49 protein-coding genes (1 of these 49 running past the window's edge) are annotated in these 57671 nt (G+C 71.3%); 18 read left to right on the top strand and 31 right to left on the bottom strand.

What is annotated here, in order from left to right:
• Positions 1-591 precede the first annotated feature (591 nt).
• Genes J2Y69_RS13175 through J2Y69_RS13190 form a run of 4 tightly spaced genes read left to right on the top strand, consistent with a single transcriptional unit; the run spans position 592 to position 4898 of the window.
• The gene (locus J2Y69_RS13175; RefSeq protein WP_310021475.1) at positions 592-2733 is read left to right on the top strand and encodes a sigma-70 family RNA polymerase sigma factor; all 2142 of its coding nucleotides are present in this window, start codon (positions 592-594) and stop codon (positions 2731-2733) included.
• Between the two features lie 9 nt (positions 2734-2742).
• On the top strand, positions 2743-3117 hold the full coding sequence (locus J2Y69_RS13180; RefSeq protein WP_310021478.1) for a YrdB family protein: 375 nt from the start codon (positions 2743-2745) through the stop codon (positions 3115-3117).
• A gap of 4 nt (positions 3118-3121) precedes the next feature.
• On the top strand, positions 3122-4507 hold the full coding sequence (locus tag J2Y69_RS13185) for an FAD-binding oxidoreductase (protein WP_310021480.1): 1386 nt from the start codon (positions 3122-3124) through the stop codon (positions 4505-4507).
• Positions 4500-4898, top strand: coding sequence for an NUDIX hydrolase (locus tag J2Y69_RS13190; RefSeq protein ID WP_310021482.1), 399 nt, complete (start codon positions 4500-4502; stop codon positions 4896-4898). The genes J2Y69_RS13185 and J2Y69_RS13190 overlap by 8 nt, the downstream gene beginning before the upstream one ends.
• 39 nt (positions 4899-4937) lie before the next feature.
• Here the strand turns inward: J2Y69_RS13190 and nagB are convergent, their stop codons facing one another.
• From nagB to J2Y69_RS13215, 5 genes are all read right to left on the bottom strand, one after another.
• Positions 4938-5717: a glucosamine-6-phosphate deaminase gene (gene nagB, locus J2Y69_RS13195; RefSeq protein WP_310021484.1), complete on the bottom strand. Its 780-nt coding sequence runs from the start codon at positions 5715-5717 to the stop codon at positions 4938-4940.
• On the bottom strand, positions 5710-6648 hold the full coding sequence (locus J2Y69_RS13200; protein WP_310021486.1) for an ROK family protein: 939 nt from the start codon (positions 6646-6648) through the stop codon (positions 5710-5712). Before J2Y69_RS13200 ends, nagB begins: the two co-directional genes overlap by 8 nt.
• Positions 6649-6741: 93 nt before the next feature.
• Positions 6742-7959: an ROK family transcriptional regulator gene (locus J2Y69_RS13205; protein ID WP_310021487.1), complete on the bottom strand. Its 1218-nt coding sequence runs from the start codon at positions 7957-7959 to the stop codon at positions 6742-6744.
• 99 nt (positions 7960-8058) lie between these two features.
• Entirely contained in the window at positions 8059-11352 is a 3294-nt protein-coding gene (locus J2Y69_RS13210; RefSeq protein ID WP_396653105.1) for a family 20 glycosylhydrolase, read from the bottom strand.
• Entirely contained in the window at positions 11349-12572 is a 1224-nt protein-coding gene (locus J2Y69_RS13215) for an alanine racemase (protein WP_310021491.1), read from the bottom strand. The genes J2Y69_RS13210 and J2Y69_RS13215 overlap by 4 nt, the downstream gene beginning before the upstream one ends.
• A gap of 61 nt (positions 12573-12633) precedes the next feature.
• Between J2Y69_RS13215 and J2Y69_RS13220 the strand changes: the two genes are divergently transcribed.
• The 3 genes from J2Y69_RS13220 to J2Y69_RS13230 all read left to right on the top strand — a co-directional run bounded on the left by J2Y69_RS13220 (position 12634) and on the right by J2Y69_RS13230 (position 15356).
• Positions 12634-13044, top strand: a complete 411-nt coding sequence (locus tag J2Y69_RS13220) for a RidA family protein (protein ID WP_310021493.1) — start codon at positions 12634-12636, stop codon at positions 13042-13044.
• A 96-nt stretch (positions 13045-13140) separates the two neighbouring features.
• Complete coding sequence (locus J2Y69_RS13225) at positions 13141-13602, top strand: hypothetical protein (protein ID WP_310021495.1); 462 nt, start codon at positions 13141-13143, stop codon at positions 13600-13602.
• Positions 13603-13826: 224 nt separating this feature from the next.
• On the top strand, positions 13827-15356 hold the full coding sequence (locus J2Y69_RS13230; RefSeq protein ID WP_310021498.1) for a L,D-transpeptidase: 1530 nt from the start codon (positions 13827-13829) through the stop codon (positions 15354-15356).
• A 246-nt stretch (positions 15357-15602) separates the two neighbouring features.
• Here J2Y69_RS13230 and J2Y69_RS13235 read toward each other — a convergent pair whose 3' ends face one another.
• A complete protein-coding gene (locus J2Y69_RS13235) occupies positions 15603-17822 on the bottom strand; it encodes an NADP-dependent isocitrate dehydrogenase (protein WP_310021499.1) in 2220 nt (739 codons plus the stop codon).
• Between the two features lie 119 nt (positions 17823-17941).
• On the opposite strand from J2Y69_RS13235, the gene J2Y69_RS13240 reads away from it, so the two are divergent.
• Positions 17942-18400 carry a GNAT family N-acetyltransferase gene (locus J2Y69_RS13240; protein ID WP_310021502.1) on the top strand — a complete coding sequence of 153 codons (459 nt, stop codon included), beginning with the start codon at positions 17942-17944 and terminating at the stop codon, positions 18398-18400.
• Between the two features lie 483 nt (positions 18401-18883).
• Complete coding sequence (locus tag J2Y69_RS13245) at positions 18884-19738, top strand: endonuclease domain-containing protein (protein ID WP_310021505.1); 855 nt, start codon at positions 18884-18886, stop codon at positions 19736-19738.
• Positions 19739-20714: 976 nt separating this feature from the next.
• Here J2Y69_RS13245 and J2Y69_RS13250 read toward each other — a convergent pair.
• From J2Y69_RS13250 to J2Y69_RS13285, 8 genes are all read right to left on the bottom strand, one after another.
• The gene (locus tag J2Y69_RS13250) at positions 20715-22529 is read right to left on the bottom strand and encodes an ABC transporter ATP-binding protein (RefSeq protein ID WP_310021508.1); all 1815 of its coding nucleotides are present in this window, start codon (positions 22527-22529) and stop codon (positions 20715-20717) included.
• Positions 22526-24412, bottom strand: coding sequence for an ABC transporter ATP-binding protein (locus tag J2Y69_RS13255; protein ID WP_310021510.1), 1887 nt, complete (start codon positions 24410-24412; stop codon positions 22526-22528). Before J2Y69_RS13255 ends, J2Y69_RS13250 begins: the two co-directional genes overlap by 4 nt.
• Positions 24413-24713: 301 nt before the next feature.
• A complete protein-coding gene (locus J2Y69_RS13260; RefSeq protein ID WP_310021512.1) occupies positions 24714-25751 on the bottom strand; it encodes a dipeptidase in 1038 nt (345 codons plus the stop codon).
• Positions 25752-25869: 118 nt separating this feature from the next.
• The gene (locus tag J2Y69_RS13265) at positions 25870-26379 is read right to left on the bottom strand and encodes a methylated-DNA--[protein]-cysteine S-methyltransferase (protein WP_310021513.1); all 510 of its coding nucleotides are present in this window, start codon (positions 26377-26379) and stop codon (positions 25870-25872) included.
• On the bottom strand, positions 26376-27938 hold the full coding sequence (locus J2Y69_RS13270; RefSeq protein ID WP_310021515.1) for an AlkA N-terminal domain-containing protein: 1563 nt from the start codon (positions 27936-27938) through the stop codon (positions 26376-26378). The genes J2Y69_RS13265 and J2Y69_RS13270 overlap by 4 nt, the downstream gene beginning before the upstream one ends.
• 105 nt (positions 27939-28043) lie before the next feature.
• A complete protein-coding gene (locus tag J2Y69_RS13275) occupies positions 28044-29492 on the bottom strand; it encodes an amino acid permease (protein WP_310021519.1) in 1449 nt (482 codons plus the stop codon).
• Positions 29489-30412 carry a citrulline utilization hydrolase CtlX gene (ctlX, locus tag J2Y69_RS13280; RefSeq protein WP_310021521.1) on the bottom strand — a complete coding sequence of 308 codons (924 nt, stop codon included), beginning with the start codon at positions 30410-30412 and terminating at the stop codon, positions 29489-29491. The genes J2Y69_RS13275 and ctlX overlap by 4 nt, the downstream gene beginning before the upstream one ends.
• Positions 30409-31446 carry an ornithine cyclodeaminase gene (locus J2Y69_RS13285; RefSeq protein WP_310021523.1) on the bottom strand — a complete coding sequence of 346 codons (1038 nt, stop codon included), beginning with the start codon at positions 31444-31446 and terminating at the stop codon, positions 30409-30411. Before J2Y69_RS13285 ends, ctlX begins: the two co-directional genes overlap by 4 nt.
• Positions 31447-31570: 124 nt before the next feature.
• Here J2Y69_RS13285 and J2Y69_RS13290 point away from each other — a divergent pair, with 124 nt between their 5' ends.
• Positions 31571-32002: an Lrp/AsnC family transcriptional regulator gene (locus J2Y69_RS13290; RefSeq protein WP_310021525.1), complete on the top strand. Its 432-nt coding sequence runs from the start codon at positions 31571-31573 to the stop codon at positions 32000-32002.
• Positions 32003-32042: 40 nt separating this feature from the next.
• Here J2Y69_RS13290 and purH read toward each other — a convergent pair whose 3' ends face one another.
• The 4 genes from purH to J2Y69_RS13310 all read right to left on the bottom strand — a co-directional run bounded on the left by purH (position 32043) and on the right by J2Y69_RS13310 (position 36361).
• Positions 32043-33650 carry a bifunctional phosphoribosylaminoimidazolecarboxamide formyltransferase/IMP cyclohydrolase gene (gene purH / locus J2Y69_RS13295; protein ID WP_310021527.1) on the bottom strand — a complete coding sequence of 536 codons (1608 nt, stop codon included), beginning with the start codon at positions 33648-33650 and terminating at the stop codon, positions 32043-32045.
• A gap of 41 nt (positions 33651-33691) precedes the next feature.
• Positions 33692-34303, bottom strand: coding sequence for a phosphoribosylglycinamide formyltransferase (purN, locus tag J2Y69_RS13300; protein ID WP_310021529.1), 612 nt, complete (start codon positions 34301-34303; stop codon positions 33692-33694).
• A gap of 4 nt (positions 34304-34307) precedes the next feature.
• Positions 34308-35537 (bottom strand): cell division protein PerM, encoded by a 1230-nt coding sequence (locus J2Y69_RS13305; RefSeq protein WP_310021531.1) that lies wholly within the window; start codon positions 35535-35537, stop codon positions 34308-34310.
• A 65-nt stretch (positions 35538-35602) separates the two neighbouring features.
• Positions 35603-36361, bottom strand: coding sequence for an MBL fold metallo-hydrolase (locus J2Y69_RS13310; RefSeq protein ID WP_310021533.1), 759 nt, complete (start codon positions 36359-36361; stop codon positions 35603-35605).
• Positions 36362-36431: 70 nt separating this feature from the next.
• Between J2Y69_RS13310 and J2Y69_RS13315 the strand changes: the two genes are divergently transcribed.
• Positions 36432-37376, top strand: a complete 945-nt coding sequence (locus J2Y69_RS13315; RefSeq protein WP_310021534.1) for a GlxA family transcriptional regulator — start codon at positions 36432-36434, stop codon at positions 37374-37376.
• A gap of 9 nt (positions 37377-37385) precedes the next feature.
• On the opposite strand, the gene J2Y69_RS13320 is transcribed toward J2Y69_RS13315, so the two are convergent.
• The 3 genes from J2Y69_RS13320 to sucC form a co-directional block, all read right to left on the bottom strand.
• The gene (locus tag J2Y69_RS13320; protein ID WP_310021536.1) at positions 37386-38045 is read right to left on the bottom strand and encodes a hypothetical protein; all 660 of its coding nucleotides are present in this window, start codon (positions 38043-38045) and stop codon (positions 37386-37388) included.
• Between the two features lie 317 nt (positions 38046-38362).
• Positions 38363-39265 (bottom strand): succinate--CoA ligase subunit alpha, encoded by a 903-nt coding sequence (sucD, locus tag J2Y69_RS13325; RefSeq protein WP_310021538.1) that lies wholly within the window; start codon positions 39263-39265, stop codon positions 38363-38365.
• Positions 39266-39294: 29 nt separating this feature from the next.
• Positions 39295-40461, bottom strand: coding sequence for an ADP-forming succinate--CoA ligase subunit beta (sucC, locus tag J2Y69_RS13330; RefSeq protein ID WP_310021540.1), 1167 nt, complete (start codon positions 40459-40461; stop codon positions 39295-39297).
• A 158-nt stretch (positions 40462-40619) separates the two neighbouring features.
• Here sucC and J2Y69_RS13335 point away from each other — a divergent pair, with 158 nt between their 5' ends.
• Positions 40620-41291, top strand: coding sequence for a TetR family transcriptional regulator (locus tag J2Y69_RS13335; RefSeq protein WP_310021542.1), 672 nt, complete (start codon positions 40620-40622; stop codon positions 41289-41291).
• Positions 41292-41295: 4 nt separating this feature from the next.
• Here the strand turns inward: J2Y69_RS13335 and J2Y69_RS13340 are convergent, their stop codons facing one another.
• Positions 41296-41637, bottom strand: a complete 342-nt coding sequence (locus tag J2Y69_RS13340) for a hypothetical protein (RefSeq protein ID WP_310021544.1) — start codon at positions 41635-41637, stop codon at positions 41296-41298.
• A 185-nt stretch (positions 41638-41822) separates the two neighbouring features.
• Between J2Y69_RS13340 and J2Y69_RS13345 the strand changes: the two genes are divergently transcribed.
• From J2Y69_RS13345 to J2Y69_RS13355, 3 genes are all read left to right on the top strand, one after another.
• The gene (locus tag J2Y69_RS13345; RefSeq protein WP_310021546.1) at positions 41823-43055 is read left to right on the top strand and encodes an acyl-CoA dehydrogenase family protein; all 1233 of its coding nucleotides are present in this window, start codon (positions 41823-41825) and stop codon (positions 43053-43055) included.
• Between the two features lie 25 nt (positions 43056-43080).
• Positions 43081-44529 (top strand): phytoene desaturase family protein, encoded by a 1449-nt coding sequence (locus J2Y69_RS13350; protein WP_310021548.1) that lies wholly within the window; start codon positions 43081-43083, stop codon positions 44527-44529.
• A gap of 132 nt (positions 44530-44661) precedes the next feature.
• A complete protein-coding gene (locus J2Y69_RS13355) occupies positions 44662-45705 on the top strand; it encodes an ATP-dependent DNA ligase (RefSeq protein ID WP_310021550.1) in 1044 nt (347 codons plus the stop codon).
• 267 nt (positions 45706-45972) lie between these two features.
• On the opposite strand, the gene ligD is transcribed toward J2Y69_RS13355, so the two are convergent.
• Both ligD and J2Y69_RS13365 read right to left on the bottom strand, forming a co-directional pair.
• The gene (gene ligD, locus J2Y69_RS13360; protein WP_310021552.1) at positions 45973-47049 is read right to left on the bottom strand and encodes a non-homologous end-joining DNA ligase; all 1077 of its coding nucleotides are present in this window, start codon (positions 47047-47049) and stop codon (positions 45973-45975) included.
• Between the two features lie 58 nt (positions 47050-47107).
• The gene (locus J2Y69_RS13365; protein ID WP_310021554.1) at positions 47108-47998 is read right to left on the bottom strand and encodes a LysR family transcriptional regulator ArgP; all 891 of its coding nucleotides are present in this window, start codon (positions 47996-47998) and stop codon (positions 47108-47110) included.
• A 70-nt stretch (positions 47999-48068) separates the two neighbouring features.
• On the opposite strand from J2Y69_RS13365, the gene J2Y69_RS13370 reads away from it, so the two are divergent.
• A complete protein-coding gene (locus tag J2Y69_RS13370; protein ID WP_310021556.1) occupies positions 48069-48785 on the top strand; it encodes a LysE/ArgO family amino acid transporter in 717 nt (238 codons plus the stop codon).
• A gap of 497 nt (positions 48786-49282) precedes the next feature.
• On the opposite strand, the gene rplA is transcribed toward J2Y69_RS13370, so the two are convergent.
• From rplA to J2Y69_RS13400, 6 genes are all read right to left on the bottom strand, one after another.
• Positions 49283-49972 (bottom strand): 50S ribosomal protein L1, encoded by a 690-nt coding sequence (rplA, locus tag J2Y69_RS13375; protein ID WP_310021559.1) that lies wholly within the window; start codon positions 49970-49972, stop codon positions 49283-49285.
• An 11-nt stretch (positions 49973-49983) separates the two neighbouring features.
• Positions 49984-50415 carry a 50S ribosomal protein L11 gene (rplK, locus tag J2Y69_RS13380; RefSeq protein WP_310021561.1) on the bottom strand — a complete coding sequence of 144 codons (432 nt, stop codon included), beginning with the start codon at positions 50413-50415 and terminating at the stop codon, positions 49984-49986.
• A gap of 119 nt (positions 50416-50534) precedes the next feature.
• Positions 50535-51713 (bottom strand): lipid-transfer protein, encoded by a 1179-nt coding sequence (locus tag J2Y69_RS13385; RefSeq protein WP_310021563.1) that lies wholly within the window; start codon positions 51711-51713, stop codon positions 50535-50537.
• A complete protein-coding gene (locus tag J2Y69_RS13390; protein ID WP_310021565.1) occupies positions 51710-53170 on the bottom strand; it encodes a class I adenylate-forming enzyme family protein in 1461 nt (486 codons plus the stop codon). The genes J2Y69_RS13385 and J2Y69_RS13390 overlap by 4 nt, the downstream gene beginning before the upstream one ends.
• Before the next feature lie 45 nt (positions 53171-53215).
• The gene (locus J2Y69_RS13395) at positions 53216-54334 is read right to left on the bottom strand and encodes a DUF5938 domain-containing protein (RefSeq protein ID WP_310021567.1); all 1119 of its coding nucleotides are present in this window, start codon (positions 54332-54334) and stop codon (positions 53216-53218) included.
• Between the two features lie 7 nt (positions 54335-54341).
• Positions 54342-55142, bottom strand: a complete 801-nt coding sequence (locus J2Y69_RS13400; protein WP_310021569.1) for an SDR family NAD(P)-dependent oxidoreductase — start codon at positions 55140-55142, stop codon at positions 54342-54344.
• Positions 55143-55317: 175 nt separating this feature from the next.
• On the opposite strand from J2Y69_RS13400, the gene J2Y69_RS13405 reads away from it, so the two are divergent.
• On the top strand, positions 55318-55932 hold the full coding sequence (locus tag J2Y69_RS13405; RefSeq protein WP_310021570.1) for a TetR/AcrR family transcriptional regulator: 615 nt from the start codon (positions 55318-55320) through the stop codon (positions 55930-55932).
• Between the two features lie 43 nt (positions 55933-55975).
• Positions 55976-56917 carry an NADP-dependent oxidoreductase gene (locus J2Y69_RS13410; protein ID WP_310021572.1) on the top strand — a complete coding sequence of 314 codons (942 nt, stop codon included), beginning with the start codon at positions 55976-55978 and terminating at the stop codon, positions 56915-56917.
• A 78-nt stretch (positions 56918-56995) separates the two neighbouring features.
• Here the strand turns inward: J2Y69_RS13410 and nusG are convergent, their stop codons facing one another.
• Positions 56996-57671, bottom strand: partial view of a transcription termination/antitermination protein NusG gene (nusG, locus tag J2Y69_RS13415; protein ID WP_310021573.1) — the 3' portion only. 353 nt of this gene lie beyond the right edge of the window; 676 of the gene's 1029 nt are visible here — the last part of the coding sequence; the start codon falls outside the window, past its right edge — the gene reads right to left on this strand; the stop codon is at positions 56996-56998.

The following is a 57671-nucleotide window of genomic DNA, read 5'->3' on the forward strand; positions in this document are numbered from 1 at the left end:
GGCATATCCGCCGACGAAGGCCTCTGGGCACGGTCAGGGCACGTCCACTGACGCCGCCACGCCCGAACCCATCCACTCTTTCTGGCCTATAACCCTCTCCCGCTGACATCCGCTCGCTGACACCGGCCCCCCTCCGGCGTCAGGCGAGTCCCCTCCAGGGTCTGATCACGCCTCCGGCGATCACCTTCCGATGATCAGAGAAGAGGCCGGGAGATCTTCGCTCCCCAGTGCGATGATCTCCCGGCCTTCTCCGTAGAGCAGAGGTCCGGGAACTCCTCCCCCGAGGCTCCCGAGACCTGCCAGTCGGTGGATTCCCCACCACCGACCGCCCGCCTTCTCCGCCCCCCGGTGGAGTCTGCTTTGGCTGTCTCTGATGGAGGAGATGCCGACGCCCACGGTTCATTACGCGGTTTCGGAGAAAAAGTTCGAAAAAGGTCGCCGGCACCCGTGCGGCCCTGTTTCTCCTCGACGAATTCGGGTTCTGCTCTGGCTCTTCCCAGCCCGAGGGTGAAGAATGGGTGTTCGCGTGACCGTCCGGGGGAACCTCCCCGACGCACCGTGGGAGCGCACCCACACGACGAGAAACGACGTATGACCGACGACCAGAGCATCTCCTCCGCGAGCGACGCGGAGTCCGACGAGACCCGTAGCGACGCCGAGCTGATCCTGCGTACCCGGTCCGGTGATTCCCGGGCGTTCGCGGAGCTGTGGCGTCGTCACTACCGGGCCGGCATCACGGTCGCCCGCTCGGTGACCTCGTCGTTCGACGCCGACGACCTCGTGCAGGAGTCGTTCGCCCGCATCTACCAGGCGATCCTCAAGGGGGGCGGCCCGACCGGCTCGTTCCGCGCCTATCTCTTCACCAGCATCCGCAACACCGCCGCCGGCTGGGGTCGCGCGCGCCGCGAGTCCGCGATCGACGAGCTGGACGCCGTCGCCGATCCGAGCACCACGGACCAGGCCGCGAACGACGCCCTGGACCGCAGCCTCACCGCCGAGGCCTTCCGCAGCCTTCCGACCCGCTGGCAGGAGGTGCTCTGGTACTCCGAGATCGAGCAGATGAAGCCCGCGGAGATCGCCCCGCTGCTCGGCATGACCGCCGGCGCGACCTCGCAGCTCGCCTTCCGCGCCAGGGAAGGGCTCCGTGAGGCGTGGATCCAGGCGCACCTCCGCTCCGCGGAGACCGGCTCCACCTGCGAATGGACCATCGAGCGCCTCGGCGCCTACTCTCGGGGCAATCTCGGCGCCCGTGACCGCGCGAAGCTCGACGCCCACCTCGAGGACTGCGCCCGCTGCATGATCGTCGCGGCCGAGGCCAAGGACGTCTCGCACCGTCTCGCTCTGGTGCTGCTCCCGCTCGTGCTCGGCGTCGGCGGAGCCGGGGCCTACCTGGCCACGCTTCAGGGTGCCGCGGCCCCCGCCATCGCCCTCGCGGCGATGCCCTCGGGCATCGTGGAGGGCGCCGTCGTCGTCGGCACCGGCGTCGCCGGAGGCGCGACAGCCGTGGGAGCCGCCCAGTCCGCCGGCGGTGCCGGCGGCTCGGCAGGAGCCGGCGCATCCGCAGGAGCGGGCGCGTCAGCCGGGGCAGGAGCCTCGGCGGGGGCCGCCGGAACCGGGTTCATCTCGGGCATCGGGGCCCTGGTCGGCGTCGGATCCGCCGCGCTCGTCGTCGCGGGCGCGATCGTCGCGTCCGCCGTCGTGCCGAGCCTCGTCGCCGATCCCGTCGCGACCTCGCAGCCCAGCGCCGGCGAGGCGGGCGCCCCAGGGATCGTCGCCGAGGTGTCCACGCCTCCGACCCCGGGAACCGTGACGCCGGTCCTGATCGACACCGCTCCCCCGGTCAAGCCGGTCGAGCAGAAGCCCGCGCCCGTCGAGCAGCCCGCAGAGCAGCCGAAGTCCGAGGACTCCGGGATGACCGCGCTGGCAATGACGGCGCCCGAGCCGGTGGCACCCGTCGACCCGCCGGTCGTCGATCCGAAGCCCGTCGACCCCAAGCCGGTCGACCCCAAGCCCGTCGACCCGAAGCCCGTGGATCCGGTCGACCCGGTGGACCCCGTCGACCCGAAGCCGGGGCTTCCCGCGGGGAGCCCGAAGTTCGGCCCCGCTGACATCCGCTGCGTCACGCAGCCCGGAGCCCTCTACGGCGTCATCCACTACTACGTGTCCGTGACCGGGGCACCCGGAGCCACGGTCCAGGCGTCGCTCGGCGGCAGCACCGACGGGACGACCGGGACGACGCTCGACTCGAACGGCACGGGTGTCACCGATCTGCGGCCCACGCTGTCGCAGCTGGTCTTCGACACCACGGTGGAGTTCCGTTACGTGCATGCGGGCGAGGTGGGGCCCGCTGCCGTCACCAGCCTGTTCTCCTTCGGACGGCCGAGCCTGGGGCTCTGCCTGGAGGACATCCCGACGGAGGAGCCGTCGACCGGCGTGCCGACCCCGGCCCCGAGCGCTCCCGCCGTCGTGCTCACGCCCGAGCCCGCGCCCACGGCGAACGAGGAGCCGGCCAGGACCGAGGAGCCGCCCGCTGCGCAGACGCCGTCCCCGAGCGCCCCCGCTGAGCAGACGCCTCCCGTCGCGCCCGAGACGACGGAGCCCGCGCCGACCGAGCCCGCAACACCTGCGCCCGCCGAGCCCGCGCCCACGGAGCCCGCACTTGCGCCCGAGAGCAGCGAGCAGCCGGCCGTCCCGCAGAGCACGGCGTCCGACGCCCTCGTCACCGCCCCATAGGCTGGAGGCATGTCCTCGACCCCCCACGCCCCGGCGACCCCGGGGATGAGACCTCGCGCGACCGCGCTCGACATCGTCCGCGTCGTCGTGCTCCTGGTGGCCATGTCCTCCCTCGTCCTGTGGGGGCTCGTGGCGTGGGCGATGCCCTGGAACATCATCACCGCGATCGGCGCCCCGCTGATCGTCCTGCTGGTGTGGGCGCTCTTCCTCTCCCCCCGTCCGGTGCTCGCCGTGCATCCGTTCGTCCGGGCCCTCGTCGAGCTCGTGATCTACGCCGGCGTCACGATCGCCTGGTGGTCGCTCGGGCAGACCTGGATCGGTCTGGGCTTCGCCGTCGTCGCGGTCGCGACCGGCCTCGTGGCCGGGCGCAGGGCCTTCGGCTGAGGCCATGAGCGACGCCGAGGTCATCGGGCAGCTCAGGGCGGCCCTCGGGCAGCGCGTCGACACGTCGGCCGCCACGCTCGAGGACGCACGCGCCGATCGGTCGGGCCATGCCTCCGCCGGTCCTCCCCTCGCCGTCGTGCATGCGGAGTCCGTCGCCGACGTCCAGGAGACCCTGCGGATCGCGCATGCGACCCGCACCCCCGTCGTCACCCGCGGGGCCGGGACCGGGCTCGCCGGCGCCGCCAACGCGGGCCCCGGCGAGATCGCCCTGTCCACTCTGCGGATGGACGGGATCACGGAGATCCGACCCGACGACCTCCTCGCGGTCGTCCAGCCGGGCATCCTCGGCGGCGACCTCTCGCGAGCGCTCGCGGCGCACGGCCTCTGGTGGGCGCCGGATCCGGCGAGCCGTGAGATCTCCACCGTCGGCGGGAACATCGCCACGGGTGCGGGCGGCCTCCTCTGCGCGAAGTACGGTGTCGTCCGCGACGCCGTGCTCGGCGTCGACCTCGTCCTCGCCGACGGCCGGCTCCTGCGCCTGGGCCATCGCAGTGTCAAGGGCGTGACCGGGCTCGACCTCACCTCCCTGGTCATCGGCTCCGAGGGGATCCTCGGCGTGGTGGTGAGCGCGACGCTCAAGCTCCGCCGGCTCCAGGATGACCCGCCCTGCACGATCGTGGCGTCCTTCCCCCGGGTGCGGGACGCCGCCTCCGCCTCGGCCGCGGTGACCGCCTCCGGGATCCAGCCGGCGATCATGGAGCTCATGGACGCCACGAGCCTCGCCGCCGTCCATGCACTGCTCGACCTGCCGGCCCCCGCCCCGGGGACGGCGCAGCTCACCGTCCAGACCGACGGCCCCGCCGCCGCGGACGAGGCGGACCGGATCGCCGCGACGCTGCGCTCCGCCGGCGGGACGGTGTCCCTCACCCGCGACCGCGAGGAGGGCGAGCGGCTGCTGGCGATCCGCCGCGCCATGCACCCGGCGATGGCGGCGCTCGGCACCACGCTCATCGAGGACGTCTCCGTGCCGCGCAGCGCGCTGCCGGCGATGTTCGACGAGATCGCGCGGATCGAACGCGACCACGGTCTGACGATCCCCACCGTCGCCCACGCCGGCGACGGCAACCTGCACCCCAACTTCATCTTCGACGGCCCCGATGTCCCGCCCGGGATCTGGAGCGCGGCGGACGATCTCTTCCGCGCCGCGATCCGGCTCGGCGGCACCCTCACGGGCGAGCACGGGATCGGCACGCTGAAGAGCCGCTGGCTGGCCGAGGAGCTCGGCGAGGACCAGTGGGACCTCCAGCGTCGGATCGCCCGCGCGTTCGACCCCGAGGGCATCCTCAACCCCGGCAAGGTGTTCACGGAACGAGAGGGAGCCGATGCCTGACATCCACGTGAGCGCCGCGGTGATCACGGACGCCGCAGGACGCGTGCTCGTGGTCCGCAAGACCGGCACGGTACGGTTCATGCAGCCCGGCGGCAAGCCGGAGCCGGGCGAGAGCGCCGCCGAGACGCTGGCGCGGGAGCTGCACGAGGAGCTCGGGATGACGGTCGATCCCGACGCGCTGAGCCCCTTGGGGGTCTTCATCTCGGATGCGGCGAACGAGCCGGGTCATCGGGTCGTGGCGACCGCGTTCGCGCTCAGCGCCGAGGAGGACCAGGTGCGGGTGCAGGCCGAGCTGGCGGAGCTCCGCTGGATCACGCCCGACGACGTCGCGGACACCCCGCTGGCGCCACTGAGCGAGGAGCACCTGCTCCCCCTCGCCTGGCCCCGCTGAGTCGCGGGGACAGGCGGGAGGCGCCGACGGGCCGGCGGGTCAGATGCCCTGCCAGGCCGGCTTGTTGGCGAACGTGTAGCGGTAGTAGTCGGCGAGCCGCAGCTTCGAGGCCGCCGCCTCGTCGACGACGACCGTCGCGTGCGGGTGCAGCTGGATCGCGGAGCCGGGGAGCACCGCCGCCAGCGGGCCCTCGACCGCGTCGGCGACGGCCCGCGCCTTGCCCTCGCCGAAAGCGAGGAGGACGAGGTGGCGCGCCTCCAGGATCGTGCCGAGGCCCTGCGTGATGCAGTGACGGGGAACCTCGTCCACGGAGTCGAAGAACCGGGCGTTGTCCTCGCGGGTCTGCACGGTCAGGGTCTTCACCCTGGTCCGCGAGGCGAACGACGACCCCGGCTCGTTGAACCCGATGTGGCCGTCGGTGCCGATGCCGAGGATCTGCAGGTCGACGCCCCCTGCCGCGGCGATCTTCGCGTCGTAGTCGGCTCCGGCGTGCGCGATGCCCTCCTCGGAGCCGTCGGGGACGTTGATCAGCTGCGGGTTCAGCCCGAGGGGCTCCACCACCTCGCGGGTGATGACCGATCGGTAGCTCTCCGGGTGGGCGGGATCGATCCCGACGTACTCGTCGAGCGCGAACCCGCGCACCTGGGACACGTCCACGCCCTGCAGGCGCGTGCGCAGCGCCGCGTAGACCGGCAGCGGGGTGGATCCCGTCGCCAGGCCCAGCACCGCATCGGGGCGCGCGGAGATCAGCCGCGCGATCTCCTCGGCGACCAGCGCACCTGCCCGCTCGGCGTTCTCGACGATGACGACCTCAGCCATGGACCACTGCTCCCTTTTCGATTCCGACGCGACCGTGGGCCGCGCCGACCAGCGCCGCCCCGAGTGCCGCCGCAGGCGATCCGGCGGGCAGCAGCTCAATCCTCTCATCCAGGCGCAGCGACCCGAGGAACGGCGACGCCGCCGCCTCCTCGCGCAACCGGCCCGACACGTCATCCAGGAGCCGGTCGCCGAGGGCCGTCACTCCCCCGCCGAGCACGACCGTCTCGACATCCGCGCTGAGCACGAGGATGCGCACGGCGGACGCCGCGCCGTACGCGATCCCGCGCCGCAGCTCCGACGCCTCCCGGTCGCCCTCGTCGGCCGCATCGAAGATGTCCTTGATCGGCAGCGCTCCGGGCCGCCCCCAGGCCTTCGCGACCGCGCCGCCACCGCAGAACGTCTCGACGCACCCGCGCTGGCCGCAGCCGCAGACCCGTCCGCGGGGGTCGACGGAGATGTGGCCGACCTCGCCCGCGGTCCCGCGGGAGCCGCGCCAGAGCACGCCGTCCACGACGATGCCCGCAGCGACCCCGGTGCCGAGGTTGAGGTAGGCCATCGAGGATGCGTCGCCGCGGAGCGCGCCGGCTCCGAGCGCTGCGGCCTTCACGTCGTTCTCCACGGCGAAGGGCACATCCAGCACGGCCCGCACGGATGCGGCGAGATCGAGCTCCTCGACCCCGAGGTTCACGGCGTGCAGCACGCGCCCCTCCGCGGCATCGACGAGACCGGGGATCCCGACGCCGACCGAGGAGATGTCGGAGGCCGCGAAGCCGCCGTCCGCGCGAAGGGCGGAGACCGCCTCCAGGATCGTGCCGACCACCGCGTCCCGCCCCCAGCCGGTGGCGATGCGCACACGGGCCACGATCCGATCGTCGGGCGCCAGCGCCACGGCATCGGTCTTCGTTCCGCCGACATCGAGACCGAGTCTCATCGACCGGGCACCCTCCTCGGGGCCGGCTCCCTCGAACACGGCCATCAGTGCGCGACCGCCCCGTGGCGGTGCGAGCGGTGCTCAGTCATCGGATCAGGACACTCCCAGCTGACTCGACAGCACCATCACCGCGGCACCGCGCAGGACGATGTCCTCCTGCGTCGTCATGCGGATCGCGACGTCGTCGAACACCCCGGCCAGGGTGCGGGCGAGCAGCGTGCTCCGCGCCGCGTCCACCAGCACGCCGTCCAGGAGATCCGCGGGGCCGGACAGCACGATCTCGGAGAGATCGAGCGCCGCCACGATCGGCGCGACGCCGACGGCCAGACGCGTGCCCGCGTCGCGGAGGACGCCGTCGCGCGCCTCGTCATCGGCGGCGGCCTCGAGCCGCTCGCGGAGCCTCGTGGCGCTGAGCCAGGCCTCGAGGCACCCCCTCTTGCCGCAGACGCAGAGGGGACCGCCGTCGGTGCCGACCACGACGTGCCCGATCTCGCCGGCCGCGAAACGGCTCCCCAGCAGCGGCTGGCTCCCGGAGATGAGGCCGGCGCCCACCCCTCGCCCGACCCGGACGAGGAGGGTGTCGGAGTTCGCCGCGCCGAACGTGTACTCCGCCAGCACCGCGGCGTTGGCGTCGTTGCGCACGAGCACCGGGAGGTCGAGGGCCGCGCCGAGCAGGCGTTCGAGCGGGAAGTCCGTCCAGTCCAGGTTGGGCGAGCTGAGCACGACCCCGTCCGGGCGGACGATGCCCGGCGCGCCGACGCCGATGCCGAGGACCGGCACGGGAGAGAGGGCCACGAGCTCCGAGGCGAGGGCGCGGACGGCCTCGTAGGCGGCGTCGCCCCCGTGCGGCCGCGCGGTCTCGAGGCGCTCCAGCACCTCTCCGTCGAGGCTCAGCAGCGCGCCCTCGAAGACCCCGGGACCGGACAGGTCCAGGCCCACGATCCGGTGGCCGGTGCGGTCGATGTCGATGAGGATCGGGGGCTTGCCCGGTCCGCTCGTCTCGCGGATGCCCTTCTCCACGATGATGCCGTCGGCGATGAACTCGGCGACGAGGTCGGAGATCGTGACCCGGGTCAGCCCGGTCTTCCGGGAGAGGTCGGCACGACTCATCGCCCCCTCGTGATAGAGCGTCTGCAGGACGAGGGAGCGGTTGTGCCCCCTGGCGTGCTCGGGAAGCACCTTCCCCCGCGTGCGGAGATGCCGACCGGGCCCGAAGGCATGCGGATCGACGGCTCCACGGCCCCCCGCGACCGGCGGGGCCGACACCGTCGTCCCGCTCGATGGGCGGGAGGGATCAACCGACTCGGACATATTTGTTAGTAGACCTTACGAACAAAATTTGCGCAACCCATGAGCCCACTCCTCCGGCCTCCGGTTATCGAAACGTTACTTGACGGTTCCGCGCTCCGGTCAGGGGTTTGCCCCCTCCTCGGACTGACGCTGCAGGATCCGCTCCACCAGCCCGGCGACGATCTCCTCGCGCCGCTCCACGCTGATCGGCTTCCCCGGGATGCCGGGGCGCCGCTGGTCCGGCGCCGGACCGTCCAGAGGACGATACCGCACCCCGGAGGACGCGAGGCGGCGCAGCCCCGCCTCCAGGCGCGTCGCGAACCCCGCGAACGGATCCGGCTCCCCTCCGCGCCAGAGCCGCTCGGCGATCGCCAGGATCCGGGGGAACATCGCGAAGTCGACCCGATCCCTCGTCGTGAGGTGCTCGGTCCAGACGTTCGCCTGGCCGCCCGCGACGCCGTCGGGCAGGGTCAGCGTGTAGGCGTGCTCGATCGTGAGCGGCGGCCCGACCGGGACCGGCTCGTCCGCGGACTCCGACTGCCGGTAGTCGAGGTACACCTCGAGATCGGGGCAGGCGATGACCGGGATCCCCCGGCGGAGGGCCTCCGCGAGGGCTACGGGGCCCCGCCAGGCGGCGATCCGCGTGCCCGGCGGGACGTCGCCCTCCAGCACCTCGTCCCAGGCCAGCGCGGTCCGTCCGCGGGCGTTGACGTGCTCCACGAAGAGCCGCGTGAACCAGGGCTGCACGGCGTGCGCATCGGGCAGGCCGAGCTCCGCCATCCGCGCCCGGGCCGCCGCGCTCGCCGCCCACTCCTCGACCGGCACCTCGTCGCCGCCGATGCCGATCCACGGAGAGTCGAACACCGCGCAGAGCGCATCGATCGCCGCCCTCCCGAACGCCAGCGACGCCTCGGTCGGCGCCAGCACCCGCGGGTTCACCCCGAAGCGCTCCCACGGCCCGTCCGGCGCATCGGCGACGTCCGTGTTGCGGAGCTCCGGATAGGCCGCGAGCGCCGCCTGGACGTGGCCGGGCAGCTCCACCTCGGGGACGATCGTCACGAACCGCTCCGCGGCGTACGCGACGAGCGCGCGAAGCTCCTCCGTGCCGTAGTGCCCCTCGTGCACGCCCGGCTCGACGGTCGCGAGCGGGCCGTGGCCGCGCTGGGTCGCCTCCCGCCGCGCTCCGACCTCGGTGAGCCGGGGGTATCCCGGCACCTCGAAGCGCCACCCCTGGTCGTCGGTGAGGTGCAGGTGCAGCACGTTCAGATGCAGGGCGGCGAGCTCGTCGATGAGGCGGCGGACGTCGGCCGCCGGGCGGAAGTGGCGGGCGACGTCCAGCATGACGCCGCGCCAGGGGTAGGCGGGCGAGCCCTGCCAGACGCCAGCGGGGATCCTCGCCACCCGCTCGCCGTCCTGATCGTCCTGCCCGTCCTGCCCGTCCGATCCGCGAAGCTGCCTGAGGACGGTGACGCCGCGGAACACCCCGGCGTCGGTGGCACCGCGCACCTCGACGCCGGCATCCGACACGGTCAGCCGGAACGCCTCGGCCCCGACGCGGCCGTCGGCCGTCGCCTCTTCGGCGAGCGCCGAGTCGAGCAGCAGCCGGATCGATGCATCGACCGCGGTCGGAGCGGGGGCGGCCGCGGCGATGGCGGCGGCGATCCTCTCCAAACCCTCCTCGGCGATGACCGGCGTGCCGGGGGTCCACAGGAACGGCACGGCCTGCGGATCGATCTCGGCGTCCACGAGCGGGATGGTCGCCCGGTGCGCGGGAGGCGGCATGCGCAGCGCACGGCCGGGCGTCGCGCCGGTCACGGCGCCGTCCTGAACGACCGGGACGCCGCCGACCAGCACCTCGACGATGCCCCGCGGCTGCCGCCGGGGATCGTCGAAGGTCGCCGTGTCGATGACGGACTCCGGGTCGAGGAGCACGAGGTCGGCGGTCGCCCCCTCCCGGACCACGCCCCTCGGGGCATCGCCGCGATGCAGCCCCAGGCGCTCGGCCGGCGTGCCCGAGAGGTGTCGGACCGCCTCCTCCAGCCCGAGGTTCCCGAGCTCCCTGACGTAGTGCCCCAGGTAGCGCGGGAAGGTCCCGAACCCGCGCGGATGGGGCTTCGCCCCGATGAGGATCCCGTCGCTCCCGGCGGTGTGCCGCGGATGGCGCATGATCGCGCGCACGTTCGCCTCGTCGCCGATGTGCATGAGGACGCCGGTCGCCCCGGCGTCGGCGACGACCGTGTCCAGGACGACGTCGACGGCGCGACGCCCGGACTCCGCGGCGATCTCCGCGACCGTGCGGCCCACGAGGCCGCCGAGCTCCGCGGATCCGGTGCCGGAGATCTCGATGAGGGACCAGTCGGCCCGCTCCCCGTGGAATCCGTCGCAGCCGACGTCCTCCAGCTCGACGCGCACCGCCTCGCGGCCGGCGTCATCGAGCGCGGCGACCGCGGCGAGGAGGTCGCCGCCGGCCGACAGCCGGCTCGGGAGGAGGGCGGCGAGCGTGGTAGCGCCCGGGAGATAGGGGTAGGTGTCGATGGTGACGTCCACGCCGTCGGCGAGCGCGGCGTCGACGAGGGCGAGGAGGTCCGCTGCGCGTCCCCGGTTGGCGGGGAAGTTCATCGTCGCGTGCGTGAGGTGGATCGCGCAGCCGGTGCGCCGGCCGATGTCCAGCGCCTCGGCGTAGGCGTCCAGCGCCGCCCCGCCATAGCTCCGCGTGTGCGGCGCCCAGTACCCGCCGCGCTCGGCGACGATCCGACAGAGCCGTTCGAGCTCGGCCGTGTCCGCGTACATCCCTGGGGTGTAGGTGAGTCCGCTCGACATCCCGAAGGCGCCCGCGTCCAGCGCGGCGCCCAGCAGCTCGCCCATCCGACGCTGCTCGTCCTCGCTCGCCGTCCGGCTCTCGTGACCGACGACCATCATCCGGAGGTTCCCCTGGGGCACGAGGACCGCGACGTTCCCGGCGGTGGCGGCGTCGATCTCCGCGAGGAAGTCCTCCATGCCGCGCGGACCGATCCGTTCGGGAAGCCCGTTCCATCCCGCGATCTGCGCGGACACCGGTCCGGCCGAGGCCTCGTCGAGGGGCGCGTAGCCGAGCCCGTCCTGGCCGATCACCTCGCAGGTCACGCCCTGCAGCAGCTTCGCCGCGTGCGCCGGTCCGCACAGCACGGCCAGGTCGCTGTGGGCGTGCATGTCGATGAAGCCGGGGGCGAGCACGAGCCCGGACGCATCGACCTCGACCGCGCCGGCCGGAAGCGGGCCAAGGACGTCGGCGGCGGCACGGACGACGGCGGAGACGCGCGCGCCCTCGACGACCACGTCGGCGACGAACCGCGGCGCACCGGTGCCGTCCACGACGGTCGCACCGCGGTAGACGCGGGTGCGTCCCTCCGCGGCGATCGTCTCGCTGAGACTCAGAACCACGTCGCCACCGCCCCGATCACGAGCGGGTCCTCGGCGTCCGGGTCGTCGATCACCGGCACGACGCGCCATTTGTCGAACGCCGTGCAGGGGTGGGACAGGCCGAGCCGGACCACATCGCCCACGGCGAGGCGGGCACCGTCCGCCGTCCGCAGGAAGGCGTGCTGGTCGTTGAGCGCGGTCACCTCGCCCTCGACGCCCTGCGGGACGGGCAGATCCAGGTCGAAGGGCACATCGCGCCGCCCCGCGTCGAGGAGCGCGAGATCCGCCTCGGGCCGGGAGACGACACGGGCCCAGGCGTGCATCGCCGAGCGCAGCGGCGCGGTGGGGACGACGGAGCCGAACGGCCCCATCCGCGCGTAGAAGCCGTCGTCGTGGATCTGGAACGCCCCGGATCGGAGGATCACCTCGGCGTCCGCCGTGTACGGCGCGAGCACCGCGGCGACCCGGTCCGGCCACGCGCTCCCGCCCGCGGTGAGGATCGGGCGCTCGGCATGGTCGATGAGGGGCAGGACGCCCTCGAAGAGCTCGCCCATCCGCCGCAGGTAGGCATCGACCGCCGCGACCGAGGCCTCACTGCGATCGGGGCCGAACGGCCCCTCGTACCCGGCCACCCCGGCGAGCCGGAGTCCGGGGGCCGCGGCGATCGCCCTGGCGATCTCCTCCCCCTCCGCCACGGTGCGCACACCGGTGCGGCCGTGGGCGCCGCCGAGCTCGACCAGCACCTCGACGGGGCGGACCGCGTCGGCGAGGGCGTCCGCGAGGATCGCGACCGTGTCGAGCGCGTCGGCCCACACCAGCAGCCGGAGGCCGGGACGGGCAGCGAGCTGGGCGCCGAGCCGCGCCGCGCCCGCGGCGTCGGCCACGGCGCCGGCGAGCAGCACCCGCTCGACCCCGGCGTCGATCGCGACCCCCGCCTGCCACGGCGTCGCCACGGTGATCCCCCAGGAGCCGGCGTCCAGCAGCCGCTGCCAGAGGGCGGGGGCCATGGTCGTCTTGCCGTGCGGCGCGACCTTCATCCCCTGCGCGTGCGCCCAGTCGAGCACGGTCGTCTCGTTGTGCGCGAGCGCCGCCTCGTGCACCGTCAGCAACGGTGTCCCGAACTCCGAGAGCCGTGCGCCCGCGGCGGGGACGGCGGAGAGGGGCAGTCCGTGCAGCCGGGGCGGCACGCTCTTGGACCAGGGACCGAGGACGGGGTCGGGGATGCGCAGAGTCACGGAAACCACGCTATCCCGGACCGGCGCAGGGGCCTGTCCCACCGGCTCTAGGCTTGTCTTCATGACCGAGAAGACCCGTGTTTCCACCGATGCCGCACCCGCTCCCGCCCACACGTTCTCGCAGGGCGTGCGCAAGGGCCCGATCGTCCAGGTGTCCGGCCAGGGACCGGTCGATCCCGTGACGAACGAGTACCTGCACCCCGGTGACGTCGCCGCCCAGACCACCCGCACACTGGAGAACGTGAAGGCGATCGTCGAGGCGTCCGGCGCGACCTTCGACGACGTGGTCATGCTCCGCGTCTACCTCACCAAGCGCGAGGACTTCCCGATCATGAACGAGGCCTACGGAGCGTTCGTCACCGCGCACACCGTGGGGGATGTCCTCCCCTCGCGCACCACCGTGTTCACCGGTCTCCCCCGCGAGGAGATGCTCGTCGAGATCGACGCGCTCGCGGTGGTCGACCCCGCCTGAGCGGTCCCGCCCCCTGTGGTTTACTGTGTGGCGGCGCCGGTCCTGGCGCCGCCATGCACGGCCGTCCACACGGCCCCTGCCCCCCGGGGGGAACAAATGAACCGCCGCTTCACCGCTCTCGCGATCGCCGCCGTCGCCGTCCTCGGCCTCACCGCCTGTGGCGGAACGCCCGCAGGCTCCTCCACCGGAGCCGCCGACAAGCCCGCCGCCGACACCCAGAGCGTCGCGGACGCCTGCACCGACGTGGGCAAGGCGATCCAGGAGGCGAGCGCAGGATTCTCCTCCCTCGACTTCTCCGCCGCGGCATCCGACCCCACCTCCACCGTCGAGTCCTTCAACAAGATGACCACGGCCATCAACGACGCCGCCGCCAAGGTCGGCAACGAAGAGGTCCGCACGGCCGCGGCCGCCGTCGGCACCAGCTTCGGCAAGCTCGGCGACGCCCTCCAGAAGGCGCTCGTCGACAAGGACACGTCCGTCCTGACCGATGTGTCCTCCCTGCAGTCCGAGATGGAGACGAGCACCCAGGCGTTCGCCAAGGTCTGCAGCATCAAGTAAGCCGCCTGCGGCATCGCGCCGCCCTCGCGTCGAGGCCCCTCGGACAGCCATCCGGGGGGCCTCGACGCCATCTGCGGACGATCCGGCTCCGCCGCGGGACAGGCCCATAGCAGGTCGCATGGGACATCAGAGGGACTCAGGTATCCGTTGCCGTTCCGTTATCACGATCCCGTAGCATGATCAACAAAGCGTGGCCTCGGGTGCCACAGGGGGGTGTGTGCATCGTGACTGATCTCGCAACCGCACCGGATGCGGCGACGGGCAAGACGCCGATCGTCGACGGAACCACCGCCGCGCAGGGCGCCGAGGCGCCGACTGTGGCGACGGACGCCGCCACCCCGGAGACCACGGGCGGATCCGATGGCGACCGCCCCGTGCAGTGGGCGCCTGCCGAGGAGCCCCGGAAGAAGCGCCACATCGGCCGCTGGATCGCCATCGGCGCCGGCGTGCTGGCCATCGGACTCGGTGCCACGTCCGCAGTGCTGATCGCCCCTGGCGTCTCGATCGCCGGCGTGCCCGTCGGCGGCATGACCGCCGGAGCCGCCGCCGAAGCCCTCAGCGACCGCGTCTCGCACATGCAGATCACCTTCACCGGCTCCGGATCCGATGTCACCGTCAGCGGCTCCGACCTCGGCGCGCACATCGACGCCAAGGCCCTCGCCGACGCCGCCTTCGCCGAGCACCCGATGTGGAACGTCACCGCGTGGATGCCCGAGCCCACGCCCGGCGCGATCACCCTGGACCGTCATGCCGCCGAGCGCGTGCTGCGGGCCCAGCTCCCCGCGGTGTACCAGAACCCCGTCGATGCGACCATCGCCTTCGACCCCGCATCCAAGACCTATGTCGCGACGGCCGCCGGCGACGGCAAGGGCATCGACCTCGACGCCCTGAGCACGTCGATCGCCGGGGCCCTCGCCGACGGCAAGAGCTCCGTGAAGCTCGAGGCGGCGTCCGCGGCGATCGCCCCCGAGATCACCGACGCCGACGCCAAGACCACCGTGGACAAGCTCAACGGCATCCTCGCGACGGCCGGCTTCTACGTCGGCGCCGAGCGGACCGTGCCGATCGATCCCGCGGTGACGGCGAGCTGGCTCACGGTCACCGCCGTCGACGGCGAGTTCACGGTCTCCGCCGATCCCACGGCCATCCAGACCGCCGTCAACGCCCTTCCCGGGCAGATCACGCGACAGCCCGTCAACGCGAAGTCCGTGATGGACTCCTCGGGCTCGGTGCTGGAGAGCATCGTCCCCGGCGTCACCGGACGCGAGCTGGGCGACGTCTCCGGGGCGGCCGCCGCGTACGCACAGCAGCTCTCCTCCGGGGGGAGCGGGGCCGGGGGCTACGAGCTGCCGGTCAAGGAGACCCCCTTCACGACCACGGCCATGGTGCGCCAGATCGATGTGAACCTGAGCACGCAGACCGTCTCGGCGATCGAGAACGGTGCGGTCGTCGACTCCTGGGCCGTGTCCACGGGCAAGGGCGAGTTCGCCACCCACACCGGCTCCTACACCGTCAACTGGAAGCTCGACAGCCAGAACATGGGCAACCAGGACCTCACGCAGGCGCCGTTCTACTTCCAGCCCGACGTCAAGTGGGTCATGTACTTCAACGGGGACGAGGCCTTCCACGGGGTGTACTGGCACTCGAACTGGGGCTCCCCGATGAGCCACGGCTGCGTCGGCATGCCTGAGTGGCGCGCGCAGTGGCTGTTCGACTGGTCGCCCGAGGGCGTCGAGGTCAACGTCCACTACTGAGCCCGTCCGGCGGCTCCCCCGCTCCGGCCCACGGCGGTCCCCGCCGTGGCTACCGCGAGACTGCAACTGTGTCTCGAGACAGCGTGAAAATCGCGCAGTCTCGAGACGCAGTTGCAGTTTCATCGAGCGTCGTCCCGCCCTCCACCCCGGGGCCGCCCTGCCGCGACGCGGCCTACGGACGACGCGGCCTAGGGACGACGGAGGGGGCGAGCGCCGCAGCGCCCGCCCCCTCCGGATCAGCTCAGCTCAGACGAGTGCGTCGATCAGGCCGTTCAGCGTCGTCGACGGACGCATGATCTGGGCGACCTTGGCGCCGTCCGGACGGTAGTAGCCGCCGATGTCGGCCGGCTTCCCCTGCACGGCCACCAGCTCGGCGACGATCTTCTCCTCGTTCTCCGCGAGGGCCTTCGCCACGGGAGCGAAGGCCGCGGCAAGCTCCGCGTCCTTCGTCTGGCCGGCCAGCTCCTGCGCCCAGTACAGGGCGAGGTAGAAGTGGCTGCCGCGGTTGTCGATCGTGCCGAGCGCACGGCCGGGCGAACGGTCCTCCTCGAGGAACGTCCCGGTCGCCGCGTCGAGCGTCTCCGCGAGGATCCGCGCCTTCTCGTTGCCGGTGCGATCGGCGAGGTGCTCGAGCGAGGCCGCGAGCGCGAAGAACTCGCCCAGCGAGTCCCAGCGGAGGTAGTTCTCCTCCACCAGCTGCTGCACGTGCTTCGGGGCCGATCCGCCTGCGCCGGTCTCGAACAGGCCGCCGCCGGCGAGCAGCGGGACGATCGAGAGCATCTTGGCGCTCGTGCCGACCTCGAGGATCGGGAACAGATCGGTGAGGTAGTCGCGCAGCACGTTGCCGGTGACCGAGATGGTGTCCTCGCCCTTGCGGATGCGCGCCAGCGAGTAGCGGGTCGCCTCCTCGGGGGTGAGGATCTCGATCGTCAGACCGTCGGTGTCGTGGTCGCCGAGGTAGGTCTTCACCTTCTCGATGAGCGCGGCGTCGTGCGAGCGCTCCGCGTTCAGCCAGAACACCGCGGGGGTGTCGCTCGCCCTGGCGCGGGTGACCGCGAGCTTCACCCAGTCGCGCACCGCGACGTCCTTGGTCTGCGTCGCCCGCCAGATGTCGCCCGGCTGCACGTCGTGGGAGAGGACCACGTCGCCCGCGGCGTTCACGACCTCGATCCGGCCTGCGGCCGTCACCTCGAAGGTCTTGTCGTGGCTGCCGTACTCCTCGGCGGCCTGGGCCATCAAGCCCACGTTCGGCACGGTGCCGATCGTGGCCGGGTCCAGCGGCCCGTTCGCGATGACGTCCTCGATCGTGGCCTGGTAGACGCCCGCGTAGGAGGAGTCGGGGATGACCGCGATCGTGTCGTCCTCGCCGCCGTCCGCGCCCCAGAGCTTCCCGCCGTTGCGGATGAGGGCGGGCATCGACGCGTCCACGATCACGTCGGACGGGACGTGCAGGTTGGTGATGCCCTTGTCGGAGTTGACGTAGGACAGCCGGGGGCCGTCCTGCATCGCCCGGAAGAACGCCTCGGCGATCTGCTCCCCGCCCTCCAAGTCCGCAAGACCCGAGAGGATCGAGCCGAGCCCGTCGTTGGCGCTGAGGCCCGCGGCCGCGAGCTGCTCGCCGTAGCGGGCGAACACGTCCGCGAAGTAGGCCCGCACGACGTGGCCGAAGATGATCGGGTCCGAGACCTTCATCATCGTGGCCTTGAGGTGCACGGAGTACAGCACGTCCTCGGCCTTGGCAGCGGCCAGCGTCTCAGCCAGGAAGGCGTCGAGAGCGGCGGCGGAGAGGAACGTGGCGTCCAGGATCTCGCCCGGGAGGACCTTGAGCCCCTCCTTGAGCGCGGTGGTCGTGCCGTCGGTCGAGACGTGGCGGATGGTCAGCACGTCCTCGTCCGGCGACACCCAGGTCTTCTCGTTCGCCTTGAAGTCGTCGTGGCCGAGGGTGACGACCCGGGTCTTGGAGCCCTCCGCGAACGGCTTGTTACGGTGCGGGTGCTTCTTCGCGTAGTTCTTCACGGCCAGGGGCGCCCGCCGGTCGCTGTTGCCCTCGCGCAGCACCGGGTTGACCGCGGATCCCTTGATCCGGTCATACCGCGCGCGCACGTCCTTCTCCTCGACGCTTCCCGGCTCGTCCGGGTAGTCCGGGACGTCGTAGCCCTTCTGCTGCAGCTCCACGATCGCCGCCTTCAGCTGCGGGATGGAGGCGGAGATGTTCGGGAGCTTGATGATGTTGGCCTCGGGGAGGGTGGCAAGACCCCCGAGCTCGGTCAGCGCGTCCCCGACGGACTGCTCCGCGGTCAGCCGCTGCGGGAAGGCCGCCAGGATGCGGCCGGCGAGCGAGATGTCCCGCGTCTCGACGTCCACGCCGGCCTGGTGCGCGTAGGCCTGCACGATCGGTAGGAACGAGGCGGTGGCGAGAGCCGGTGCCTCGTCGGTGTAGGTGTAGATGATGGCGTCGTCGGTCACCGGGTTCACTCCGTTTCACGAGGGCATTTTGTCTCGATACCAAGATACCTGAGCGGCATCTCCGCCGAGAGGTTCCCCGTTCGCTGTCCCCGGGCGCTCGGAGGGGTTAGCCTGGTGACATGACGGATCTGCGCCTGGTAGAACTCTCCGCAGCGACGATCGTCGCGGTCAACAACCTGTCCCTCAAGCCGGGCCAGGAGCAGTTCCTCGCCCCGGTCTCCTACGGCATCGCCGCCACCGTCATGAACCCGCAGACCTCGTGGCAGCGGGTCGTGCTGGACGAGGACGAGGTCGTGGGCTTCGTCAGCGCCAACTTCGACGACGAGGCGCCCGAGGAGCACTTCCGCTCCGTGCTGTGGCGCATCAACGTCGACGCCGACGACCAGGGGCGCGGCGTCGGCCGCTTCGCGGTCGAGAGCCTGATCGACGAGGCACGTCAGCGTGGGTTCGACCACGTCGACGTCATCTACGAGGCCGGTGAGAACGGCCCTGAGGCGTTCTTCCACCGTGTCGGATTCACCCCCGTCGGTGAGACGGAGTACGCCGAGGTCATCGCCGAGATCCGCGTGACCGCGTAACAAGACCGGCGGCGGCCCACCGGTCGTTCCGCCCCCTAGACCGGCGGCGGGGTCTCGGATCCCCTCCCCCACCGAGGCCCCGTCGCCCTTTTCCCCCGCGCCGCCTGCCTCCCGCCCCGGTCCACTGGTGGGCTGGGCTGTTGGGCTGCGCTGTGGTTGGGCTGCGCTGTGGTCGGGCTGCGCTGTGGTCGGGCTGAGCTGTGGTCGGGCTGAGCTGTGGTCGGGCTGAGCTGGGCTGTTGTTGCGTCGGGCAGCTGTTGGGCTGAGCTGCTGGCTCGCGTGTTGGCCGTTCGCTACGGTCGGATCGATGCAACTCCGTCGGCCGATATGCCGCTATCGGGCCGACAAACGTGCATCGGGCCGACAAACGTCTCACCCTGGCGGGTTCGCCCTCCTTCCCCCACCGATCGGGATTCCTGCGGGTTGTCCACCGAAGGCGCGAGACGGGACGGGCGGGAACGCGCCGATGGGCAGGCTTTCGCCATGGATCTCATCGACTGGGTTCGCCGGCATGGCGGCATCGCCCATCGCGCGGACGCCGCCGCCCACGGTTTCTCGCCATCGCGCGTGCGGGCGGAGATCAGGCGCGGCGCGCTCCTCCGGGTGAACGCATCGTGGATCGGCCTGGACGACGCGCCACCCGACCTCCTCACCGCCGCTCGCGCCGGCGGACGGCTCACCTGCGTCTCCCTCGCCCGACGCCGCGGCTGGTGGGTGCCCGAGGGCGCCGAGGACCGGGTCCATGTCCACGTGCACCCGAACGCGCGGCGCCCGCTCGGCGACGTCCGTACGCACTGGGCGGCACCGATCGTCCCGCTCGGTCCGCGTCGGCTGGAGGCATCCGTCGAGGACGCCCTCGCCCATGCCTCCCGGTGCTTCTTCGAGGAGGACGCGCTGTCCATCTGGGAGTCGGCGATCCGGATCGAGCGGATCGACATCGAGTCGCTGCGTCAGGTGCATTGGCCGGATCCGCGAACGCGTCGCTACGCACGGCTGGTCCGCGGATCCTCCGATTCGGGCCTGGAGACGCTGGTCGTCGTCCGCCTGAGCCACTGGGGCGTCCCGATCCGACAGCAGGTGCGGATCGCCGGCCACGACGTCGACATCCTGATCGGGACCCACCTCGTCCTCCAGATCGACGGCTTCGCCCATCATTCCGGCCGCGCGGATCGACTGCGCGATGTCAGGCACGACGCCGAGCTGCAGCAGCGGGGGTACACCGTCCTGCGATTCACGTACGAGCAGGTCATGCGCCAGTGGGAGGAGGTCGAGCGGACCGTGGCCCGCGCGATCGCCCGGGGCCTCCACCTCAGTCCCGCGATGAGGTCAGGCCGCTGACCCCACAGATGTGGATACGGGCCGGTGCACTTCCGTCGGGGCGGTGCACTTCCGTCGGATCAATCCACTCCTGTCGGCCCATCCAGCCCAATCGATCCGACAAGAGTGCATCAGGCCGACGGCAGTGAGCCAATCAGTCCTCGATGCACGGTTGTCGGGCTGGTTGGGTGGGATGACCAGGATGACCACCCGGCACGCACTTCCGTCGGGCCGATGCACTTCCGTCGGACCATCTGACCCGGACCATCCGACAGAGGTGCATCGGGCCGACAGAACAGGTAGCCACCAAACCGCCCGTCCAGCGGCCGGCCGCACCTGTTCGCCTGCTCATCGACGCCCGCACCCCCTCCCCGCCGCGGCGCATACGACCGTCGGGCCGGTGCATCCTGTCGGGCCAATCCACTCCTGTCGGGCCAATGAGCCCGGAGCATCCGACAAGGATGCAGCGATCCGACAGAAGTGCAGCTATCTGTCAAAGCAATGATCCGACAAGAAGACCCAGGCCACCAGCCTGCCACCAGCCCGTCGGATGCACTCATCACCGCGAGATGCCCACCCGTCCGCACCTGTGTCGGGCCGATGCACTTCCGTCGGACCATCTGACCCGGATCATCCGACAGAGGTGCATCGGGCCGACAGAACAACCCGGCGGCCAGGCAAGCAAGCAAGCCGCACTCATCAACGCGCACACACTCCGGCGCGCACTTCCGTCGGGCCAACGCACTTCCGTCGGACCGTCCCGCCCAAACCGTCCGACAACCGTGCATCGGGCCGACAGAAAGTACGCCCTTGCGCCGGGGCCGGCACGGAGAAGACCGGGCTCGGCGATCAGACCCGACAACCGCGCACAGCAACCGCGCGCAGCACACAGCAACCGCACCCGGATGCAGCACCCGGACCAAGCGACCGAACCCGGCAACCACGCACAGCGGGGGTCCGGGCCGCGGCAGGCGTGGGCCATGCCGCGGCCCGGATCTCACACGAGGGTCTGCTGCCAGGCCGCGTGGAGCTGGGCGAACTTGCCGGTGCCGGCGATCAGGGCGGCGGGCGTGTCGTCCTCGATGATCCGACCATGCTCCATCACCAGCACGCGGTCGGCGATCGCGACCGTCGAGAGCCGATGGGCGATGATGATCGCGGTCCGATCGGCCAGCAGCGTCTGCAGGGCTTCCTGGATCAGCCGCTCGGAGGGGATGTCCAGCGATGCCGTCGCCTCGTCGAGGATCAGCACCGCGGGGTCCGCGAGGAACGCCCGGGCGAAGGAGATCAGCTGACGCTGCCCCGCCGACACTCGGCCACCGCGCTTGTTCACATCGGTGTCGTAACCGTCGGGGAGCGAGGAGATGAACTCGTCCGCGCCGACCGCCTTCGCCGCCGCCGTGATCTCGTCCAGCGTCGCATCGGGCTTGCCGAGCGCGATGTTGTCGGCCACCGTCCCGCTGAACAGGTACGCCTCCTGCGTGACCATCACGATCGCGCGGCGGAGGTCCTTCGGGTGCAGACGGCGCAGATCGACGCCGTCGAGCGTCACCGCACCCTCCGTCGGGTCGTAGAACCGCGACACCAGCTTGGCGAGGGTGGACTTCCCCGCCCCCGTCGTCCCGACCAGCGCGATCGTCTGCCCCGCGGGGATGTCGAGGGAGAAGTTCGGCAGGATCGTCTTCTCGCCGTTGTACCCGAAGGTCACCTCGTCGAAGCGGATGCCGCCGCGCGCCGCCAGAAGGTCCACCGGCTTCTCCGGATCCGGCACGCTGGGCACCTCCTCCAGCACGCCGGACACTTTCTCCAACGCCGCGGTGGCGGACTGGTAGGAGTTCAGGAACATCGCGATCTCCTGCATCGGCGCGAAGAAGTTCCGCACGTAGAGGACGGTCGACAGCAGCACGCCGACGCCGAGCACCCCCGTGGAGACACGGATGCCGCCCCAGAGGACCACGAGGCCGAGCGTGAGGGCCGCCACTCCCATGAGCGCCGGCTCGAAGGTGCCGAAGAGCACCATCGAACGGCGGTTCACGTCGCGGTAGTCCCCGGCCAGGCGGTCGAAGGTCTCGTTGTTGCGCGGCTCCTTGCGGAAGGACTTCACGGCGCGGATGCCGGTCATCGTCTCCACGAACTGCACGATGACCTTGGCGCTGACCACCCGCGACTCCCGGTAGACGAGCTGGGAACGGTTGTAGAACCAGCGCATCAGGAGCACGAGCGGGATGCCGGCCAGTGCCAGGATGACGCCGGACTGCCAGTCCGCGATCACGAGCGCGATGAAGGTGAACGCGCCGAAGAGCACGCCGGAGACGAGGTTGTTCAGACCGCCGTCGAGGAGCTCGCGGATCGTGTCGAGGTCGCTGGTCTGCCGGGAGATGATGCGTCCGGACGTGTAGGACTCGTGGAACTCCAGACTCAGCCGCTGGGTGTGCAGGAAGATGCGCTTGCGCAGATCCAGCAGCACCGCCTGGGTGATGCGCGCGGCGATCACGACGTACCAGCCGATCAGCGCCGATGCCGCGATCCCGGCCAGCAGGTACACGACCCCGATGACGATCGTGGGCATCCAGTCGGAGCGCTCCAGGAGCACGGGGAGCGCCCGGTCCAGGCCGATCCCGATGAGGATGGGTCCCGCGACCTGCAGTGCCGTGGAGATGACGAGCACGACGGCGGCGAACACGATCCGCGCGCGCAGCGGATCGATGAGGGAGCCGAGCAGCCGCAGCGAGCGACGGCGGATGGCACGGCTCTCATCGCGGGTGTAGACCGAGCGGTCCTCGCCGCGGGTTCCGGTGACGGCGGTGGTCATGCCTGCACCTCCTCTTCGGTGATGTTCTCTTCGGTGGCGAGGGGACCCGCTGCCCCGGTGACGATCGGGATCGCCCCGGTGCGCACCGCCTCCTCGGCCTCGAGGCTGGAGATCACGTGCCGGTAGTGCGGCGTCGAGCGCAACAGCTCGGCGTGCGTCCCCACGGCCGTGATCCGCCCCTTCTCCAGCAGCGCGACGCGGTCCGCGAGCGCGACCGTGGACGGACGGTGCGCCACGATCAGCGCGGTGGTCTCGGCGAGCACGCGACGCAGCGCCTCCTCGACGAGCGCCTCGGTGTCCACATCGAGGGCGGACAGCGGATCGTCGAGCACGAGCACCTTGGGCGCGGCGGCGACCGCACGGGCGAGCGCCAGACGCTGGCGCTGCCCTCCGGACAGGCTCAGCCCCTCCTCGCCGATGATGGTCTCCGTCCCCTCGGGGAGGGTGTCGACGAAGCCGGCCTGGGCGACGTCCAGCGCCTCGCGCAGCACCCGCTCGGCCTCCTCGCCGTGCCGATCGAGGTCCGCACGGCCGAGCAGCACGTTCTCGCGCACGGAGGCGGAGAACAGCGTCGCATCCTCGAAGGCCATCGCGATGTGACGGCGGAGCTCGGCCAGGGTCAGGTCGCGCACATCGACGCCGTCGAGCGTGACCCGCCCTCCCGTGACGTCGTAGAGGCGCGCCGGCAGCGTGGTAAGCGTGGTCTTGCCGGAGCCGGTGAGCCCGACCAGCGCCATCGTCTCGCCCGGCTCGAGCACCAGGTCGATGCCGTCGAGCAGATCCCGCTCAGACGGGCGCGCGTCCTGGTACCGGAAGCGGGCGCCCTCGAACGCGAGCCGTCCCCGCGGGTCGGCGATGTGCTCCGGACGCTCCGGGTCGGTGATCGTGTTCGTCTCCGAGAAGATCTCGAACACCCGATCGGTGGCGGTGCGCGCGTCCAGGAGGAACGAGAACAGGAACCCGATCGACTCGATCGGCCAGCGCAGCACGGTCGCCATCGCGAAGAACGCGAACAGCTGCGGGAGCTCGATCGCGCCCTGCCAGATGAGCCAGATGCCGGACATCAGGCTCAGGCCGAAGGCGATCTGCGGCATCAGGTCGAGCCAGAACCAGATCTTCCCAACGGCCCGCGCCTTGCTCATCTCGGTCTCGCGCAGCGTCTCGGCCTGATGGCTGAACCGGCGGAGGGCGTGCTTGCCGCGGCCGAAGGCCTTGAGCACACGGATGCCGTGCACGCTCTCCTCCACGCTCGTGGCGAGGTCGCCGGCCTGGTCCTGGCTGCGCCGCGTGAGCACGCCGTAGCGCTTCTCGAAGAGGTAGCCGTGGATCCACATCGGCACGCCGGTGACGAGGAAGATCACGCCCAGCAGCCAGTGCCACTGGAAGAGCAGGACCGCGCCGATGATGATCGTGAGGATGTTCACCACGAGCAGGATCATGCCGAAGGCGAGCCAGCGGCGGATGAGGTTGATGTCCTGCATCATGCGGCTCAGCAGCTGACCGGACTGCCAGCGGTCGTGGAACGCCACGGGCAGCGTCTGCAGGCGCGCGTAGAGGTCCGAGCGCATGCGGAACTCGACCTCGGTGGCCGGCGTCAGCACGAACCAGCGCCGGAGCCAGACCATCACGGCCTCACCGGCGGCGAGGGCGAGCACGGCGGCGGCGCCCCATGCGATGAGGCCGGCGTCACCGCTCTGGATGGGTCCCCGCACGATCTGCTCGAGGACGACGGGGATCATCAGCGCGATGACGGCGGCGGCGAGCGCGCTGAGCGCCCCGCCGACGAGGCGGCCGATGATCGGCCGGACGAAGGGCTTGAGCCGCCAGAGGGAGGCGACGGTGGACAGGGATGAGGAGGACGACGAAGAAGACGTGGAAGACATGTTTCTCGGTAGCGACGACGAAGCGAGCGGAAAAGGGGATGGGAAAGGACGGATGCCGAGCATCCGCGATGTGAAGGAGGGCCCGTGCGGCGGTGGCTATCCGAGACGGAGAGCGACGCTCTGAGAACGAGCGTAGGCCGGGCCGAGGACATCGCAGGAGATCGACGCAAAGGTGATCGTGGGCATGATGTCCTCCTCGGAGTTCGGCGAGTTCGGCCGGACGGCGCGACAGCCTTTCAGACTATTCACAAGAACCTCACCGCCGCAAGGGGCATTCCCCGGCGGATCCGCGCCGGGCTCGTCAGCGGACGGTGCCGGGGCGGCCGAGCTCGTCCAGGAGGAGCCGGTGCACATTGCCGCCGAGCACGGCGAGGATGTCGGCCTCCGCCCACCCTCTCCGCACCAGGGCCTCGGTCACGAGCGGGAGGCCGGCCGGCCCCTCCAGCCCCGGGATGCAGCCGTCGGCCGGGACGCCCTCGATCTCGTCCGCCACGCAGCACGGCGGCGTGGTGTCGGCCAGGACCTCCTGGACGAAGTCCGGGCCGAGGCCGACGTGCTCGACGCCGCCCACCGAGACGAGGTGCTCCAGGTGGTCGACGAGACGATCGATCGAGTAGTCGTGCGCATGGAGGTAGGGCGCGAAGAAGTTCACGCAGACGACGCCGCCGGTCGCGGCGATGCCGGAGATCTGCTCGTCGGTCAGGTTGCGATGGTGGTCGAAGAGCGCCCGTGCCGACGAGTGGGTCGCGAGCACCGGCCGCGACGCGAGCTCGAGCACGTGCCCGACGCCGGCAGCGCCCAGATGGCTCACGTCGAGCATCATCCCCATACGCTCCATCTCCTGGACCGCGCGGATCCCGGAACGGGTGAGGCGCCCGCCGGTCGCGTCCTCTCCGCTGCCGTCCGCGAACGCTCCGCGGCCGAAGTGCGCGAGCGATCCGATGCGGACGCCGAGGCGGTGCAGGGTCTCCAGCAGCTCGACGTCGGCGTCGACGCCCGGCATGCCCTCCAGCGCGAGCACGAGCGCGATCCGGCCGCTCCCGATCACCCTGTCGACGTCCGCGCCGTCCAGGCACAGGCCCACCGCGTCCTCGTTGCCCTCGGCGATGCGGTGGGCGGCCTCGATCATCCGCAGCGTCCGCCGGAGGGCGCCCTCCGGGCGGTACACGTCGTCGATGAACACCGGGAGCACCTGGAGGCCGACGCCGCCTGCGTGCAGCTGGGGCAGCCACTGCTCGCGGAAGAACCCGGACCAGGTCTCGACGGGTCGCGTCGCCACCGCGCACAGCAGGTCGTTGTGGGTGTCGGCCACGAGGGCCCGACGGTGCAGGTCGCTCATGCTCTGGCCTCTCGATCGCGTCATCGGACGTCCCGAGCCTACGACGCCCGGGTCGGCGGGGCTTCGTCCGAACGGACGAGGAGCCCCGCCGACATCGTCGCCGCAGCCGAACCGGCTCTCAGGCGACGGCCTCCCGGTCGAGCAGGCGCCCCTTCACAGCCGTTCCCCAGGCGAAACCGCCGAAGGACCCGTCGCTGCGGAGGACCCGATGACAGGGCACGAACAGCGCGGCGGCGTTCCGCGCGCAGATAGACCCGACGGCCCTGACCGCCGTCGGCCTGCCGAGCGCCTCCGCGAAGGCCGCGTAGCTCAGCGGCGCGCCGGGGACGATCCGGCGCAAGGCCGCCCATCCGGAGCGCTGCATCTCGGTGCCGAACTGATGCACCGGGATCTCGTCGATCGCCGACAGGTCGCCGGCGTAGTAGGCCCCGACCGCCTCGCTCGCGGCGGTGCGGGTCGCGGCGCCGCTCGCCGAGCGGACGTCGGAGGGGCGGTTCGCCGGGGCGAGGCGGTCGAGGATCGCACCGTGGTCGGCGGTCCAGCCCGAGGCGAGCACGCGGTCCTCGTCGTCGAGCAGGAAGGTGAAGGCCCCGTCGGCGGTGTCGACGGTGTGGATGAGGGCGGTCATGCGGGCTCCTTGATCGTGAGCGGGACGGATGAGGGTGGCACCGACACGCCACGGGGACGTGCCGGGCGCCGGGGGCTGAGGGGTTTCGGGGGCGCCGCACGCCACAGGTGCGCGGTCGCGTAGCTGCGCCAGGGCGCCGTGCGAGCGATCCAGCGGTCCAGCGGTGCGGGCTCGGCGGGAAGCCCGGCGGCCGCGGCTCCCGCGCGCACGGCGACGTCGCCGGGGAGGAACACGTCCGGGTCGCCGATCACGCGCATCCGCACATAGTCCGCCGTCCACGGGCCGATGCCCGGCATCGCCAGGAGCTCCTCGCGCTGTCGCACGCCGTCATCGCCCAGGGTGAGGGAGAGCGTGCCGTCCGCGAGCGCGGTCGCCGCGCCCACCACTGCCCTGATGCGCGCCGCCGGGCCCCGGAGGACCTCCGTCCCCCGATCGGCGATCGCGGCCATGGTCGGGAACAGCACCCCCTCGGCCCCGTCGGCGCCCACGCGCTCGCCGAGCGCGTCCGTGAGAGCGGTCAGCGCCGTCCGCGCCGCGGCGACCGTGACCTGCTGACCGATCATCGCGCGGATCAGCATCTCGTGCGCGTCCGCGGCCCCGGGGACCCGGATGCCCGGAGTCCGGGAGACGAGCGTCGCGAGCTCGGGATGCGCCGACAGCGCGGCATCCACGGCCTGGGGATCCGCGTCGAGGTCGAAGAGCCGACGGGCGCGGGCGACGAGCGGGGCGAGATCGCTGAGATGGGCCAGGCGCGCCCTCAGGTGCATGCGCCCGCCCTCGTCCTGTCGCAGCTCGAACCAGGCGGGTCCGCCATCGAGACGGAGGTGGCGCGAGAACGTCCGCTCCCCCACCGACTCGGTCCCGGCGAGCGCCCGCGCACGCATCCACGAGAAGAGGCCGTCGGCGTCGAACGGCTCGCGATGCGGGAGCACCAGGTCGATGGTCCCGGGAGCCGCCTCGACGGATCCACCCCTGTCCGTCCGGGAGGACGGCCGACGAAGGCGCAGCTCCCCCGGAGTCATGCCGAACACCTCGCGCACCGTGTCGTTGAACTGCCGGACGCTCGCGAAGCCGGCGGAGAAGGCGACGTCGGCGATCGGCAGCTCCGTCCCCACGAGGAGCATCCGTGCGGTGTGCGCGCGATGCGCGCGCGCCAGCGCCAGGGGCCCGGCGCCGAGCTCCGCCGCGAGGAGCCGGGTGAGGTGACGCGCAGAGTAGCCGAGGCGCCGGGCGAGGCCCGGAACTCCCTCGCGCTCCACGACGCCGTCGGCGATGAGACGCATGGCCCTGGCCGCCGCATCGCCGCGGAGGTCCCATTCCGGCGAGCCGGGGGCGGCCTCGGGAAGGCATCGCTTGCACGCGCGGTATCCGGCCTCGTGCGCGGCGGCGCTCGTCGGGTAGAAGGTGACGTTGACGGACTTCGGCGTCCGCGCCGGGCAGCTCGGCCGGCAGTAGATCCCCGTCGAGCGGACCGCGGTGACGAACTGCCCGTCGAACCGGGTGTCGCGTGCGCTGATCGCACGGTACCGCTCGTCGAAGGTCATCCCGGGGAGGCTCATGACTCCACTCTGCCACGGCGGAAGGAGGCGGGCTGGCGGAAATCGGACACCGCGGTTCCCGAGTCCGGGACCGCAGTGTCGCGGAAAAGAGACGCGCGGGGCGGCCTACCGGTCCTCGAGATCCAGATGATGCGTGATCGTCGGGATCGGGGCGGTGAGCGGGCGGCCGGCGCGCAGCAGCATCCGCTTGCGCCACTGCCAGAGGATGGCCAGCGCGATGAACCAGACCGGCGTCGCGAGGAACGGCAGCCGGGTGTCGTCGCCGTAGAGCAGGGTGCCCGCGATGAAGACGAAGAACACCAGCACCATCCACGGTGTGAACCGCGAGAACGGCATGCGGAACGCGGACGCCGCGTGGCGCTCCGGGAACCGCCTCCGGTAGACGATGTAGCTGACCACGATCGACCCCCAGGTGAAGAGCACGAGCGTTGCGCACACCGAGGAGACGAAGGTGAAGGCGGCGACGACGCCGTCCCCCGCGAACAGGAGCGGGATCGCCGTGAAGAGGAACACGCAGGTGAAGAACACCGCGCGCATCGGGACGCCTCGCCGGTTCGTCGTCGCGAACGTCTGCGGCGCGTGGCCGTCGTGCGAGAGCCCGAAGAGCATCCGCGTCCCGGAGTAGATCCCGGAGTTGGCGCTGGAGGCCGCCGAGGTCAGCACGACGAGGTTGATCGCGAAGGCCGCGATGCCGAAACCCGCGTACAGGAGGGTCGTCACGAACGGGCTCTCCCCCGGCTTGATCCGATCCCAGGGCGTGATGCTCATGATGATCGCGAGCGCGCCGACGTAGAAGATGATGATGCGCACCACGATCGAGTTGATCGCCTTGGGCAGGGACTTGCGGGGGTTCTTCGTCTCGGCGGCAGCGGTTCCGACCAGCTCGACCCCGATGAAGGAGAAGATGCCCATCTGGAAGCCGAGGATGAAGCCGCTCAGCCCGAACGGGAAGATCCCGCCGTGCTCCCACAGGTTCGCGACCGTCGCGGTGGTCCCGGTGTCGGGGTTCCTGAAGCCGGTGACGATCAGCACGACGCCGGTCGCGATGAGGCCCAGGATCGCGATGATCTTCACCAGCGCGAACCAGAACTCCACCTCGCCGAAGTACTTCACCGGCTGGAGGTTGAGGATCGTCAGCACGAGGCAGGCGATCAGCGCGGGGATCCACGCCGGGATGTTCGGATTGAAGAACTTCACGTAGCCGGTGATCGCGATGATGTCGGCGACGCAGGCGACGACCCAGGAGAACCAGTACGTCCAGGACACGAAGAACCCGGCCCACGGGCCCAGCATGTCCTTGGCGATGTCGCCGAAGTTCTTGTAGTGCAGGTTGGAGAGCAGCAGCTCGCCCAGGGCCCTCATGACGAAGAAGATCATGAAGCCGATCACCATGTAGACCAGCAGCACCGCGGGTCCGGTGACGCTGATCATCTTGCCCGAGCCCATGAACAGGCCGGTGCCGATGGCGCCACCGATCGCGATCAGCTGTATGTGGCGGTTGGAGAGCCCGCGTTCAAGCTCCTCCGCGGGCGGGGCCTCGGTGTGCGCGGTCATGTCTCCCTCGGGTCCAGGTGGATGCCGGCGATCATGCACCGCACGGATCCCCCGGCGAGCTCGATCGGCGCGACGTCCAGCGGCAGGATCCGGCAGGTGGCCGAGATCGTCGCGCGCTGCCCCTCGGTGAGACTCGCGTAGCCGGTCTCCGAGATCGCCAGGATGCGCTCGCCGCCGCGTCCGCGGAGCTCGATCGCGTTTCCCGCGAAGGACGCGACCTGCTCCGCGGTGAGGGCGATCACCGTCCGCCCGCTGTCCTCGATCCGCCGCGCGATCTCGGCGCGACGGCTCTCGGGGACGATCGCGTCCAGACCGATGAGGGCGATGTCCGTGCCGATGCACATCATGACGTTCGTGTGGTAGATCGGGATCCCCGACGCATCGACGGCGTCAAACACCACGGGCTCGTAGCCGAAGACCGTGCAGAACCGCTCGACCAGGAGGGGGTCGCACCTCTTGGAGCGCGCCGCGTACGCGATGCGCGACACGTGGTCGAGCACCATCGCGCCCGTCCCCTCGAGGAACAGGTCGTCCTGCTCGAGCCCGGAGTAGTCGATCACCTCCTGCACGCGGTAGGCCTGCTTGAGATGGTCGAGCACATCGCCCCGACGCTCCCCACGCCGGTTCGCGGCGTACATCGGGTAGACCGCGATCCGGCCGCCGGCGTGGGTGGAGAACCAGTTGTTCGGGAAGACGCTGTCCGGATGCGTGCCGCCCTCGTCCTCGAAGAGGTGCACGCGGACGCCCGCCTCCTCCAGCCGTGCGGCGACCCGCGTACAGGCGTCATAGGCGGCTCGGGCGACGTCGTGGTCCGTGGTCCGCTGGAACGCGTTGTCGGCGGCGGTCTGGGGATTGGGCCGGAAGCGGTGGGGGCGGATCAGCACGACCGCCCCCGGCGCCTGCGCGGAGACCGCGCTCACACGGGGGTCCGGGCCGTGGCCGCATCCGCGACGAGGGCGAACAGATCCTTCGGGTCGGCGGGGTCGGCGATCAGGTCGACCTCGGTGTAGAAGTCGGTGCCGTCGATCGAGGCGTCCAGGTAGCGCAGCGCCGAGAAGTCCTCGAGCGCGAAGCCGACGGAGTCGAACACGGTGATCTGCTCGGCGGAGGTGCGCCCTGCGGCGTCGCCGCGGAGCACGCGCCAGAGCTCGGTCACCGGGTGCTCCGGCGAGAGCTGCTGGATCTCCCCCTCGATCCGCGTCTGCGGGGGGAACTCCACGAAGATGTCCGCGCGGCGCAGGATCCGCGCGTCGAGCTCGGTCTTGCCGGGACAGTCCCCGCCGATCGCGTTCAGATGGACGCCGGAGCCGACCATCTCGTCGGTCAGGATCGTCGCATAGGCCTTATCCGCGGTGCAGGTCGTGATGATCTCCGCCCCCGCGACCGCCTCCGCCGCGCTCCTCGCGCGGACGATCTCGAAGCCGAGCGGGAGCATGTTGCGCAGGAAGACGTCCATCGCCTCGGCGTCCGTGTCCCAGACCCGGAGGCTGTTGATCCCGAGCAGGGTGCGGAAGGCGATCGCCTGGAACTCCGCCTGGCTCCCCGTGCCGATCATCGCCATGGTCGTCGCGTTCTCCGGGGCGAGCGCGCGGGCCGCCATCGCGGAGGTCGCCGCGGTGCGGAGCGCGGTCAGGATGGTCATCTCCGACCACAGCGTCGGGTAGCCGCTGGCGACGTCGGCGAGCACGCCGAACGCGGTGACCGTCTGCAGCCCCCTCCCGGGGTTCCCTGGGTGCCCGTTCACGTACTTGAACCCGTAGGTGCGGCCGTCGCTGATCGGCATCAGCTCGATCACGCCGACCTCGGAGTGGCTCGCCACGCGTGCCGTCTTGTCGAACTCCGGCCAGCGCCGGAAGTCCTCCTCGATCGTCGCCGCGATGCCCGCGATCGCGGTCTCCAGCCCGATCTCCCCCAGCCACCGCCGCATGCCTGGCACATCCACGAAACGGACCATCCGCGCACCTCTTCTCTCGGGTCACTCCACCATAGGAACCGTCCAGTACCACTTTCAATCAGCAGCATGGATCATTCCGCCGAGGAACTCGTCAGAATGCCCAGTTGTGAGGTAAATTCTGCCCATGTCTCCTCTCGACGACCTCGATCGACGCCTGATCTCGCTGCTCCGGGCGAACGGACGCGAGCCCGTCGTCAACCTCGCGCGCCGCCTCGGGGTGACCCGAACGACCGTGGACAGCCGGCTGCGCCGGCTCACCGACAACGGCACCATCGTGGGCTTCTCGGTGCGGGTCCGCGACCCCTCCACAGCGTCGGCCGTGCGGGCGATCATGCTGGTCGCCGTCGAAGGGCGCAACACCGGCGACGTGATCAGAAGCCTCCGCGGAGTCCCCGAGATCGCCGCGCTGCACACGACGAACGGCCGCTGGGATCTCGTCGCCGAGATCAGCTGCGAGAGCCTCGCGTCCTTCGACGCGACGCTCGGCACCGTCCGCGGTATCGACGGCATCCGCGACAGCGAGACGAGCATCCTGCTCAGCTCGGCGACCGCCTGACGGGACCGGCCTCCACCGGACCGTCAGGCGACGAACCGGCTCAGTGGAAGAAGTGGCGCTCCCCCGTGAAGAACATCGTCACACCGGCCTTCCGCGCGGCGTCGACGACCTCCTCGTCACGGACCGAGCCGCCGGGCTGGACGATCGCCGTCACCCCGGCATCGATCAGCACCTGGGCCCCGTCGGCGAACGGGAAGAACGCGTCGGACGCCGCGACCGATCCGGCGGCGCGCTCGCCCGCGCGCTCAACGGCGAGCCGGCAGGAGTCCACCCGGTTGACCTGTCCCATGCCGACGCCGACGGTCGCGTTGCCCTTGGCGAGCACGATCGCGTTGGACTTCACCGCGCGGCAGGCCTTCCAGGCGAAGATGAGGTTCTCCATCTCGGCCTCGTCCGGGCGTTCCCCGGAGACGAGCTCCCAGTCCTTGGCCACGGAGACGATGTCGTCGGGGAATCGGTCCGCGTCCTGAAGCAACAGGCCGCCGGAGACCAGGCGGACGTCCAGGCGCTCCTGCTGCCAGTCCTCGGGCAGCTGGAGGAGGCGGAGGTTCTTCTTGGCCTTGAAGACCTCGAGCGCCTCGGGCTCGAACGCCGGCGCGACGATGACCTCGGTGAAGATGTCCTTGAGGTTCTCGGCCATCTTCAGCGTCACCGTGCCGTTCGCCGCGATCACGCCGCCGTACGCCGAGACCGGGTCGCACTCGTGCGCGCGCAGGTGCGCGCTGGCGATCGGGTCGAGCGCGTTGGGGGCGGTCGTCGCGATGCCGCAGGGGTTCGCGTGCTTGATGATCGCCACCGCCGGCAGCACCATGTCGTACGCCGCGCGGAGGGCCGCGTCCGCGTCGACGTAGTTGTTGTACGACATCTCCTTGCCCTGGAGCTGCTCGGCCTGGGCGATGCCGTGACCGCCCACGCGGGTGTAGATCGCGCCGCGCTGGTGGGCGTTCTCGCCGTAGCGGAGGGTCGCGAGCCGCTCGGCCTTGATCGTGAGGTGGGCGGGCAGGTCCTCCCCCGCCGACAGCGTGCCCTCGGCGAACCACTGCGCCACCGCGGAGTCGTAGGCGGCGGTGTGCGCGAAGGCGCGGGCCGCGAGCTCCCGACGCTGCGCGAGCGCGATCCCGCCCGCACGCACGGCCTCGATCACGGCGGGGTAGGACTCCGGGGAGACGACGATCGCGACGTTCGCGTGGTTCTTCGCGGCCGCGCGCACCATCGCGGGCCCGCCGATGTCGATCTGCTCGACCACGTCGTCCCCCGCGGCACCGGAGGCCACGGTCTCGACGAACGGGTAGAGGTTGACCACGACCAGTTCGAACGGCGCGATCCCGTGCGCGTCCAGCTGACGCTCGTGGTCCTCCAAGCGGAGGTCGGCGAGCAGCCCCGCGTGCACGCCGGGGTGCAGGGTCTTGACCCGCCCGTCGAGCATCTCGGCGACTCCGGTGACCGCGGCGACGTCAGTCACCGCGATGCCCGCGTCCCTGATGGCCTGGGCGGTGGAGCCCGTGGACACGATCTCGACCCCGGCCTCGGCGAGGCTCTGCGCGAGCGGGAGGAGACCGGTCTTGTCGCTGACGGAGATGAGCGCACGTCGGATCGGGACGATGTCACGGTTGCGGTACAGCGACGGGTCGTGGCGGGGGCCGGCCATCGGGATTCCTTCCGAGAGGTGGGGAGAGGCGGGAAGAGGAGTCAGGAGGACGCGGAGCGTGGCCGGTCGCGGACGGTGCCGAGGTCGAGGCCGCCCTCGGCGATGCGCCGGACGACGTCGATGAGGAGCCGCCGCTCGACGGGCTTGATCCGCTCGTGCAGGCTGTGCTCGGTGTCCCCTGGCAGCACGGGGACGCGCTCCTGGGCGAGGACGGGCCCGGTGTCCACGCCGTCGTCGACGACGATCACGCTGGCCCCCGTCTGCGTCGCCCCCGCGGCGAGCGCGTCGCGGACGCCGTGCGCGCCAGGGAACTCCGGGAGGTAGGCGGGGTGGGTGTTGACGATGCGCGGGGACCAGGCCGAGACCACGGCGGGCGGGAGCAGGCGCATGAGGCCGCTCAGCACGATGAGATCGGGCTGCCACACGCGCAGCTGCGCGTCGAGCTCCGCTCCCCAGGCCTCGCGGCTGGTGTGCCCGCTCCACGGGACGGTGAAGGACGGGATGCCGAACTCCTCCGCGTGCGCGAGCCCGTCCGCCTCGCGATCGGCGCCGACGACGACGATCCGGGCGGGATAAGAGGGGTCGGCTGCCGCATCGAGCAGGGCACGGAGATTCGAGCCGGTGCCCGAGATGAGGACGGCGACCGAGAGCACGGGATCAGTCTAGCCGCGCCTCGAGGAGCCGCTCGTTCCGGTGCCGCGGCGCGAGGAGCATGATCGCGGCGCCCACGAGCACCTCTGCCCCGATCGCCAGTGCCATCGGTCCCGCCTCCGGTCCGGCCTGGGCGAGCCGGGCAGGACCGAGGGAGCCTGACGAGAGCGTGGCGAGGAGCGCTGCGCCCGCGCCGGCGAGCACTGCGATCCCGATGGCGGTGCCGAGCCGCGGGACGATCCCCCGCTCCTCCCCCGCGGAGACCGCGCGGGATCGGACGATCCAGCCGGCCAGGGCGCCGGCGCCGATCGGGACCAGCACGACGATGAGGAGCCAGGGCGATGAGGTCTCGGGGAGGAGACCCAGCACCGGGATCCCGGGGACGGCGCCGAGCTGGGTCCCCGCCGGCGAGACCGCCGTGCCGACCCCGACGGCGAAGCCGGGGCCGGCGAGCCATGCCATCGCCCAGCAGAGGAGCGTCGGAACGTAGGCGAGCTGGCCGAGGGATATGACCGTGGCGCCCAGGCCGTCCACCCGGAGCGACTCGAAGAGGGCGACGGCCTCCCCGCCGCGGAGGAGGGCAGCGACGCCGAAGGCGAGCCCTGCGGCTCCCAGCACGGCCACGAGGGCGGCCGCCGCACCGCGCACCGCGTCGCCGGGGACCCCTGACCAGTCGCCCCAGGCGTCGACGCGATCGTGCACGGCGTCGACGATCCCGCCGTCCCCGTCCGTCCAGGCCACGGCGATGCCGCCGACGAGCGCACCGCAGAGGTAGGCGATGCCCGGCGCCGCGATCCCCCACGCCATCGGCGTCGCGGCGATCGCGAGATGGCCGGTGAGAGCCACGACCGCGGCGATCAGCGTGAAGGCCGTCGTCCCAGCGACGACGCCGGTGACCCAGGACCCGGCGAGCGCCGCACGGCGCCCCGAGCGCGCGGCGAAGACGACGGTGAAGACGAGGAGGGCGAGCGGCGGGACGGAGATCGCGAAGGAGGAGGCCTCCGGGGCGATGCCCGCGTCGCGGAGCACGGCATCCGGAAGCGCGATGTCGACGGGGACCCCGTGCCCGAGCTGCCACAGCGTCGAGGTCGCAGGCCACAGCGCGCCCCAGTCGGCCCCGACGCCGAACGCGATGGTCCAGAGCACCGTCAGCGGGGCCAGGATCACCGCCAGTCCCACCGCCGCTGCGACGGCGGCGTCGATGGCGGCCAGGAGCACGATGAGGAGGCGTTGCATGTCTCCACGAGCCTACGTGCAGTTCCCGACACGGACGGTGGGACGCGCGCGGAGGGGCGACGGCGCTAGAGCTCCAGGGGGTCGCCCGCGCGCGGGACGCGAAGACGCGCGGAGAGCCCGGAGTACTCGAACTCCCTGGCGAGCCTCGCGAGGTCCTCGGAGAAGTGGTGCCAGCCCTCCGCATGGATCGGCACGACCACGGCATCGCCGAGGATCCGCGCCGCCTGGACCGCGGTGCGGGCGTTGAGAGTGAGGTCGGCGTCGCCGAAGCGCCCGACGTTCGCCGCCCCCGCGAAGAGGATCGCGACGTCGATCCGCCCGACCCGCGCGGCGATCTCCTCGACCACCGTCACGGAGGCGTTGTCCCCCGAGACGTACACGACCGGATGCCCAGGCGCGCGCAGCAGGAACCCGGTCACCGTCCCGGAGAGCCCCTCGGTCTCCTCGCCGTCGGGACCGTGCAGCGCCGGCAGCGCGACGACCTCGACGTCTCCGACCCGGTGCTCCTGCCAGGGGGCGAGCCCCACGACGCCGGGGATGCGATCGGCGGCCTCGGGCGTGGACAGCACGACCGGCACCCGTCCGAGGAGCTCGCGCCCCGACCGGTCGAGATTGTCGGCGTGCTGATCGTGCGAGAGGAGCACGGCATCGATCCCCCCGAGCCGCTCTGGCCCGAGCGCGGGGCCGGTGAGCTTGTGGAGCACGACGCCCGGCGACGGGTAGTCCCCCGGCCCGTCGAAGGTCGGATCCGTGAGGAAGCGGGCGCCTGCGTAGTCGAGGACGGCGGTCGGACCGCCGACGAGGGTGAGGGTCGTGTTCGTCATATCCCCATGGTGCGACGACGGCGACGGCATCGAAAGCGGCCCGTGGGACACTCTTCGCTAAGATCGGGCCATGCGCACCGTGGCCGTCCTCGCGTTCCCTGGCATCAGCCCGTTCCACCTCTCCGTCCCCCATCTGGTCTTCGGCCGCGTGGGGATCCGGGGCGCCGACAGTCCCTACCGGCTCGTGACCGTGGCCGAGCGCCCCGGCGCCATCCGGACCGGGGCGGGGTACGACATGCTCGTCGCGGACGGTCTCGCGCGGATGACCGACGCGGACATGGTCGTGATCCCGAGCTGGGATCCCGGCACCGACCCGAGCCCCCAGCTCCTCGACGCGGTTCGCGCCGCGCACGAGCGGGGGGCCAGGATCGTCGGGCTCTGCCTCGGCGCCTACGTCGTCGCGGCGAGCGGCATCGCCGCCGGGCGCGAGATCACCACCCACTGGTCGGCGGGCGAGCACCTCGGACGGGCCCACCCCGGGCATCGGATCCGCTGCGAGAGCCTCTGGACCGACCTCGGCGACGTCGTCACCTCCGCCGGCGTCGCCGCTGCCCTCGACTGCTGTCTGCACATCGTACGCACGGAGCTCGGCAGCGCCGTCGCCGGCGCGATCGCCCGTGAGCTCGTCCTCGCTCCCCATCGCGACGGCTCCCAGGCGCAGTTCCTCGCGCAGCCCCTTCCCGCGGACGCCGACGGCGACGAGATCGACCGAGCAATGGGATGGGCGATGGAGCGGCTGACGACCCCGACCGCCCTGGACGAGTGGGCAGGCAGCGTTCACCTCTCGCGACGCACGTTCACCCGCCGATTCCGGGAGCGCACGGGGACCAGTCCCGGCGACTGGCTGCTGACCCGTCGGCTCGACGAGGCGCGCCGACTGCTGGAGGCGACGGACCTGCCCCTGGACGCCGTCGCGAACGCCGCGGGGTTCGGCACCGCCGTCACCCTCCGGCACCACTTCCGGGAGCGTCTCGGGACGACCCCGGCCGCCCACCGCCGCGCCTTCGCCGAGTGACGGTCGTCGCTACACCCCGACGGTTCCGGTCAGGTTGAGATGCCCGTGCCCGTTGATGACGGGGCCGCCGGTGAACGAGCTCGCGATGACGTAGGTGAAGTCCTGGACGCAGACGACGGTCTCGCCGGTCGTGGGACTGGTGAACCGCAGCTCGGCCGTGAACTGTACGGACGAGGGCGTGAACGCGTCCGCCGCCTCGAAGATGACGTCCACGTTCGCATTCGGGTCGTACACGTCGGGGACGACGAGCGCGTTCAGCTCCCCGATCGTGCCGGCGACGGGAGGAAGCGGCGTGACCGTGCCGACCGTGCCGACGAAGGTGCTGAAGCTCGGGTACCACGGAGCGGTCGATCCTCCGCCGTCGCTCATCGTGAACCTCGTCCCGCCGAGGAGCGTGAACTCGTAGGTCGAGCCGTAGACGGCGGGATCGACGAGCGTCGTGTCGATGCCGAAGTACTTACTGGACAGCGACCACCAGGCGCGGGCCAGGAAGACGTGCCAGTCGGACGGGTCGAGCTGCGTGACCACCGCCGCGGGCCGCACGTCGCTCGGGCAGGCGAAGCCGCCCGAGGCCGCCGCGGAGGGCACGGCCGCCGCGAGAGCGATCACGGGCGTCGCCCAGGCCGCGGCCTTCACGACGGCGCGCCGAGGAATCTGTTGATCTGTCATCTACGGACCTTCATCTATCGGGTGAGAAAATCGGCCTCTGCGCGCGTCATCGTCGACGATCGCCGACGAGAGGACGCGGCGGGTGGGGTGAACCGCCGACGGCCATGATCCGGTCACAGAGAGCGTCAGCTTAGGGGGAAGATCCGCTGCCCGGCAAATCGTCGTGCCGTCTCCGTCGCCGTCGCCGAAGAGGCACAGCGCTCGCACGGACGCCGTCAGCACGAGACCCGCACGAGACCCGCACGAAGCCAGCACGAGGAAGGGCCCCGAGCCGAAGCCCGGAGCCCTTCTCTGCGCGATGACCGCGCGTGCTGTCCCTACAGCGCCGAGATGACCTCGCGCATGAGCGCGGCGGTCTCGGACGGGGTCTTGCCGACCTTCACGCCCGCGGCCTCGAGGGCCTCCTTCTTGGCCTGGGCGGTGCCGGCAGAGCCCGACACGATCGCACCGGCGTGACCCATGGTCTTGCCCTCAGGAGCGGTGAAGCCGGCGACGTAGCCGACGACCGGCTTGGTGACGTTGGCCTTGATGAAGTCGGCCGCACGCTCCTCCGCGTCACCGCCGATCTCGCCGATCATCACGATCGCCTTGGTCTCCGGGTCCGCCTCGAACGCGGCGAGCGCGTCGATGTGCGTGGTACCGATGACGGGGTCGCCGCCGATGCCGATGGCGGTCGAGAAGCCGAGGTCGCGCAGCTCGAACATCATCTGGTAGGTCAGGGTGCCCGACTTCGAGACCAGCCCGATCGGGCCCTTCCCGGTGATGTTCGCCGGCGTGATGCCGATGAGGGACTCGCCCGGCGTGATGATCCCGGGGCAGTTCGGCCCGATGATGCGGGTCTTGTTGCCCTTCTCGACGGAGTAGGCCCAGGCCTCGGCGGAGTCGCCCACCGGGACGCCCTCGGTGATGACCACCAGGAGCGGGATCTCGGCGTCGATGGCCTCGATCATCGCGCTCCGGGTGAAGGCCGCGGGCACGAAGGCGATCGAGACGTCGGCCCCGGTCTTCTCCATCGCCTCGGCGACGGAGGCGAACACGGGGAGCTCGACGGCGTTGCCGTCCTTGTCGGTGTGGGCGACGGTCGTGCCGGCCTTGCGGGCGTTCACGCCGCCGACGACGTTGGTCCCGGCCTTCAGCATGAGGGCGGTGTGCTTGGTGCCCTCACCGCCGGTGATGCCCTGGACGATGACCTTGGAGTCCTTGTTGATGAAGATCGACATGTTCTCTGTCCTCAGTTCTTCTCGACGCCTCAGGCGTTGGCCAGCTCGGCGGCCTTGTCGGCGCCTTCGTCCATGGTCGCGGCCAGGGTCACGAGCGGGTGCGCGTACTCGGCGAGGATCGCGCGGCCCTCGTCGACCCGGTTGCCGTCCAGGCGCACCACGAGGGGCTTGGAGGCGGCCGAGCCGAGCTTCTCCAGCGCGCCCTTGATGCCGTTGGCGACCGCGTCGCAGGCGGTGATTCCGCCGAACACGTTCACGAAGACGCTCTTGACCTGCTCGTCGCCGAGGATGACGTCCAGCCCGGCGGCCATGACGTCGGCCGATGCGCCGCCGCCGATGTCGAGGAAGTTGGCGGGCTTGACCGCGCCGTGGTTCTCGCCGGCGTAGGCGACGACGTCGAGCGTGGACATCACGAGCCCTGCGCCGTTGCCGATGATGCCGACCTGGCCGTCGAGCTTGACGTAGTTGAGGCCTGCCTCCTTCGCCTTGGCCTCGAGGGGGTTCTCCGTCGCCTTGTCGGCGAGCTCCTCGTGCTGCGGGTGGCGGATCTCGGAGGCGTTGTCGTCGAGCGACACCTTGCCGTCGAGGGCGATCACGTCGCCCTCCTCGGTGAGCACGAGCGGGTTGACCTCGACGAGCGTGGCGTCCTCGCCCTTGTAGACGTCGTAGAGCTTGACGAACACGTCCGAGACGGCGTCGAGCAGGTCCTCGGGGAAGCCCGCGGCCTTCGCGATCTCGAGCGCCTTGTCCTTGTCCACGCCCGTGAGCGGGTTGACCTCGATGCGGGCGAGCGCCTCGGGCTTCTCGACGGCGAGCTGCTCGATCTCCATGCCGCCCTCGACCGAGCAGAGGCTCAGGTAGGAGCGGTTGGCGCGGTCCAGCAGCACGGAGAAGTAGAACTCCTTCGCGATGCGCGCACCGGCGGCGACCATCACGCGCTGGACGACGTGGCCCTTGATGTCCAGGCCCAGGATGGCCTTGGCGGCCTCATACGCCTCGTCCGGGTTCTTCGCGACCTTCACGCCGCCGGCCTTGCCGCGACCGCCGGTCTTGACCTGCGCCTTGACGACGACCACACCGCCGAGCTTCTCTGCCGCTGCCTTCACCTCCTCAGGGGTGTCGGCGACGATGCCGGCGAGGACCGGCACTCCATAGGATTCGAAAAGGTCTCGTGCCTGGTACTCGTACAGATCCACTGCGTTTCCTTCACTGGGATGGCGGTCCGGAAAAAGTCTCTCGATGTCGAGATATCGACCAATCCCTCAGCTTACCCCCTCCCTCTGAACGGGACATGTCGCCCTCCCCAGCCGCCGCGGACCGCCCCGTGACCCCCGAGGGAATAGGCTCTGCTCCTATGACCGAGCACGCCGACGTGTCCCCCGCACGCACCGCCGTGGTCGCCGCCGCACTCGACCTCTTCGCGTCACGCGGCTTCGATGCGACCTCCGTCGAGCAGATCGCGAAGGCCTCCGGGATCTCGCGATCCACCTTCTTCCGCCAGTTCGGCGGCAAGGACGACGTCGTCTTCGCCGACCACGAGGAGCTGCTCGCCGCGATGCGGAGCTATCTCGACCGCCCGCACGCGAATCCCTGGCTCGCGGTCTGCGAGGCCTCCGTGATGGTCTTCCGCCGGTTCGCGGCGGACCCGGACCTCGCACGGCGCCGCTACCAGGTCGTCCGGCAGGAGCCGGTGCTGCGCGACAGGGAGATCGTCACCGTCTTCCGGTACGAGCGCCTCTTCGACGACTACCTCCGCCGCTCCGTCCCCGGCCTTGACCCTCTCGACGCCGTCGGCTTCGCCGCGCTCGTGACCGCCGTGCACAACCATGTGCTGCGCCGGCTCCTCCGAGGAGCGCGGACGCCGGTGACCGTGCTCCGCCACGCCCTCGACGACGCGATGCGCCGGTTCGGCGTTCACCCCGACGCCGACGCCGGACACGATGACGACGCCGTCGTGGTGGCCGTGTTCCCGCGGTCCATGCCGATGTCCGAGATCGCACGCCGACTGCAGCAGGACCTGGCGTAGGCCCTCATTCGGGCATGACCCGGCGCGAGAGCGCCTGGATGTCGCCGTCCATGCCGTCCAGTCGTCGCTCCACCCGGTCCAGCCTCGACTCCACGCCGTCAAGCCGGTGCCCGACGTGGTCGAACCGGAGGGCCATCTCCGCGCGCAACTCCGTGCGCACCTCGTCGATCCGATGGCCGACCTCGTCGATCCGGCGTCCGACCTCATCGAATCGCTGATCGACGCCGCGGAACTGCGTCGAGATCGTGCGCATCATCAGCTGCGTCGTCACCGTGATCGTCCCGATGAACGCCGCGGCCAGCACACCGATCACCGTCCACACCTGAGGCTCCGTCACCGCGATCATCCCCCAATCCTGTCGCCGATGTCCCGATGATTCCAGGAGACGGACGGGTGGGATCGCCGTCACCCCACGATCGGTGGAGAACCCGATCCGATGAACCCCTGTGGAGAGAAGGCGAACGTCGCCGCATCGCGGTACGCTGTCCCATGCCAGATGAGACTCAGTCTCACCATTCGGATGGAGTGCCCATGAACAGCGCAGCCCCCTTCCCCGGCGAGAGCGTGTCGTCCTACGACGTCACCGGCCGCCGCGGCTCCGACTACTACGCGGTCTTCTCCGATATCCCTGCCGCCGATCGTGAGGCGTGGGAGCGCGCGCAGGCGTACGTGGACGAGATCGCCCCGCGGATGGTCCAGGCCTGGGATCGCGCGGAGTATCCGCTCGAGGCGGCGCGACGGATGGGCGAGCTCGACCTCGTCGTCGACGGCATCGACCACCCGGACCTCACCCGCCTCTCGCCGCTCGCCGCTGGCCTGGTCAACATGGAGATCTCCCGCGGGGACGGGTCGCTCGGCACCATCCTCGCCGTGCAGGGCGGACTCGCACTGCGCACCCTCGCGCTGTTCGGCAGCCCCGAGCAGCAGGGACGCTGGCTCACGCCCCTCGCCGACGCGAGCGTCCTCGGGTCCTTCGCGCTGACCGAGCCCGATCACGGCTCCGACTCCGTGTCCCTTGAGACGGTCGCCCGTCGCGACGGCGGGGAATGGGTCATCCGCGGGGCGAAGAAGTGGATCGGCAACGGCGCGTCCGGGGGCGTCACGTTCGTCTGGGCGCGCGTGGACGACGAGGGAGCGCAGGAGCACGGTGCCGTGCGCTGCTTCCTCGTCGAGCAGGAGACGCCGGGGTATCAGGCCACCGTCATCCAGGGGAAGGCGTCGCTGCGCGGCATCCACCAGGCCCACCTGCGGTTCGACGACATGCGGGTGCCCCTCGATGCTGTTCTCCCCGGCACGAAGAGCTTCAAGGACGCGTCCACCGTCCTCTACGCCACCCGCTCGGGCGTCGCCTGGTCGGCGCTCGGCCACGCGACCGCCTGCTACGAGGCCGCACTGACATATGCCACCCAGCGCATCCAGTTCGGCAAGCCGCTGGCGAAGTTCCAGATGGTCCAGGAACGGCTCACCCACATGCTCGAGGACCTCACCTCGATGCAGCTGTTCTGCCGTCGGATGGCGGACCTCGAGACGGCGGGGGAGCTGCGGCCGACGCAGGCGTCGCTGGCGAAGTTCCACAACACGCGCGCCGCACGCCGCATCGCCTCGATCGCGCGCGACCTCCTCGGCGGCAACGGCATCCTGCTCGAGAACGGCGTGATGCAGCACATGGCCGACATCGAGGCCATCCACACCTACGAGGGCACCGAGAGCGTCCAGGCGCTGCTCCTCGGACGGGACATCACCGGCATGAGCGCCTTCGTCTGACCGTCGCCCGTGGGAGACTGATCCCATGCCCCAAGCGACCGTCGTCGGAAGCGGGCCCAACGGGCTGGCAGCCGCGGTGGTCCTCGCCCGCACCGGATATCGCGTGCGGGTCGTCGAGGCTGCTGCCCGCTACGGCGGCGGTGTTCGGACGGAGGCCGCCACGCTCCCCGGCTTCGTGCACGACGTGTGCTCGGCCGTCCACCCCGCCGCCTACGCCTCGCCCTTCTTCCGCGCCTTCGGACTGGATCGCATCGACTGGATCATTCCGGAAGCGGCATATGCGCACCCGCTCGACGGAGGGCGGGCCGCGATCGCCTGGCACGACATCGATCGGACGGCGGAGGCGCTCGGCCCCGACGCTCGAGCCTGGCTCGCCCTGGTCCGTCCCCTGAGCCGCCGCATCGAGGAGCTGACGGAGTTCACCGGCTCCTCCCTCCTCCGCCTCCCCCGGCACCCGATCACCGCGGTCCGCTACGGGCTGCGCATGCTCGAGCAGGGCACCGCATGGGGCCGGCACGCCTTCCGCACCCCGGAGGCCGCCGCCCTCCTGGCCGGCGTGGTCGCGCACGCCAACAGCCCGCTGCCGTCGCTCAGCGGCGCCGCCGCCGGCCTCCTCCTCGCCGCCCACGCCCACGCGGGCGGCTGGCCCTATCCGCGGGGCGGGGCGCAACGGATCGCCGACGCCCTCGTCGACGATCTCCGCGCGCATGGCGGGACCGTCGAGACGGGCGTCGAGGTCTCCGACCTCTCCGCCCTGGACTGGGGCGATCCCGCCCGCGGCGACCTGCTGGTGCTGAACGCCTCGCCCCGGCTCGCGCTGACCCTTCCCGACGTCCCCGCCCGCTACGCCAGGGCGATCCGCTCATACCGATACGGCGCCGCGGCGGCCAAGGTCGACTTCGCCCTCGACGGACCGGTCCCCTGGGCGAACCCCGAAGTGGCCCGCTCCCCCACCGTGCACGTCGGGGGCCCGCGGGAGGAGGTCTGGGCGAGCGAGAACGCCGTCGCCCGAGGAAGAGTAAGCGAGACGCCCTATGTGCTGACGGTGCAGCCCTCCGTCCTGGACGACACCCGCGCCCCGGAGGGCAAGCAGGCTTTCTGGGCCTACATCCACGTGCCGGCAGGGTCGGACCTCGATGCGACCGCGATCATCACCGAGCGTATCGAGCGGTTCGCGCCCGGGTTCCGCGACCGGATCCTCGCCTCGCACGCCGTCACCGCACGGGAGCGTCCACGGATCAACCCCGCCGAGATCGGCGGAGACGTCTTCGGCGGCGCGTTCACGATGGCGCAGGCGGTGAAGCGTCCCGCCGTCTCCCCCGCCCCCTGGCGGACCCCGATGCCCGGGGTCTACCTCGCCTCGGCGGCGACGCCCCCAGGTCCCGGCGTCAGCGGCATGGCCGGTTGGCACGCCGCGCGCACCGCGCTCGCCGATGCTGGACGACACGTCCACCTCGACGACGTGTTCGCCTGAGCACTTCGCCTCGACGCTTCGCCTCGACTCGACTCTTCGGCTGGGCTCTTCGGCTGGGCTCTTCGGCTGGCCGCGGCCGACACGTCACATCCAGGTGCTGACGCGGACGACGAGGTGCGCTTACATGGATCCATGCGCTACGACATCCCGGCTCCCATGCTCGCCAAGGCGGCGCCCGGCATCCCCGACCCGGAGCGGACGCCGGGCGGTCTGCTGTACGAGCCCAAGTGGGACGGGTTCCGCGGCCTCGTCGCCTGGGACGGCGAGGAGCTGGTGATCGGTTCGCGCGGTGCGAAGCCGCTCACCCGCTACTTCCCCGAGCTCGTCGAGGCGCTTCCCGCGCTCCTCCCCGGCCCCTGCCTGCTCGACGGCGAGATCGTCGTGGCGACCGGCTCCGCGGGATCGCAGCGGCTGGATTGGGAGGCGCTCAGCGCGCGCATCCACCCCGCAGCCTCCCGGGTGCAGCGTCTGTCCGCCGAGACACCCGCCATGTTCATCGCCTTCGACCTGCTCGCCGACGGCGACGAGGACCTGCAGCCGCTCCCATTCGCGGAACGGCGCGCCCGACTGGAGGCGCTGCTGACCGGCGCGGCGCATCCACTGCACCTGACGCGGACCACCGAGGACGCGGACCTCGCACGGCGCTGGCTCGCGGAGTTCGAGGGCGCGGGCCTCGACGGGGTCGTGGCGAAGCCGCTCGCCCAGCCGTACGCCCCCGGCAAGCGGACGCTCCTCAAGGTGAAGCACGCCCGGACCGCCGATGTGGTCGCGCTCGGATACCGCGTCCACAAGAGCGGCTCCGGCGTCAGCTCCCTCCTGGTCGGGCTGTACGGCGAGGACGGCGTCCTGCGACAGGTGGGCGGGGTCGCCGCGTGGAGCGACGTCCGACGACAGGAGCTCGTCGAGGAGCTCGCGCCGCTCGTGGAGCGCGACGATGCGGGAGAGGTCGTCACCGACGCCGGCGAGCGGTCGCGGTTCACCGGGGCGAAGGACGTCTCGTTCGTGCGACTGCGCCCCGAGCGCGTCCTCGAAGTGCGCTACGACCAGTTGGAGGGATGGCGGTTCCGCCACACGGTCCAGTTCGAACGCTGGCGCGCCGACCGCGATCCGCGCTCGTGCACCTACGACCAGCTCGACACCGTCGCCGGCTACGACCTCGCCTCCGTGATCGACTGAACCCGCGCTTTTCCCGGCGCCCCTGTCCCGATATCCGGCGTCCGTGTCCCGATATCCGGCGTCCGTGTCCCACTTCCCGGCGCCCGTGTCCTACTTCCCGGCGCCCATGTCCCGATATTCGGCGACCGTGTCCCACTTCTGGTCGCTCAGAGCTCCGTTGACCACCAGAATCGGGACACGGTCCAGAGGCCGGGACACGCTCCAGAGGCCGGGACACGGCCCAGAATCGGAACACGGTCCAGAGGGACGCCCGGATCGGCGGAGCCGTCAGTCGTCGACGCGGTGTCCGTCGTCGTCCCAGTTCGCGGCGACCTTCTTGCTCGGCGGCACACGAGGGGGCTCACCGGGCATCTTCGGGAACTCCGGAGGGAACGGCAGCTCGCCGAGGCCGTTCCCGACATCGCGCTCCCACCACTCCAGCAGCACGTCGATGCGCCCGGCGCTCTCCGGCATCCGCGCCCAGGGATCGCCGATGTCCGCCAGACGCTGCGGGATCGTCCGCAGCGTGAAACGCGAGGGATCCAGCTCGTCCAGCTCGTCCCATTCGAGCGGCGTCGACACGGTGGCTCCGGGCAGTGCGCGCGGACTGTACGCCCCTGCCATCGTGCGGTCGCGGTTCGCCTGATTGAAGTCCACGAAGATCCGCTCGCCCCGCTCCTCCTTCCACCAGTTCGTCGTCACGCGATCCGGCATGCGTCGTTCGAGCTCGCGTCCCGCGGCGATCACCGCATGCCGGACGACGAGGAACTCGTGCTCCGGGACGATCGGGCAGAACACGTGCAGCCCCCGGTTGCCGCTCGTCTTGATGAAGGGTTCGAGCCCCGCCTCGCGCAGCACGTCACGCAGTTCCCGGGCGGCGACGACCGCCTCGGGGATCCCGGTCCCCGGCTGCGGGTCCAGGTCGATCCGCAGCTCGACCGGGTCGTCCGTGTCCTCCGCGAGCGAGGCCCACGGGTGGAAGACGACCGTGTTCATCTGCACGGCCCAGACGGTCGCTGCGGCCTCCGTGAGGACGATCTGCGGATGACGGCGACCGCTGTTGTAGGTCACCGTCACGCTCTCGACGAAGTCGGGCGTGCCCTTGGGCGGGTTCTTGGAGAAGAAGCTCTCCCCTCCGATCCCGGCGCGGAAGCGCTCCAGCGAGACCGGACGATGCCCGTTCGCCGCGAGGAAGGGCGTGGAGACGGTCTGCACGTACTCGGCGAGCTCCGCCTTGGTGATCGGCGTCCCCGCCCCCGGCCCCTGCTCCGGGGCCGGCCAGACGGCGCGGTTCGGACTGGACAGGTCGACGACGCGGTCTCCGTCCGGACCCGGGACGGTCAGCGTGATGCGCTCTGAGGCCATGCCATGACCCTACGGCCCCGCCCCGCGTCTCGCCACAGGCGCCCGACGCGACCGCCGCTCAGCCCAGGACCCTGCCCGCCTCGGCCCTGACCTCGGCGGCGATCGCGTCGAGCAGACGGGATCGCAGGTTCCACTGCTGCCAGAACAGCGGCATGGCCGTCTCCTCCTCGGCCAACCGGACGAGCCGTCCGGCCCTCAGACCCTCCTCCGCCTGCACGACCGGCAGCAGCCCCCAGCCGAGACCGAGCTCCACGGCGCGCGCGAAGTCGTACGTCGCCGGAACGTAGTGCCGCGGGACCGCCCACGGATCGACGCCGCGAGCGCGCAGCCAGTCGTGCTGGAGCGTGTCGCGCCGGTCGAAGTCGACGAACGGCGCCGCGGCGAGCGCCTCCGTGGTCGCCCCGTCCGGGAACCAGCGGCCATCGAACCCGACGGCGGCGACGGGCGTGTAGCGCAGCACGCCGAGAGGGGTGACCGTGCATCCGCCGACCGGGGCGGACTCCGCGGTGACCGCCGCCATGACGGTCCCGGACTCCAGGAGCCGCGCGGTGAAGTTCTGATCGTCCCGATGCAGGTCGAACTCGACGTGGTGCTCCTCGGCGAGCCGGGCGAGCGGTGCCAGGAACCAGGTCGCCATGGAGTCGGCGTTGACCGCGAGCGACACCCGGATGCGCGTCGTCCCCTCGTCCGCGCCGAGCCCGAACCCTGCGACGACATCCCGTTCGAGGAGCGCGATCTGCCGGGCGAGACGGGCCACCGCCTCCCCCGCCTCCGTGGGCCGGGCGGGCTTCGATCGCACGAGGAGAACGCGACCGAGCTGCTCCTCGAGCGCCTTGACGCGCTGGCTGACCGCGGACGGGGTGACGTGCAGCCTCCGCGCCGCCCGATCGAAGGTCCCCTCGTCGATGACCGCGGCGACGGTCTGGGCGAGAGCCGGATCGATGTTCATGAAGCGATACTAATGATCCTTAAGTTATCTTCGCTTCTGTTCATGATGACGGTCGACGTAGTGTCGATCCGTGCTCACCGTCCTCTCCGGCCTCGGCCTCGGCCTCTCGCTCATCATCGCGATCGGCGCTCAGAACGTGTTCGTGCTGCGTCAGGGCCTCCGTCGCGAGCACGTCCTGCCCATCGTGCTGATCTGCGCGGTCTCCGATGCGGCGCTGATCCTCGCCGGTGTCGCCGGGCTCGGCTTCCTCATCCAGACCGCACCCTGGCTCGTGGTCGTCGCCCGCTGGGCGGGCGCCGCCTTCCTCATCGTCTACGGGCTGCTCGCCGCACGACGCGCATGGCGCCCGAGCGGCGAGGCGCTGGACACCACGGCGGGGCAGGCCTCCGGGCGCGCGGAGACTGTCGCACCGATGGCGGGCACCAGCGGTGCGGGTGTCGCAGACGTCCGGGTCGCGGGCGCGGGCGTCCGGGTCGCGACGACGTCGACGCGACTCGGACCGGCGATCCTGACCGTCCTCGCCCTCACCTGGCTGAATCCACACGTGTACCTCGACACCGTGCTCATGCTGGGCTCGGTCGCCGCGACCCATGGCGATCAGCGCTGGCTGTTCGCGGCCGGCGCGATCGCGGCCAGCTTCTTCTGGTTCACGGCCCTCGGATTCGGCGCGCGCTATCTCGGACGCTGGCTGCGGACGCCGCGCGCCTGGCGCATCCTCGACGCGGTGATCGCGATCGTGATGATCGGGCTGGGTGTCGGGCTCGTGCTCCCCGTGATCACCGGCTGACCGGCGGGGCGCCGGTGGCGGGCGCGGAGATATCCGGCCCGCTGTCGGACGGCCCACCTCCGGCCGGCTCGATCCCATCCTGCCGGCCCGAATCCACTCGGCCCGCATCCCGTCGGCCTGATCCCACTCGGCCGGCTCGCATCCTGCCGACCCGATCCCACCCGGCCCGCCCGATCTCACCCGGCCGGCTCGCATCCTGTCGGACCGATCACAGCCCGTCGGCCATTCCCGGCCCATCGATCCGACACCGTTGCATCGGCCCGACGGATTGCCCGGCGAGCCGCCCCGCAGGATACCCCGCCCGCACCTGCCCCGGCGAGCCGCCCCGCCCCATCCCCCGCCGAGACTGCAACTGCGTTCCGAGACAGCAGGAAAATCACGCAGTCTCGGAACGCAGTTGCAGTCTCGCGGTCGGGAGCGCCGGGCCGAGGAACGCCGGCCGAGCCGGGGAACGAAGAAGGCCCCCGCGGAAGCGAGGGCCTTCTTCATACAGTCGCTCAGATGGCGTTGACGTCCAGCGGGATGCCGGGGCCGAACGTGGTCGACACGGCGCCCTTCTGGATGTAACGGCCCTTGGAGCTCGACGGCTTGAGGCGCACGATCTCCTCGAGCGCCGCGCCGATGTTCTCGTCCAGCTGCTCGGCGGTGAAGGAGGCCTTGCCGACGACGAAGTGCACGTTGGCGTGCTTGTCGACGCGGAACTCGATCTTTCCGCCCTTGATCTCCTCGACGGCCTTGGCCGGGTTCGGGGTCACGGTGCCGGTCTTCGGGTTCGGCATCAGGCCGCGGGGGCCGAGCACCTTGCCGAGACGTCCGACCTGGCCCATGAGCTCCGGGGTCGAGACGGCGGCGTCGAACGAGGTCCAGCCGCCGGCGACCTTCTCGATGAGCTCGGCGCCGCCGACCTCATCGGCGCCCGCGGCGATCGCTGCCTCGGCCGCGGGGCCGGTGGCGAAGACGATGACGCGGGCGGTCTTGCCGGTGCCGTGCGGGAGGATGACGGTGCCGCGCACCATCTGGTCGGCCTTGCGCGGGTCGACGGAGAGCTTCAGCGCGACCTCGACGGTGGAGTCGAACTTCGCAGAGCCCGTCTCCTTCGCGAGCGCGACGGCCTCGGTCGGGGTGTAGAAGCGGTCCGCCTCGATCTTCGCGACGGCGTTCTGGTAAGCCTTGGACTTGGTAGCCATTGTTATCTCCCTCAGCCCTCGACCGTGATGCCCATGGAGCGCGCGGTCCCGGCGATGATCTTCGACGCGGAGTCGATGTCGTTCGCGTTCAGGTCAGCGCCCTTGGTCTCGGCGATCTGACGGATCTGGTCCATCGTGATCTTGCCGACCTTGACCGTGTGCGGCGTGGCCGAGCCCTTCTGCAGGCCGGCGGCCTTCTTGATGAGCTCCGCGGCCGGCGGGGTCTTCAGGATGAAGGTGAAGCTGCGGTCCTCGTAGACGGTGATCTCCACGGGGATGACGTTGCCGCGCTGCGACTCGGTCGCGGCGTTGTACGCCTTGCAGAACTCCATGATGTTGACGCCGTGCTGACCGAGCGCAGGCCCGATCGGCGGCGCCGGGTTGGCGGCGCCGGCGTTGATCTGAAGCTTGATCAGGCCGGTCACCTTCTTCTTCGGTGCCATGTCTCTTCCTTTCTCGAGCGGATGCCTTCTGCACCCGCTCTCCCGCGGATCCGGCCGTTCCGGAACGCGGTGGTGCTCGCGGGCACGCCGAAGCGGACCGCAAACCACAGAAGTCTACCTCATCCAAGGCCTCGGACGGACTCGTAGAGCGTGACGACGCAGGCGCTTCCGAGACCGAGGTTGTGCTGCAGCGCGAGCGTCGCGCCCTCCACCTGCCGCGCACCCGCGCGGCCCCGCAGCTGGCCGACCAGCTCGGCGCACTGCGCGAGGCCGGTCGCCCCGAGCGGATGCCCCTTGGACAGCAGCCCGCCGGAGGGGTTGGTCACGACGCGTCCGCCGTAGGTGTTCTGTCCCTCCCGCACGAAGCGCGTCGCCGTCCCCTCGGGCGTCAGCCGCAGCGCCTCGTAGGAGATCACCTCGTTCGCGGTGAAGCAGTCGTGCAGCTCGGCGACCGGGATCTCCTCCGGGTCGACGCCGGCGGCCTCGTACACGGCGTCCGCCGCCCGGCGCGCGATCCCCGCGCCGATGAGCGCGATGGGGTCCCCCGCGAACGAGTCGGGGAGGTCGCTGGTCATCGACTGCGCCCTGATGCGGACCGATGCGTCGAGCCCGCGGCTGCGGGCGAAGTCCTCGCTGCAGAGGATCGCGGCCGCCGCCCCGCAGGTCGGCGGGCAGCACTGCAGCCGGGTCAGCGGGCCGAACACGTGCGGCGACCCCAGCACCTCCTCCACCGTCACGGGGTCGCGGAAGACCGCGGCCGGGTTCGACGCGGCGTGCCGGCGCGCCTTGACCGCCACCTCGGCGAACAGCGAGACGTCCGCGTCATACCGGTCCAGGTACGCGCGCCCGGCGGCGCCGAAGTAGCGCGCGGCGACCGGCGCCTCCGGCTCGTCCTCGGGCAGCCGCTCGGCGAAGCGCCAGAGGGAGTCCGGCCGATCGACGTAGGTGGGCGCGATGGCTCCGCGGGCCATCTGCTCGAATCCGAGGACCAGGACGCAGTCGGCGGTGCCGGAGAGGATCGCCTGCCTGCCCAGCCACAGCGCGGTCGATCCGCTGGCGCACCAGTTGTTGACGTTGACGACCGGGATGCCCGTCGGCCCGAGCCCGTACAGCGCCGTCTGCCCCGCCGCCGAGTCGGCGTAGACGTAGCCGACGAAGGCCTGGTCCACGTCCGCGAGCACGATGCCCGCGTCGCCGAGCGCGCGGCGCGCCGCCTCCGCGCCCATCCGGTCGTAGCTCTCGCTGTGCCTGGGAGTGGCGAACGGGATCATCCCGACGCCGGCGACGACGACGCTCACACTCGCTCCTTCAGCGCGCGGCGGAGCGCGGGCTTGTCGATCTTGCCCACCGGGTTCTTCGGGATCGCGGCGAGGATCGTGACCGCCTCCGGTCGCTTGTAGCGCGCGAGCAGCCCGGCCACGTGCGCGGCGAGATCCTCCGGCGTCGCCGTCCCTCCCGGTGCGAGCGAGACGAAGGCGACGGGGACCTCGCCCAGCACCTCGTCTGTTCGGCCGACCACGGCGGCCTCATGGACCTCCGGGTGCGTGTAGAGCGCGTTCTCGATCTCCTTCGGGTAGACGTTCTCGCCGCCGCGGATGATCATGTCCTTGATGCGGTCGACGATCCGGAGATAGCCGTCCTCGTCGAAGCACCCGATGTCGCCGGTGTGGAGCCAACCGTCGACGATCGTCCGCGCCGTCTCCTCCGGTCGCCCGAGGTATCCCGACATCACGACCGGCCCCGCGATCACGACCTCGCCCGCCTCGCCCGTCGGGACCGGCTCCCCGTCCTCGCCGACCACCGCGACCCGCTGGCCGGGCAGCGGCAGCCCGACGGTGCCGGGCTTGCGGATCCCCCGGAGCGGGTTGATGGTCGATGCGGTCGTCGTCTCGCTCAGGCCGTAGCCCTCGACGATCGTGATGCCGAACCGCGACTCGAAGCGCACGATCGCCTCCGCCGGCATCGGCGCCGCGCCGCACACCGCGAAGCGCACCGAGGATGCGTCGGGCCGGACCTCCTCCGGCAGCGTGGACAGCAGCGCATAGATCGCCGGGACGGCGGAGAAGTAGGTGGGGCGATGACGGGCGACGTCGTCGAAGAACCGGTCGCGGGAGAACCGTCCGGTGATGGTGACCTGCCCCCCGGCGCGCAGCGGCGTCAGCGTCCCCAGGACGATCCCGTTGGCGTGGAAGAGCGGGAGCACGAGCAGGCTGTGGTCGTTCGCGCCGAGCTCGAACCACTCCGCGAACGAGGAGGTCATCGCGTCGAGGTTCGCGTGCGTGAGCATCACCCCCTTGGGGCTGCCCGTCGTGCCGCTGGTGTAGATCAGCAGTGCGAGCTCCGTGTCGGAGCGGGGGCTCTGGGGAGGCAGGGTCCCTGGATCGCCCGCGGCGAGCTCCCCCGGGTCCAGGACGGGGATGCCGAGGACCCGGTCGCCGGCCTCGGCGACGACCAGGCGCGCTCCGGCGTCCTCGGCCTGGTAGCGCGCCTCCGCATCGCCGAGGACCGGGTTGATCGGCGTCGCCGCCGCCCCCAGCCGCCAGGCCGCGAAGAGCGTGACGATGAGGTCGACGCGGTTCGGCAGCAGGACCGCGACCACGTCCCCCTCGCCGACGCCGTGCGCAGCGAGGACGGCGGCCGCGCTCTCGCAGCGGCGGAGGAGCGCGGCGCTGTCGAGCTCCTCCGTGTCGTCGCGGATCGCGGGCGCGGCGGGATACGCCGCCGCCCGCCGCGATGGCAGGTTCGCGAAGTGCATGGGACTCCCCTCCGGGCGGCGCCGTCGCCGGCGCCGCCCTCTCGTTCAGACGCGAGTGACCACGGGCTCCGCGACGAGCCCGAAGGCGCGCAGCTGGCCGAGCAGCTCACGGTGGCCGAACGCCTGGCACGCGGAGGCGAAGCCGGGGCGATTCGGCGCCTGCTGGAGCAGCGAGTACGCGGCATAGGCCTGCAGCAGGCCGGTCTGCTTGTAGTTGCTGTTGCCGTGGATCACGACGTGCGAGCGGCCGAGCGGGCCCGAGGCGTGCACCGAGTCCAGCGAGCGGTTGATCCGAGGGTTCTCTCTCGGCGGCATGCCCGCCTGCACGGACGCGGCGATCTCGGCGAGGGCCGCCTCCTGCGCCTCCTTGTCGAGCGGCCGGATCTGCTCCTCGAACATCGCGATGGTCTGCCCGACGTTCGCCATCACCTCGGGCGCGAACACACCGCCGATCGCGCGGACGCTGGTCACGCGCGGGTCGTTCTGGAACCAGATCGGGTGCGACATCCCGCCCCACGGCACGGCCGTCGCCTGTTCGTGGTAGCCCGGCACCGAGACCTGGAAGGACGAGGTGTGGTCCCACTCCACCAGCCGGTTCTGCTCGAGATAGAACCAGTCGGCCATGAGGATCGTGAAGATCGTCTGGGTCGAGGCGAAGGTCGGATACCCCTTCCACAGCACCAGGATGTCCAGGGTGTCGTAGCCGCCGGGCTCGAGCGCGATGTTCGCGGCGATCTCGCTCGTCGTGTACATGTGCGCGACGCCGGGCGAGAGCAGCAGCCCGCGCTCGGCGAACCGGTCCCCCCATCCGTCCCGCGCCGCCAGCACCCAGTCCTGCTCGCCCGTGGTGTCCAGGTAGTGCGCGCCGATGCGCAGCGCCGCGTCGACCACGGCGGGGCCGAACTTGATGAACGGCCCTGCGGTGTTGCAGATCACGCGAGCACCCTCGAAGGCCTCCGCCATGGCGTCCGCGTCGTTCTCGACGGCGACGACCTCGTAGTCGGCGGTCTCGATGCCGGGGATCCGCTCGACGACCTCGCGGACGCGATCGGCATCGCGTCCGGCAGCCAGGAAGGGGACGCCGAGCTCCCGCAGGTACTCGCAGATGAGCCGTCCCGTGTATCCGCTCACGCCGTAGACGACGACGGGCTTGTCCGTTGCCATGATCGCCTCACATCCCCATCGCGCCGTCGATGGACAGCGTCGCGCCGTTGACGAAGGCGGACTGCCCGGAGAGCAGGAACGCGACGCCGTTGGCGATGTCCTCCTCGCCCGCGAGGCGGCCGGACGGCGTGAGCCCGATGACGGCGGCGACCGCATCGTCCGCGGAGGGGAACAGCCCCAGCCGCTCCATGTCGACCGCGAGCTGCGCGCCCATGGCGTTGGGGACGAGTCCAGGGCACACGGTGTTGACCCTGACGCCGTAGCCGAGACGACCGGACTCGGCGGCGGCCACCTTGCTGAGCCGCTCGACGGCGGACTTGGACGCCGAGTACGCGGCGATCCCCGGGAAGGCGATGGTCGCGGCGACCGACGCGGTGTTCACGATCGCACCGCCGCCTCCGCCCGCGCCTCCCGGCCGCATCGCGCGGAAGCCGTGCTTGATCCCGAGCGCCGTGCCGAGCACGTTGACCTCGAGGACGCGCCGCATGTTCGCGGGGTCGAGGTCGACCAGGAGGTCGGAGATCTCGATCCCCGCGTTGTTGACCAGGCCGTCGAGTCCGCCGAGCGCCTGGACGGCCGAGGCCATCCCCGACTCCCACGAGGCGTCGTCGGTGACGTCGAGACGGACGAACGTCGCCTCGCCTCCGTCCGCCCGGAGCGCGGCCGCAGCCGCCGTCCCCGTCTCCTCGTCGACGTCGGCGATGACGACCGAGCCGCCCCCGTCGACGATCCGCTGCGCCTCGCGCAGCCCCAACCCCTTCGCGCCGCCCGTGATGAGCACGCGCAGGCCTGCAAGATCCGTGGACATCGGTGTCCGCTCCTTTCGCCGGTGAAAGTGATGGGACCAGCAGACCAGAAAACTGGACACTTGACAAGGAAAATACGGACACTCGTCAAGAACTCTCCGGACATCCGGTCGATTCCCCTTGGGATGGCGCGGACCCCCGCGTAGAATCACGGCAGACCGGAGCAGGGAGAAGACCGTGGGAGATGTGGCCACGCGCGCCGAACGCGCGAGCACCGACAAGTTCGCTGCACGACGGCGCGAGCTCGCCGACTCCGCGCTCGCGGCGATCGCCGAACGGGGCTACGCGCGCACCGGGCTGCGGGATGTGGCCGCGCACTCCGATCTGTCGCACGGATCGCTGCACTACTACTTCGAGGACAAGGACGACCTGATCAGCCAGGCCATCTGGCAGTACAAGTCCGAGTGCGCACGGCGGTACGACCCCATCGTGGAGACCTCCGCGAGCGCGGAGGAGCTGGCCCGCCGGTTCGGCGACGAGATGGCGGCGACCCTGCGCGACGAGGCCGACATGCACCGCCTCTGGTACGACCTGCGCAATCAGGCACTCTTCGACGACGGGTTCCGCGACACGATCGTCGCGATCGACGTCCTCCTGCAGGACATGGTCTGGATGGTGGTTCTCCGATACGGAGAGCTGTCAGGGCGGACGCCGGTCATCGCCCCGGTCGAGGCGTACGCGCTCTTCGACGGCCTGTTCCTCAACTGCCTGATCGCCTTCCTCCGCGGCGACCTCTCGGCGCTCGACCGCATCAGGGCGAGCAGCCCGCGCCTGCTCGCCGCCGCCGTCTGATCGATCGAGGAATACCCCGGCCGGCACCGCGTTGTGCTGTGCCATGACCGAGAGCAACCGCGCCGCGTGGCAGACCGCCGTCGGCGGCCCGGAGAACATCGCCATCGTCGACCTCGACCCGACGGACCCCGGCCCCGGCGAGGCGCGCGTGCGGGTGCACGCCGCCGGCCTCAACCCGGTTGACTGGAAGGTCGCGGCCTTCCCCGAGATCGCCGCGGCGTTCGACGTCCGCGTCCCCGGCGGCTACGGCAACGACCTCGCGGGCGTCGTAGAGGCGGTCGGCGACGGCGTGACGACCGTCTCCATCGGCGACCGGGTCCTCGGCGGCAGCCGCGGCCACGCCGTCGCGGACACCGTGGTCGTTCCGGCCGGGTCTCTCGTGCCGGTGCCGGACGACGTGCCCCTCGACGTCGCCGCCACACTGCCCATCGCCGGGCGCACGGCGCTCGCCGCCGTGGAGACGCTCGCGCTCGGCCCCGACGACGTCGTGCTCATCGGCGGCGCGGCAGGCGGCGTCGGGGTGCTGGCGGTGCAGTGGGCCGTCCGCACCGGGGCGACCGTCATCGGCACCGCCTCCCCGGAGAACCACGACTTCCTGCGCGGCCTCGGCGCGATCCCTGTCTCCTACTCCGGGGACCTCGTCGCGGAGGTCCGCACCGCGGTGGACCGTCCGGTCACGGCCGCGATCGACCTGCAGGGCACCGCGACCGCACAGGCGGCCGTGACGCTCGGCGTCGTGCTAGGGCGGATCAGGACGATCGCCGCCCACGGCCCTTCGGTGCCCGATGGCGTCGTCGCGACGGGCGGAGGGGACGCCGCACCCGACGCACTCCCCCGCATCCTCGCCGCGCTGAGCGCCGGGGAGCTGCGCGTGGAGATCGCCGGCCGGTACCCGTTGGACGAGACAGCGCGCGCCGTCGCGCTCCTGCGCGACGGGCACGTCCGCGGCAAGCTCGTCATCCTCACGGACGCCTTCGACGCCTGAACCGGCGCGCAGGGCCGACAGGCCGGAAACGCAGAACGCCCCGCCGAGGCGGGGCGTTCTGCGTTGTCCCTGGTGGGATCAGATCATCTTGGTGACCTGGTCGAACGAGAGCTCGACCGGGGTCTCGCGCTCGAACAGCGAGACGAGCACCGTGAGCTTGCCGCTCTCGGGCTTGATCTCGGAGATCGAGCCCGGAAGGCCGGCGAACGAGCCTTCCTTGATGGTGATTGTCTCGCCGACCTCGAAGTCGACCTCGGCCGGGAGCGGGCGGGCGACGGCGGTGCCGCCCTTCGCCGCGACGGCCTTCGCGGTGGGCACGTCCTTGACCTCGACGAGCGACTTCAGCATGTTGAAGGCCTCTTCGAAGCGCAGCGGCGTCGGGTTGTGCGCGTTGCCGACGAAGCCGGTGACGCCGGGCGTGTGCCGGACGACGGACCAGGTGTCCTCGTTGAGCTCCATGCGGACGAGCACGTAGCCCGGGATCCGCACGCGGGTGACCATCTTGCGCTGGCCGTTCTTGATCTCGACGACGTCCTCCATCGGGACCTCGACCTGGTAGATGTCGTCCTCGACCTCGAGCGTCGACTTGCGCTGCTCGATGTTGGCCTTCACCTTGCGCTCGAACCCGGCGTAGGAGTGGATGACGTACCACTTGCCCGGGAGCATCCGCAGATCGAGACGGAAGGACTCGTACGGGTCCTCCTCCTCGGGCGCCTCGTCGGCGTCCGTGGTCTCGTCGGCGTCGTCGTCGCCG

The sequence above is a fragment of the Microbacterium resistens genome (assembly GCF_031456305.1).
Taxonomy (GTDB): Bacteria; Actinomycetota; Actinomycetes; order Actinomycetales; family Microbacteriaceae; genus Microbacterium; species Microbacterium resistens_A.

Coding starts and splice junctions, on each gene's coding strand:
- J2Y69_RS13245 (WP_310021505.1), top strand. CDS start 18,884: ATGGATCTCATCGACTGGGTTCGCCGGCATGGCGGCATCGCCCATCGC.
- J2Y69_RS13310 (WP_310021533.1), bottom strand. CDS start 36,361: ATGACGAACACGACCCTCACCCTCGTCGGCGGTCCGACCGCCGTCCTC.
- J2Y69_RS13185 (WP_310021480.1), top strand. CDS start 3,122: ATGAGCGACGCCGAGGTCATCGGGCAGCTCAGGGCGGCCCTCGGGCAG.
- rplK (WP_310021561.1), bottom strand. CDS start 50,415: ATGGCACCGAAGAAGAAGGTGACCGGCCTGATCAAGCTTCAGATCAAC.
- J2Y69_RS13225 (WP_310021495.1), top strand. CDS start 13,141: ATGAACCGCCGCTTCACCGCTCTCGCGATCGCCGCCGTCGCCGTCCTC.
- J2Y69_RS13190 (WP_310021482.1), top strand. CDS start 4,500: ATGCCTGACATCCACGTGAGCGCCGCGGTGATCACGGACGCCGCAGGA.
- J2Y69_RS13240 (WP_310021502.1), top strand. CDS start 17,942: ATGACGGATCTGCGCCTGGTAGAACTCTCCGCAGCGACGATCGTCGCG.
- J2Y69_RS13260 (WP_310021512.1), bottom strand. CDS start 25,751: ATGAGCGACCTGCACCGTCGGGCCCTCGTGGCCGACACCCACAACGAC.
- J2Y69_RS13400 (WP_310021569.1), bottom strand. CDS start 55,142: ATGTCCACGGATCTTGCAGGCCTGCGCGTGCTCATCACGGGCGGCGCG.
- J2Y69_RS13390 (WP_310021565.1), bottom strand. CDS start 53,170: ATGCACTTCGCGAACCTGCCATCGCGGCGGGCGGCGGCGTATCCCGCC.
- J2Y69_RS13270 (WP_310021515.1), bottom strand. CDS start 27,938: ATGAGCCTCCCCGGGATGACCTTCGACGAGCGGTACCGTGCGATCAGC.
- J2Y69_RS13220 (WP_310021493.1), top strand. CDS start 12,634: ATGACCGAGAAGACCCGTGTTTCCACCGATGCCGCACCCGCTCCCGCC.
- J2Y69_RS13345 (WP_310021546.1), top strand. CDS start 41,823: ATGAACAGCGCAGCCCCCTTCCCCGGCGAGAGCGTGTCGTCCTACGAC.
- J2Y69_RS13395 (WP_310021567.1), bottom strand. CDS start 54,334: ATGGCAACGGACAAGCCCGTCGTCGTCTACGGCGTGAGCGGATACACG.
- nagB (WP_310021484.1), bottom strand. CDS start 5,717: ATGGCTGAGGTCGTCATCGTCGAGAACGCCGAGCGGGCAGGTGCGCTG.
- ligD (WP_310021552.1), bottom strand. CDS start 47,049: ATGGCCTCAGAGCGCATCACGCTGACCGTCCCGGGTCCGGACGGAGAC.
- J2Y69_RS13265 (WP_310021513.1), bottom strand. CDS start 26,379: ATGACCGCCCTCATCCACACCGTCGACACCGCCGACGGGGCCTTCACC.
- J2Y69_RS13410 (WP_310021572.1), top strand. CDS start 55,976: ATGACCGAGAGCAACCGCGCCGCGTGGCAGACCGCCGTCGGCGGCCCG.
- purH (WP_310021527.1), bottom strand. CDS start 33,650: ATGGCCGGCCCCCGCCACGACCCGTCGCTGTACCGCAACCGTGACATC.
- J2Y69_RS13350 (WP_310021548.1), top strand. CDS start 43,081: ATGCCCCAAGCGACCGTCGTCGGAAGCGGGCCCAACGGGCTGGCAGCC.
- J2Y69_RS13175 (WP_310021475.1), top strand. CDS start 592: ATGACCGACGACCAGAGCATCTCCTCCGCGAGCGACGCGGAGTCCGAC.
- J2Y69_RS13305 (WP_310021531.1), bottom strand. CDS start 35,537: ATGCAACGCCTCCTCATCGTGCTCCTGGCCGCCATCGACGCCGCCGTC.
- J2Y69_RS13335 (WP_310021542.1), top strand. CDS start 40,620: ATGACCGAGCACGCCGACGTGTCCCCCGCACGCACCGCCGTGGTCGCC.
- J2Y69_RS13285 (WP_310021523.1), bottom strand. CDS start 31,446: ATGGTCCGTTTCGTGGATGTGCCAGGCATGCGGCGGTGGCTGGGGGAG.
- J2Y69_RS13205 (WP_310021487.1), bottom strand. CDS start 7,959: ATGTCCGAGTCGGTTGATCCCTCCCGCCCATCGAGCGGGACGACGGTG.
- rplA (WP_310021559.1), bottom strand. CDS start 49,972: ATGGCTACCAAGTCCAAGGCTTACCAGAACGCCGTCGCGAAGATCGAG.
- J2Y69_RS13340 (WP_310021544.1), bottom strand. CDS start 41,637: ATGATCGCGGTGACGGAGCCTCAGGTGTGGACGGTGATCGGTGTGCTG.
- J2Y69_RS13290 (WP_310021525.1), top strand. CDS start 31,571: ATGTCTCCTCTCGACGACCTCGATCGACGCCTGATCTCGCTGCTCCGG.
- J2Y69_RS13365 (WP_310021554.1), bottom strand. CDS start 47,998: ATGAACATCGATCCGGCTCTCGCCCAGACCGTCGCCGCGGTCATCGAC.
- J2Y69_RS13320 (WP_310021536.1), bottom strand. CDS start 38,045: ATGACAGATCAACAGATTCCTCGGCGCGCCGTCGTGAAGGCCGCGGCC.
- J2Y69_RS13180 (WP_310021478.1), top strand. CDS start 2,743: ATGTCCTCGACCCCCCACGCCCCGGCGACCCCGGGGATGAGACCTCGC.
- J2Y69_RS13275 (WP_310021519.1), bottom strand. CDS start 29,492: ATGACCGCGCACACCGAGGCCCCGCCCGCGGAGGAGCTTGAACGCGGG.
- J2Y69_RS13200 (WP_310021486.1), bottom strand. CDS start 6,648: ATGAGACTCGGTCTCGATGTCGGCGGAACGAAGACCGATGCCGTGGCG.
- sucD (WP_310021538.1), bottom strand. CDS start 39,265: ATGTCGATCTTCATCAACAAGGACTCCAAGGTCATCGTCCAGGGCATC.
- J2Y69_RS13250 (WP_310021508.1), bottom strand. CDS start 22,529: ATGACCACCGCCGTCACCGGAACCCGCGGCGAGGACCGCTCGGTCTAC.
- J2Y69_RS13315 (WP_310021534.1), top strand. CDS start 36,432: ATGCGCACCGTGGCCGTCCTCGCGTTCCCTGGCATCAGCCCGTTCCAC.
- J2Y69_RS13255 (WP_310021510.1), bottom strand. CDS start 24,412: ATGTCTTCCACGTCTTCTTCGTCGTCCTCCTCATCCCTGTCCACCGTC.
- J2Y69_RS13355 (WP_310021550.1), top strand. CDS start 44,662: ATGCGCTACGACATCCCGGCTCCCATGCTCGCCAAGGCGGCGCCCGGC.